The following is a 45693-nucleotide window of genomic DNA, read 5'->3' on the forward strand; positions in this document are numbered from 1 at the left end:
GATGAGCGCGAATATGAGAACCATCGATGAACAGCCATTCCATATCTGTATTCAGCGATAATAATTTAAATATAGTGAGTAACTTACCACTACTTGACCAGCGATTAAAACGTTTAAAAATAGAGTTGGGTTGTCCAAAGCAAGTGGGGATATCACGCCAAGGGCACCCAGTTCTAATCCTATAAAGAATCGCTTCAATAAAATTTCTTAAATTTGAGTTGAGATGAATGGATAAATTACGCAAAATAGCTTTCAACTTTTGCCAGTGTTGATCTGTTAACATGGTACGAGGCATAGCGAATAGTAGAATTGGGTTTGGCGATTTAATTTTACTACTTCGCTATTTTTTAATCTAAAAGTGTCAACACGCCCTAATAACAATCTTAAGCATTAACTAAATAATTATAAAAAATAGCTATAAAATTCAAAAAAATAATTAAAATATTCTTGTGCTATTTATGTGATATTTATCACATTTATAATCATTTAACTATTTTATTCAATTGATTAAATGAACAACAATTATTTCCTTTGCGCCAACCAAACTGTATGCCCCGTACAATTAGGGTCTTCTACGACCCTATTAATCACTTTAAAGCCGTAGCTATGGAATAATTGGCTATATTCTTCTGGCGATAAACTGGCATGATATAGAGGTTCTCCAAACAGATCTCCAATTTGCTCTCCAAATGTAGGTCCACTGGTAAACATTAAAACCGCCCCCTGTGTCGCAAAACGATCAAATCGTTGAAACATTGCCCTTTGCCACTCAGGTGATAAATGGAAAAAACTATCCCAAGCTAAAATCCCCTCAAACTTTTCAATCAGTTCAACTGTGCGCATATCTGCTTGAATCCAAGTACAGTTTGGAAACAAATCTTCAGGAAAATTCTCTCGCGCCATATCCAGCATTTCTTCTGAACTGTCTACACCCGTCACATTATGGCTTTGCTCAATCAAATAAGCCGCTATGGGTTGTCCTGAACCGCAACCTAAGTCCAGTATATTTGAGTGTTGTGGAAGTAATTTTAAAAACCGATCTAACCATACTTTCTCATATAAACAAGACCCTCTTAATGCAGTCCATGCATAGGCTTTATTGTTATAAATTTCAATAATATTATCTGCAAGATGAGTATGCTTTCCCATAACGCTTCTGTGCCCATTGCAAGCTTTTATTCTATCATCAGTATAAAGTTTTTATCCCAAATAAAATAATAAAACTTTAGCCTAAAAATCCATCAAAGCCACCACAAAACAAGCAATATCACGTATAATTCAGCCCGCTAGCTAACAGCCCGCTCAAGAGATTTTTGATATGACAACTATTATCAAACAAGATGACTTGATCACATCGGTCAAGGACGCGCTTCAGTTCATTTCGTACTATCATCCACAAGACTTTATCCAAGCGATGAGCCGTGCTTATGATCGTGAAGAGAACCAAGCTGCAAAGGATGCAATTGCACAAATCTTAATTAACTCACGTATGTGTGCAGAAGGTCATCGTCCAATCTGTCAAGATACTGGTATTGTTAACGTATTTGTTGACGTGGGCTTAGATGTTAAATTTGATTTAACCATGAGCTTAGATGATGCGATCAATGAAGGTGTACGCCAAGGTTATTTAGAAAACACCAACGTACTCCGTGCTTCAGTTTTAGCAGATCCAGCTTTTGGTCGTAAAAATACCAAAGACAATACACCTGCTGTAATTCACTACAAACTCGTTCCAGGCAATAAAGTCGATATTACTGTCGCAGCGAAAGGTGGTGGTTCAGAGAATAAATCTAAACTGGCAATGTTGAACCCTTCTGACTCGATCGTAGACTGGGTGCTTAAAACTGTACCAACGATGGGTGCAGGTTGGTGCCCTCCTGGTATGCTCGGTATCGGTATTGGTGGTACTGCTGAAAAAGCCATGATGCTTGCAAAAGAATCACTCATGGAAGAAATCAATATGGACGAATTACTTCGCCGCGGTCCACAGAACCAAATCGAAGAACTTCGTATTGAAATCTTTGAAAAAGTGAATGCTTTAGGTATTGGTGCTCAAGGTCTTGGTGGTTTGACGACTGTTCTTGATATTAAAATTAAAGACTATCCTTGTCATGCTGCTGGTAAACCAGTCGGTATGATTCCAAACTGCGCTGCAACTCGTCATGCTCATTTCCAATTAGACGGTTCAGGTATTGCACATATTCAAGCACCTTTACTTTCAGATTATCCTGAAGTGACTTGGGATACTTCAACATCTAAACGTGTTGATTTAGACAATATCACACAAGAAGAAATGAACTCGTGGCAACCGGGCGATACATTATTATTAAATGGTACCATCTATACAGGTCGTGATGCTGCGCATAAACGTATGGTGGATATGCTCAATAAAGGCGAACAGTTACCTGTAGATCTAAAAGGTAAATTCATTTACTACGTAGGACCTGTAGATCCTGTAGGTGATGAAGTTGTAGGTCCTGCTGGTCCAACAACAGCAACACGTATGGATAAGTTTACACGTCAAGTCCTTGAAGCAACTGGCTTGTTCGGTATGATCGGTAAAGCGGATCGTGGTCCTGCTGCTGTTGAAGCGATCAAAGACAATAAAGCAACTTATTTAATGGCTGTTGGTGGTGCTGCTTATTTAGTATCTAAAGCCATTCGTGAAGCTGAAGTTGTCGCATTTGCTGACCTAGGTATGGAAGCAATTTACAAATTCAAAGTACAAGATATGCCTGTATCCGTCGCTGTTGATGTAAATGGTACTTCTGTTCATGCAACTGCACCAAAAATTTGGCAAGCAAAAATTGGCAAAATTCCAGTTGTTGATGCTGCAAATTAATCTGCATAAAAGCTGAAATTAAGCTTGAGCATCACTTGAAAAGCACTCTATGATTAGGGTGCTTTTTATTTTTGAGTCAGGTCATGAACTTTATAAAATATATTATTTTTTCTGTATTATTGCTATTCTCGATCTCTATACAAAGCTTTGCCTTAAATACAGAAAGTGAATCCCTTGATCGACTCACACAGGGTATCATTGGCAATCAAATATGGCGTCTTCAAGCGAATGAAGACGCAAAGCGTATTTATCAAAATCAAGCAGAAAATTTAATTAAAAATGGGATAAGTACGATACAACTCACGGATAACGAAAAACAAATCATCCCAGAAATTGTCGCGGTTTATCAATCAATGACGAAAGATATTCTTCGAGATCCACAATTTATCAGTCAAACCAAGCAAATTATTTTAGAATCGTTAAGCCCTCAAGAAATTGAAGCACTTTATCAGCATGACACAACGCCAAGCCAAGCACTGTACACAAAACTTGCAAATGTTGACACGAAAATATTCATAGAAAGCAATGCTGCGATTCATAAAGCAATTAATGATCCTCAATTTATTCAGCAATATCGCAATAAAATTGGAGAAATTATTCAACAACTACATCGATTAGAGGATAATAAAGAAAGGAAAACTCATGAAAATTAAACAGTTCGCTTTAACTTTAAGTTTATGCTGTATGACAGTGTCAAGCTTTGCATCTCCAGCAACAGATAAAAGCGTAGACAAATTAATGCAACTTTCCAATATCACCGAGATATTCAAACAAAGTACTCGAGATATGCAGCCCTATTTTGATGAGCAAGCTGAAGATCTTGTTCGGCAAGTGACTGGCGCTCAGACACTCAACATTGATCAACAAAATGCGGCACTGCAAATTAGTGCTCTCTATAGCGATGTTCAACAAAAAATGATTACAGATCCTGAATATCTTGCTCTATTCAAATCACTTTTTAAAAAAACCTTTACTGAAGAAGAAATCCAAGCCAATATTGCGTTCCTCAGCACACCTTTAGGGCAATCGATCAATCAGAAAATGAATCTATTGATGACTGAAGTCATGCAAGAAACCACTAAATTCTCACAGAAGCAAATGCTTAAAGCAGAAAATCAAAAAGTGATTAAAGATAAAATGGAAGCCATTTTAAAACCTATACTGCAAACCCAATAAAGCTTTATATTGTTTTCGAATGTGGGTAACACCTTTGTCGTATAAATAACAACGTGATCCTATAGGTATATTATGAAATTATTACAACATTTAGTGCTGCTTGGCTCATGTCTAACTGCCAATTTTGCTTTTGCAGCACAAGCATCTGATCAACAAGTACAACAATTGTTAAAAGTGATGAACATTGATCAACTTTTACAAGAAACGATGCAACAGATCCGTCCTCAATTAGATCAGCAGGCTTATCAAATCATTAAAATGTCCGTAAACAAGGAACAATTAAGTCCACAAGAACAAATTGTTGCCAATGAATTGGCAGATAAAATGTATGCTCAAAGTCAGAAAACGGTGTCTTGGGAACAAATTAAACCACTTTATCTCAAAATTTATAAAGACGTTTTCAATGCGGAAGAAGTACAAGCACAAATCGACTTTTATTCGAGTGCTGTGGGGCAATCTATACTTAAAAAGTCTCCACAAATTGCTCAAGAAACGATGAAGATGATGAATACTCAACTTAGCAATATCCTTCAAAATACCGAACAAGATTTTAAAGAGATAAATAAGAAACTTGCTGAATTAAAAAAAGCGGCGAATACCCCTTAAACATTAAAAAAGAGAGCTTCGCTCTCTTTTTTAATCTGAATACTTAAAAGCTTACCAAGTCGTTGGATTCCAAAGCTTAAAGGGTTGCCCCAAGTGCACATCATCACTCACCTTATATGGGGCACCTTTAATTTTCTCTTGCGGTTTAATCACACGCCCATCCGCCGTCACCTCTGCCACAAAGTTCAACCCAGGTGTTTTAAGTTGCGTCATGGCAATTTCTTTTAAGCCCTGTCGGGTTGGCATTTGCATCAATGGTCCAACACGTAATAGCCCTGCCTCACCGTTTGGTCCACCACGGAATTTTTCTTCCTCATATTTGACAAAATATTGCCCACCCGCCTCTACTGAGAAATAGGCAACCTTAGGCTTTTGAAAATGAAAAACTGTTAAAGGGCGACTTAGACTTAATTTATAATCACCTTCAGCAAGTTCAATCCAATAGTAGTGATTGCTGATTAAACTCGGAATCCGCTTACCATTTAAAAAGAAATTGGTGGGAATGATTTCTTGTCTGTTCCAGCGACTATCTGGACGATAAAAATAAATCACAGCAGCTTGAGGATTCTGTGGCTTCACCAAATGAAAGTATTGACCGGGTTTTTGATTGACCCAAGAACCTACAGAAAAAGATTTCACTTTATATTGATCAAGCTTTTCATGAACCAATGATTGTTCTTTTTTAAAATCAATAGGATCTAAAGTCGAAACAACTTTGGTTGATTGCTGTTCTACAGATTGATGACTCTGACAAGCTGCTAATCCACAACTCATCAAAACAACGAGACCGATGTAACGCATGATTTTCCCTCACCGCGTATTTTTTATTTTCATTCTTAAGAAACAATATTCTGCACAGTGAGCTTAACATTACAATGACAATTTAAAAATAAAAAAACGTGTAAATAGTCAAGCTACTTACACGTTTCAGATAAGATGCAAAAGTAATATTGAGTAAAATCGAACATTTAAGCCGATTTACTGTCTAAAACTTTTAGATCTACTTTTTCAACTTCATTGCTTTCTTGCTTAGGTTGTCGTTCAGGTTTGAACTCAGGCACAGCTTTATCATTGATCACTGCTTCATTGATAATGACTGTACCAATATCAGAGCGACTTGGTAAATCATACATCGTCTCAAGTAGAACGTTTTCCAAAATAGAACGCAAACCACGCGCACCTGTATTACGCTCTAAAGCCTTTTTCGCAATTGCACGTAATGCCGAGTCTTCAAAGAGAAGATCAACATTTTCCATTTCAAATAAATATTGATATTGGCGTGTTAAAGCATTTTTAGGCTCAGTCAGAATCTGCATTAATGCTTCTTCATCAAGCTCTTCTAAAGTTGCGATCACAGGTAAACGACCAATAAACTCTGGAATTAAACCAAATTTCACTAAGTCAGCTGCTTCAACTTGACGGAATAATTCAGAAACTTTTTTAGTGTCATCCTTATTCTTCACATCCGCAGTAAAGCCAATTCCACCTTTCTCTTGACGTTGTTGTACCACTTTTTCAAGACCAGAGAATGCACCACCACAAATGAACAAGATATTTGCAGTATCAACCTGAATAAACTCTTGCTGTGGATGTTTACGTCCACCTTGAGGCGGAATGGACGCAACTGTACCCTCAATCATTTTTAACAATGCTTGTTGTACACCTTCACCAGAGACATCACGCGTAATTGATGGGTTTTCAGATTTACGGGTAATCTTGTCAATTTCGTCAATGTAGATAATGCCCTTTTGTGCCTTCTCTACATCGTAATCTGCTTTTTGCAACAGCTTTTGAATAATGTTTTCAACATCTTCACCAACATAACCAGCTTCAGTCAATGTTGTCGCGTCCGCCATTGCAAAAGGTACATCAAGTAAACGAGCTAAAGTTTGCGCAAGCAAGGTTTTACCTGAACCTGTTGGTCCGATCAGCAAAATATTACTTTTTGCAATTTCAACTGCATCTTTAGGTTTATGTCCAGTTTGAGAAACTTTCAAACGTTTGTAATGGTTATATACAGCCACTGAAAGCGTTTTCTTCGCAGTATCTTGACCAATCACATATTGATCCAATGCCGCACGAATTTCATGAGGCTTAGGCAATGGGCGTGATGCCCAATCGCCAGTTTCCACTTGCTGACTCGTTTGCACTAAGTCTAGACACACATCCACACATTCATTACAAATATATGCGTCCTCGCCTGCAATCAGCTTACCGACTTCAGACTGCGTTTTACCGCAAAATGAACAATGCTTTTGTCCTTGAGGAAGATCGGACATTTTCACTCCAAATTCTTAAATCATATCTATAAATGCTTAGTTTTGAGGTCGTTTACTTAATACCTGATCCACTAAACCATATTCTTTTGCTTGCTGCGCGGTCATGAAATTATCCCGATCTGTATCTTTGGCAACAGTTTCGTAATCCTGACCACTATGTTCAGCCATTAAACGGTTTAAACGTTCTTTGATAAATAGAATCTCACGTGCGTGGATTTCAATATCCGATGCCTGACCACGGAAACCACCTAGTGGTTGGTGAATCATTACACGAGCATTTTCCAAGCAATAACGTTTACCCTGCGCACCTGCATTCAATAAGAACGCACCCATTGATGCAGCCTGCCCCATACAATATGTCACCACATCAGGTTTAATAAATTGCATGGTATCGTAAATTGCCATACCTGCAGTAACAGAACCGCCTGGTGAATTGATATATAAATGGATATCTTTATCTGGGTTTTCAGCTTCTAAAAACAACATTTGTGCAACAATAAGATTTGCCATGTTGTCTTCAACTTCACCCGTTAAAAAAATCACACGTTCACGTAAAAGACGCGAAAAAATATCGAAAGAACGCTCACCACGTGAAGATTGTTCTACGACTACTGGCACTAAAGCGCTTTCAATTGATGGAACATACATACGTTATTTATTCCTGAATTTTTGTTACGTCACTCATGTTCACAATATGAGGGATAATTGCTGAAAATGCAAAATATTCCCAACTAAATATCCGATATTTTTTGCATAAGTATTGTGAACAGATTAACTAAGCCAATGTTTAAACTCATAAAAAAAGGCGCCAAAGCGCCTTTTTCAACATCAAACAACTTAGCCTTGTTGGCGTGCTTGTTGCTCTTTTAACAAATCTTGATAGCTTACAGCTTCGTCAGTCACTTTAGCGCTAGCCAAGATGTGGTCAACCACTTGATCTTCTAACACAACGCCTTCAATTTGAGCACGTTGTTGCTTGTCAGTTTTGAAATATTCAATCACTTCAGCTGGATCTTCATAAGAAGAAGCCATATCTTCAATATAAGCATCAACACGTGCTTGATCTACTTCAAGTTTAGCATCAGCCAATACTTTACTCACAAGTACGCCAAGCTTCACTGATTTCTCAGCTTGCTCTTTGAACAACTCATCTGGAAGCATGCTGCTGTCAAATGCTTTTGCACCTTGAGCACCAAACTGTTGAGTAAATTGTTGAATCATTTGTTGACGTTGACGGTCAATTTCTTGAGCCAACATAGATTCAGGAACTTCAACTTCGTTTGCAGCAACAAGTGCATCAAAAGTTGCACCTTTCACTTGGTTACGCAAACCATTTTTCACTTCACGTTCCATGTTTTTGCGAACGTCAGCTTTTAATTTTTCAACGCCTTCTTCTTCAGTTAAACCAAAGATTTTTAGGAATTCAGCATCAATTTCAGGTAGTTTTTGCTTTTCAACAAGTTTAACTGTGATTTTGAATTGCGCAGCTTTACCAGCCAAGTTTTCAGCTTGATAGTCTTCAGGGAAAGTAACATCAATTACTTTCTCTTCGCCTTTCTTCATACCAACGATACCGTCTTCGAAGCCAGGGATCATACGACCAGAACCTAAAACAAGTTTAAAGTCTTCAGCAGCACCGCCTTCAAACTTTTCACCGTCTACAGTACCTTCAAAGTCGAAAGTCACTTGCATGTCTTTCTTCGCCATGCCTTTAGTTTCAGTCCACTCAGCACGTTGCTTTTGAAGGTTTTCAAGCATTACGTCAACATCTTTGTCTGTAACTTCAGACGATTTACGAGATACTTCTAGACCATCAAATTTAACTTCAACTTCAGGATAAACTTCAACAGTTGCTTGATAAACTAAAGCATCATCTTTGTTTTCAACTTTGTCGATGTTTGGCATACCAACAGCATTGATTTTTTCTTGTTGAATTGCTTCAAATACGGTGTCACGAATAATATCGTTGACAACTTCTTGATAAATACCCGCGCCATATTCACGACGTACAACATTTACAGGCACTTTACCTTGACGGAAGCCGTTAATCTTCACAGTTTTAGCAGTGCGTTTCAAGCGAGCTTCAAACTGCTCGTTAATACGGCTCGTCGGTACAGATACATTTAAACGACGGGCAACGCCCGAAACCGCTTCAGAAGTTACTTGCATGGCTTCCTCGATAGAATTTAATAATTACAGTTTTTCAAAAAGTGCCACATTATATGACAACATTTGAATATATACAAAACACCTGTGTAAATCATTTTATTTCAATGATTGTTTTTATCTTTTATGCTGACTTTTTAAACAAAAAATTAAATCAATTCATTTCTCAGGATTAAATACATTTTGATGAATTTACCTAAATCTAAAATTTTATTTACACACGCTTCACTTTTTTTACATTTTGAAATATTTAACAAGTATAAAAAAAATTATTTCTTTCAATCCATAAAATCAAAAATAACAGCTAAATTTATTTATTTTTACTTCAAGTTTCTCTAATTCAATCGGCAAATACAATCACAAACTAATGCATAAAAAAATAAGAATTATTATTATTCGCATACAAATTTACACTACTCTTTGTGAGTTAAAGTATGTCATTTATCAAATCACGCAAAAAGATTGTTAGCACAGCAATCGCTTCATCACTTTCAGTTATTGCAACGTCAGCTATCGCTCAGGACGAAATCGCAAAACTACCAACAATTAAAGCACAAGCGACTGCAGAACAAAGTTTAAAAGTAGATCAGTCGGCTAATACAAAATTTGTTGCCCCACTTCTTGATACACCTAAGTCGGTATCAGTTATTTCAAAAAAACTTATTGAAGATACGCAAGTCACAACACTTGCCGATGCGCTTCGCACAGTTCCTGGGATTACTCTTGGTGCTGGTGAAGGCGGTAATCCAAATGGTGATCGTCCATTTATCCGTGGATATAACTCTGAAAGTTCAATGTATGTAGATGGGGTTCGTAATTCCACCTCACAAAACCGTGAAATGTTTGCTGTAGAGCAAGTTGAAGTAATCAAAGGTTCTGCATCATCATTGGGTGGTGCTGGCTCAGTCGGCGGTAGTGTCAATATGATTTCTAAAGTTGCTAAAAAAGGTGACTTTCTAGAAGGTTCTGTCGCTGGTGGTACAGACAATTACCAACGTATTACCCTAGATGGAAATAAAGATTTTGGTAATGGTATTGCTGCACGTGTTGCGGTAATGGGACATCACAACGAAAAAGCTGGGCAAGATAATGGCGCAGAATACAAACGTGCAGGGATCGCGCCTAGTATTACTTTCGGTTTAGATACTGCGACTCGTGCAACGTTAAGTTATTATTATTTAAAATCTGATGATACGCCTGATTCAGGTGTGCCGTATAATTATGATGCTTCTAAGAAAGCGACTGTTGGCAAGCCTGTCGATGTTAAGCAAGGCATTTATTATGGTTTGTTAGATCGCGATTTCCAAAAACAAGAAAACCAAATTGGTACCATTAAATTAGAACATGATTTAAACGATAACTTAACAATTACCAATACTGCCGTATATAACAAATCAACCAATGATTATCTTTGGACTCAACCCGATGATTCAAAAGGTAATGTATTAAATGACAAAGTCTGGCGTCGTATCAACTCACGTATTACTGATACGGATATTTTCACAGATCAACTTGCATTGACTGGTAAATTTAATACTGGTGCAATTAAACATAAGTTTAATGTTGGTGCAGAATATAGTGATCAAAAATCAGACAAAGGTAGCTATACAACCACTTATCCAGGTTATACAGGTACTACAACTGGTGGTTTCAACAGCGATTGTAAAATCAATGATGCATGGTGTACCTCTTTAACAAATCCTAATTCGAAAGAAGAATGGTTAGGTTCAGCAGTTGCTAATCGTAATACCACTACCACTACAACTAAAGTTACATCAGTTTATTTACTTGACAATATTGAATTTAATCCACAATGGCTACTTGACCTAGGTGTTCGTTGGGACAAATTTGACACTGAACAAGTGACGAATGCAACAGGCGCTAAACTAGAAAATAATAAAGACTTTTTTACTTACCAAGCTGGTTTGACATATAAACCTATGAAAAATGGTTCAATTTATGCAAGCTATGCAACATCAGCTAACCCAGTGGGGGTTGATGGTGGTGATGGTTCAGAAGCAATCGGTCAAGCTTACATGGATTTAAAACCAGAAGAAGCGCGTACATATGAGCTTGGTACAAAATGGGATTTCCTCGATGAACGCTTAAACTTGACTGCAGCAGTATTCCGTACTGAAAAACAAAATACCCGTATTCAATTAGATGCTGGCACCTATACCAATGGTGGTGAAAGTAAAGTTGATGGTATTGAGCTTACTGCAACAGGTAAAATCACGGACAAATGGGATATTACTGCGGGATATTCTTATCTAGACAGCGAAATGACAAACCCAGGACCATCGTGTACTCGTGCAGGTGTTTGTACCTTCCCTAACCCAGCCAAAGGCAAACAACTACCAAATGTACCTAAAAACAGCGCAACACTTTGGACAACATACCAAGTGCTTCCACAGTTAACTGTTGGTGCAGGTGCTTTAGCGATGGATAAAGTTTACGGCGATGCTGCCAATACTAAATTTGTTCCAGGCTATGTTCGCTACGATGCAATGGCACGTTATAACGTTAACAAAAATGTTGATCTACAATTAAATCTAAACAACCTTTCAGATAAACGTTATTTCACCAAAGCCTATGCATCACACTATGCAACAGAGGCTGAAGGTCGTAATGCAGTATTGTCGATCAACTTTAAATATTAATAGTTAATACTTTAAAAATTAAATTGAAATGGCTCCTTTTCATAGGGGGCCATTTTTTTCGTATAATTTAGCTTGTTATTCCTTCAATTAAAGATAAACCTCACTGTTATTAATTCTCACTAAAAAATTATCCTATAATTTCCAATAGTTATTTTTTACCAATCATTAAAAATACACTATATTTCAGCAATATGATCAAATTCAATCAATCATATCTTCTATAGCTTTCTTTAATTATATTGAATGAATTAAACAGTTTTTCCGTATGAATAATTATTTACACACATTGTTAATGAAAATAATTATCATTAGAATTCGCAATATTGATTACATACCTTAACAATTTCTCCATTATTGCGACATAAAAGTCTTTGCGCAGTAGTGGATAAGTTCAATATGATCTGCGATGGATGCAAAAATGGCTCGAAAGTATTCTGTAAAAAACAAAAAAGTGAAAACAGTTGCATTGGCAATTGCTTTACCCAATTTAGCGTTTGCTGCTGCTGAGGAAACTCCTACCCAACTTCCAACAATTCAGGCACGTGCAGAACAAAATGCATCCTATTTAGCACCTAAAACTTCCTCGACCAAACGGACAGAAACGGTTTTAGATACAGCTAAGACAATACAAGTGATCACTGAAAAAGCACTTAAAGATCAAGGTTTACTTTCATTGCAGCAGGCATTAGCAACGACCCCAGGTATAAGTTTCGGTGCGGGTGAAGGTGGTGGCGGTTATGGAGATAAAATCAATCTGCGCGGATACGACGCAACCTATAACACCACGGTTGATGGTTTACGAGATGCAGCGTTAACCAACCGTTCAGATTTATTCAACTATGAAGCTGTTGAAGTCATCAAAGGCGCAAACTCTGTTGAAAACGGCGTAGGTCAAATTAGTGGCGGTGTCAATTTAGTTTCAAAAACGCCTAAAAACCGTGATAGCAATGAAATCACATTGGGATTCGGTTCAGACAACTATAAACGCTTTACTGGTGATTTTAATAAAGTTGTAGATGAAGATTTAGCATTCCGCCTAAACGTTATGGGGCATCAAAACACTTATGCTGGTCGTGATGAAGAAATGAAGCGCTGGGGAATTGCCCCTTCGGTTACATTTGGCATAAGTGATACGACCAAAGCAACATTATCTTACCTTTATCAAAAAGATGAAAATGATCCACAATACGGTGTGCCTTACTATAATGGCAAACCGGTCAAAGGGATTTCAGATAAAAACAGCTATGGTTATCGCAATCTAGATCAACAAGATATTGAAAATCAAGTTGTCACATTCAAAGTAGAAAGCGAAATCAGCCCTAACGCAAAACTCAACTCAATCACCCGTTATAGTGATATTGAACAAAAAGCGACTGTATCTGCACCACAGGGTACCTTCTGCTTAGCAGATGGTACATCACCAACAGCGATTACAAATACAAATCAAACAGGTTATAAGAATTGTAGTGTGACTTCTGGTTCAACGACCATTACAGTACCAAATGGTTCTTATTATATTTCTGGTCCCCGTGGCTATTATCGAAATACCCACAATAAACAATTTGCCAATGACACCAATATCAATATGCAATTTAAAACAGGAATCATTGATCATGCTGTTGTCGCTGGTGTAGGTTTTAGTCGTGAAGACTATTCAATTACAACAGCTGGGTATTTATATAATTCAAATGGTTCATCTGCTGGTAGTTCCATTACAACGCCGCTTTACATGAATGTATATAATCCAGATAACTTTTGGCATGGTCCAACAAACTTCCGTAAAACAGGTGTAGCTGAAGGCTATTTAAATGTCTATTCCGCGTACTTGTTTGACACTTTAAAGTTCGGTGAACAATGGTTACTCAACCTTGGTGTACGTAATGACTATACTGACGGTCAATATCGTTCAGACACTGTTTCTACAACTACAGCAGCCGTAACTCGTGGTCAAAACTACAAACAGTCTGATAATTTAATTTCCTATAATGCTGGCTTAACGTTTAAGCCAACGCCTGCAACCAGTCTGTATTTGTCTTATGCCAATGCTCAAAAGCCTGTACAAAACACTGCAAGTGGTGGATGTTCTCAAACCATTACCAATAATGCAATCACAGCAAACTCTTGTAGTACTGATCCTGAAAATGCTGTTGCCTATGAAGTTGGTGCGAAGTGGCAAGCAAATCCTAACTTCTTAATTTCTGCCGCAGTATTCCGCAATGAACAGGATAAAGTCCGTGTAACCAATGATATACCGGGACAGCCTGATGCAAAATTAGATGGTAAAAACTATGTGCAGGGTGTTGAGTTTGGTTTAGCCGGTGAAATAACACCTAAATGGAACATCACAGCAAGTGCAGCCTATATGGAGGGTAAATATGATCAAACCAAAGTCAATGGTTCACCCAATATTGATTTTCAAAAAGGCGATAAGTTAGTCAATGTTCCGAAAGTTTCAGGTAGCTTATGGACCACTTATCAACTTAATGATCAATGGCAAGCTGGATACGGTTTAACCTATCAAGGTGAAATGTATTTAAGCACACGTTCAGCGACTAATAATCTAGTACAACAGGTCAAATCTGATGATTATTTGATTCATAATGCTTCTGTAACATACAACTATAACAAAGATTTAAGTTTCCAATTATTGGGGCAAAACTTAAGTGATGAAAAGTACTATACCCATATTCGTAACAATGGTTGGGCGATGCCAGGTGAAGGTCGTAAAGGTGTATTCAATATCAACTATAAATTCTAAGATGTAGACAAACTATGTTAAAATTCAGCGTCTGATTGATCAGGCGCTGTTTCTTTTTTGGGGAAGAAAATCATGATTTTACACATTCCAAATTTACTCAATATGGATGAATTAAATCATTGTCGTCAAACACTTTCTCAAGCGGAATGGATTGATGGAAAAGTCACTACAGGCTATCAATCCGCACATTTAAAAAATAATTTACAGCTTGCACAGGACTGCAACGAAGCTGTTGAGCTTGGTCAAATCATTCAACATGCAGCGAATTCAAATCCTCTTTTTTTTAGTGCTGCCCTTCCAAAAACTTTTTTGCCCCCCCTGTTCAATTGCTATCAACACGGTGGAAACTTTGGCATGCATGTCGATAATGCGATTCGTCACCATCCTCAGTTAAATCAGTATCTAAGAACCGATGTATCTTGTACTGTTTTTCTGACCAATCTTGATGAATATGAAGGTGGAGAACTGGTTATTGAAGATACGTTCGGAACACAAGAAGTAAAACTCCCCGCAGGCGATGCGATTGTTTACCCTGCCACCAGCTTGCATCGTGTTAATCCTGTCACTGAAGGCGCTCGCATTGCCTCTTTCTTCTGGGTACAAAGTTTTGTTTCTTCGGATGCTCAACGGCGAATGTTGTTTGATCTTGATCAAAATATTCAAAAATTGACAATAGAACTTTCTGCAACACATGAGCAAGTAATTAGTCTAACTGGGATTTATCACAATCTATTGCGCGAATGGAGTGATTTATAAATTTAATTCACAGGTTATTTATACAGTAATTGATCAACCCTTTTGTGTAAATTTGGATAAATGAGAAATCATCCATGAATAAAAAAATCCTAAAACCTCTCACACAAATTCCCCCCCATTTACAGACTATTGCTGATTATGAAAAGCAGGCTGAACAGCATTTAGCTGAAAATACTTGGCACTACCTTCAAGGTGGGGCGATGGATGAACAAAGTGTCAGTGACAACTTAGAACAATTTAAAAAAATTCAACTCATCCCCAGATTACTGAATGACCTCACCCAAGGTTCAACGCAATGTAAAATTTTAGGCGAAGTATTCCCTCATCCGATATTTCTTGCACCCATTGGACATCAGCAATTGTTTCATCCAGACGGTGAGGCAGCAACAGCCCTAGCTGCTGAGGTCCTCGGAAGTAATATGCTACTGAGCACATTCACCAACACCGATATGCGTTTGATCAAGAAGGAAAATCCATTGAAGTGGTTTCAACTGTATTGGCAAGGAGATCGTGAAAAATCGTTGGCTTTGGTGCGTTTAGCAGAACAACAAAACTTTAAAGCAATTGTGATCACTGTGGACTCACCACATACAGGTATTCGTGATCGTGAACGTCGTGTGAATTTTCAATTGCCCGAAGGAATGCAACATCCACACACACCTACACATATTCCTCTGCCCGAAATCTCAGCAGATCAACATCCAGTTTTTCAGGGCTTAATGCAAATTGCACCGACATGGGCGGATATTGAGTTTATGATTGCTCAAACTTCTTTACCTGTGATTTTAAAAGGGGTTTTACATCCGCTTGATGCCCAAAAAGCTGTCGAAACTGGTGTAAAAGGACTGATCGTCTCCAATCATGGTGGACGTGTGCTCGATAGTGCCATTTCACCACTCAAAGCACTGAAACGAATTCGTAAGGTCGTACCGAATGACTTTCCCCTACTTTTAGATGGGGGGATTCGTCGTGGTACCGATGTTTTTAAAGCGTTGGCTTTAGGTGCAAATGCGGTGCTGATCGGGCGACCAGCAATCTACGGATTATCTGTTGCAGGTGCTTTAGGGGTTGCACATGTGCTTAAAATTTTAAAGGAAGAATTTGAAATTACCATGGCATTAATGGGAACAGCTCGCATAAATGAAATCAATCAAGAATATATTTTTCAAGATTAAGCCATTCAAAGGAATTTTTTCTCTCAACTGATATTTTTTATGCAAATTAAGGAAATTATTTCCAAGACAACTGTTTTAGAATTAATCTCAAGTTAAACCATTTGCAAGTCTTCAGTGTTTAAATTTATATCGTGATATCCACGTATAATTTTTTGAAATTTACAAGTATTTTCACCATAAAAATACTTGTAAATTGAACAGATAGACACAATCTATATCGGTAGTAAGTTGCCTTTACCCAAGAAGCGAGCAACGACAACTACACAAGGAGTTCCCTCATGATGTTGGCTGATCCAAGTAAAAAATACCGTCGCATGTACCAGCGTGTAGACTTGCCTGACCGTCAGTGGCCAAACAACGAAATCAATAAAGCGCCTATTTGGATGAGTACCGACCTCCGTGATGGTAACCAAGCAATTTTTGAACCGATGAACATTGAACAGAAATTCAAAATGTTCCAAATGTTGGTCAAAATTGGCTTTAAACATATTGAAATTGGTTTTCCTTCAGCATCTCAGATTGATTTTGATTTCACACGCAAATTGATTGAGGAAGGTCATATTCCAGATGACGTCTATATCGAAGTTTTAGTACAAGCTCGTGATCACTTGATTGCACGTACCTTTGAATCATTGCAAGGCGCTAAACGTGCTATTGTTCATATCTATAACGCAAACTCGCCAACCTTCCGTAAGAAAGTGTTGAATGTCGATGTGAATGGTGCCAAACAATTGGCAATCAATGCTGCAACCAAAGTTAAAGAATATGCTGCAAAGCAGCCTGAAACCGAATTCATTTTTCAATACAGCCCAGAATGCTTTACTGCGACTGAATTAGAAGTCGCAAAAGATGTCTGTGATGCCGTAACCGAAATTTGGGAAGCAACTCCGGATAATAAAGTTATTTTAAACTTGCCTGCGACTGTGGAAGTATCTGGTCCTCATGTCTACGCAGATCAAATTGAATGGATGCATCGTAATTTAGCCCGTCGTGATGGAGTGATCATTTCTGTACACTGCCACAATGACCGTGGATGTGGTATTGCTGCATCTGAGTTGGCAATCATGGCAGGTGCTGATCGTGTTGAAGGTTGTGTATTTGGAAACGGCGAACGTACAGGTAATGTTGACGTGGCTGCAATTGCCTTGAATATGTATACCCAAGGCGTGGCTTGCGAATTAGATTTTTCTAATATTAATGAAATTATCGCCACTATTGAAGAATGTACAGGTTTACCAGTCCATCCACGACACCCATATGCAGGCGATTTAGTCTTTACTGCATTCTCTGGCTCACACCAAGATGCAATTAAAAAAGGCTTTGAGTTCCAAAAAGACGAAGAAATTTGGGATATGCCTTATTTACCAATCGACCCTAAAGACTTAGGTCGTGATTATGATGCGGTTATCCGAGTCAACTCACAGTCAGGTAAAGGTGGTATTGCATACTTATTAGAATCAAACTACAACGTTGTATTACCACGTCGCTTGCAAATTGAATTCTCGCAAATTGTTCAGCAAGTTGCCGATGAAGAAGGTGTCGAAGTTTCAGCGCAGCAAATCTGGACTTTGTTTAAAGACACTTATGTTTCTGCAAAAGATGCTCATTATTCAGCGAAAAACTACAGACTTTCAGACGAAAATGGCAATCAGGTCATTGAGCTTGAGGTAGTCGTGAATGGAGAAAGTCAGCGTTTACGTGGTGAAGGCAATGGTCCAATTTCAGCGATTTTAAATGCACTTCAATTACCAATTGATGTCTTGAACTATGAAGAACGTAGTATCAGCTCTGGTGCACATGCCAAAGCCTTGGCATTAATTGAACTTCAAGTTCAAGGCACAGGTAAGTCAGCATTTGGTGCTGGTGTACATGACAACATTGTGACCTCATCTATTGAGGCAATAATTGCAGCGACCAATCGTTTAATTGATCAAGGGGTACTCAGCACAGATCAAGTGATCGCAGCTGCTGTATAAGCTATATCAATTAAATGACTTTAGAAGGGATACCCCTGAGTGGTATCCTTTCTTTTATCTATTGATATTGATTGATATTACACATCATGACGCAGGGATAAGTTAAAAGTGCTTTGACCATTCATTTGATCTAAATGCGATTTGGATCAACTCAATATCGATCAGCAACTATTCACAATATATGTTTTTTGATATTGTCATTAATTGTGCAATAAAATTTGAGCAAAATTAAAGTATTGGCTGAATGATCATCATTTAAGGCATTAAAACCTAGTGGTTAAACCTAGACTAAAGTCATGTGCAGTTGAAAAATGACTTTCGTATCATTCGTTTATTCGCAATAATGATGATGTCGTTGTGAGTAACATCAATTTATTCTGCTACCTAAAATATTAAGGTGAATATTTCCAGTGTCTTTTCCAGCTGATTCAGTGGGGCTTGTGACTCCACAAAAGTTTGAATTCGAAGAACCTTTAGAACTTGAATGTGGTCGAGTGCTGCCACGCTATGAAATCATGGTGGAAACGTATGGTGAGTTGAATGCTGACAAATCAAATGCGATTCTCATTTGTCATGCACTTTCAGGACATCATCATGCTGCTGGTTACCATCATGATGACGATAAAAAAGCTGGCTGGTGGGATGCATGTATTGGACCTGGAAAAGCCATTGATACCTCAAAATTCTTTGTGGTCGCCTTAAATAATATTGGTGGTTGTAGTGGTTCAACAGGACCGACATCACCTAACCCTGAAAATGAAAATCGCCCATATGGTCCTGACTTTCCTTTAGTGACTGTGCGTGACTGGGTAAAAACTCAAGCACTTCTCTCTGATCGTTTAGGAATCCAAGTTTGGTATTCAATTATTGGTGGCTCATTGGGTGGCATGCAAGCTTTACAATGGTCTGTTGATTATCCTGACCGTTTACAGAAATGCGTCATTATTGCCAGTGCACCTAAACTTTCAGCACAAAACATTGCATTTAACGAAGTCGCTCGTCAGTCTATTTTGTCTGATCCTGATTTTCACAATGGTCGTTATCTGGAATTAGATAGTTACCCAAAGCGTGGCTTAATTTTGGCGCGTATGGTTGGACACATTACCTATCTTTCAGAAGAAGCCATGAAACAGAAATTTGGTCGTGATTTAAAATCTGGCAAATTTATGTATGGTTTTGATGTAGAGTTCCAAGTCGAAAGCTATTTACGTTATCAGGGTGAACAATTCAGTCGTAACTTTGATGCCAATACTTATTTGATCATGACCAAAGCCTTGGATTATTTTGATCCTTCACGTGAGTACCAACAATCTTTAACCAAAGCTTTGTCCAATACCAAATGTCGCTTTTTAGTGGTGTCATTTACCACGGATTGGCGTTTTAGCCCAGAACGCTCTCAAGAAATCGTCAATGCCTTGATTACCAATCAAAAACCAGTGAGCTACTTAGATATTGATGCTGAACAGGGGCATGATTCTTTTCTGTTCCCAATCCCATTGTACGTCAAATCCTTACGTGCATTTTTAGGTGGTACTGAACACCTCAATTCAACACCTAAGGAGGCTTTGTAATGCGTATTGACCAACAATTGGCTGAAAAATGGATCAATCCTGGTGCAAGTGTGCTCGATTTAGGTTGTGGCGATGGTGAATTATTGTCACAAATGAGCAAAAAACAGCAAATTCATGCTTATGGATTAGAAATTGATCAAGAAAAGATTGCAATTGCGGTCAGCAAAGGGTTAAATATTATACAACAAGACTTAAACCTCGGTTTGGGACGCTTTGCTGACCAGTCTTTTGACTACGTCGTAATGGCACAAGCTTTGCAAGCTGTAGATGCACCTGATGTGCTTCTGCGCGATATGGTGCGTGTGGGGAAACAAGCAATTATTACGTTTCCTAATTTTGCGTATTGGAAGACACGTTCATTCCTTGCGCTGAAAGGAAAGATGCCTGTTTCTGATGCCTTACCGTATATGTGGTACAATACACCTAATATCCACTTATGCACTTTTCGCGATTTTGAAGCCTTATGTGCTGAAAATCAGATTCAAATTATTGATCGACTCGCTGTAAATGGGAACCAACAAGGGAGCTTTTTAAGTAAAGCTGTCCCAAATTTGTTCGGCGAAGTCGCTATTTATCGAGTGAGCGCTCTATGAAGAAATTATTATTAGGCAGTACATTATTTTTTGGGCTGCTCAGTATTCAAGCCCATGCGGACTATGTACCGCAGCAACAACAATCTGTTTCAGCGATGGCAGCTCAGTATGCACATATGAATGTTTCAGATTTACAAAAAGCAGCGAAAGCTGGACAACCAGCAGCACAATTTTATTTAGCAACACATTTCCAAGCCGGTACTGGTGGTGTATCTAAAGATCTTAAACAAGCATTTACATGGTTTAAAGCGGCAGCTGACCAAGGTATTTCTGCGGCTCAGTTAAATGTAGGTCGTATGTATGCTGACGGTTTAGGTGTTGCTAAAAATGAAACATTTGCACGTCAATACTTTGAAAAGGCAGCAAGCCACGGCGACAACCGTGCGAGCTTTAACCTTGCAGTCATGGAAGAGCAAAAGAAAAACTATATGGGTGCGTACCAATGGTATGAACTTTCTACACGCGATGGCATGTTAGACAATAAAGTGATCAATATGTCTCAAAGTAAAAAAACGGCTTTGGCTGCGAACTTAACTCAAGATCAAATTCGTACAGCAACACAACGTGCAGATCAATGGATTCAAGCTCAATAAGCTTGAAAATATTTTAAAGCACCTTCGGGTGCTTTTTTTATGCAACAACGAGTAGTTACAAATGACACATATGGTTCAACTTTTTCATAACACACGAATTTTAATTATTCCTCAAAATGAGGCTACAACGTATTCATTGCACAATATCAATGACCTGTTGAGTTTGGCATTTGCTGAAAATATAGAGCTGATTGCATTGCCTGTAACATCTTTAGAAAAGTGCTTTTTTCAATTGGAAAATAGAATTGCAGGCGAATTCATCCAAAAATTTGTCTATTATAAAATCCGTTTAGCCTTTGTAGGAAATATTGAAAAATATACCCGTAACAGTAAGGCACTCACAGATTTTGTTTATGAATCAAATCATGGAAAGGCATGCTGGTTTATAGAAAACTATGCTGAATTGGAACATAAGCTCAAACAAGAATTAAAAAACTAGTTTAAGTGGATAACACTTCGTGCATAACAAGGCTCATTTCAATCAGCACTGATTGTCAGACTTTTAAATATTTCAATAGGAGTTCAACATAATGCAAGAAACGCTCGCTCAATTAATCCAATTTGAATGCCAATTACATCATTCTGAGCGACGGAACCATAAAATATTGGATCAGCGCTTGCACCCCGATTTCAAAGAAATCACTAAATCAGGTCGGATCATAAAAAAAAGCCAAATGCTTGAAGCACTTTTAAATGATCTGGACACAGATATGATTCATGCACAAGACTTCGAACTACAGCAAATCTCTGCTCATAGTGCTTTGTTGACTTACCTCAGCTATCAAGTCGATACCAATACTCAAGTAAAATACAATTCAGCTTTACGTGCTTCGATCTGGGTAATGAATGATCAGCAAGTATGGCAAATGATTTTTCATCAAGGTACGCTTTTGCATTTGTCCGCTGAGTCAGATTCTTCTATACATGGAAAAATATGAATAAGAAAAAATATTATGCTTCTCATCGTCAAATGCTTCCACTGGCAATTTTTACTGGTATTTTTGCCTGCCCATTTTGGTACGCTACCCTACTCCTCATTATTGAACTGTTTGAATTTAAGAATGGTGTTAAAAGTCTTTATTTAATTTTTGTCATTGCATTATTGGCAAGTTTTTCATATTTCTTGAGTCGAAAAGCAGTTTTACTATTTAAAAATCAATCCCCTATTCTGGTTTTGACTCAGGATAAAATCCGAACCATCGAATTCAAAGGCAGAGGTGTCATTAAGAAAGAAGTTTTGTTGCAGGATATTGCTCAAATAGAACTCAAAAAAACATTCTTGGATCGTCATTATTATTTACGCTTGATCATGAAAGACCAAAGTATCCAAAAACTCAATCTGAGCTCAGGGCTGATGCGTAATGATGACATCGTTGAGCTTAAGCAAGCGCTAGACCATTACATCCCTCCTCGCGCAAAACAGCGCTAATCATCAAATTTAGCCACATTTTAATTCACAGATTCAGTTAAAATAGCATCATTTTAACTTTCTGAGTTTGGATCATGTCATCTAAAGATTGGTTATCCCAAGGAACTCTGGTACTTGCCAGTAATAATAAAGGCAAAATTGCTGAGTTTGAAAAACTGTTTGCTGAATTGGCTTTACCTGTTGACGTGATTCCTCAAGGTCAGTTGAATATCGAAGATGCGATTGAAGATGGCTTAAGCTTTATTGAAAATGCAATTATCAAAGCGCGTCATGCAAGCCGTATTTCAGGTAAACCCGCAATTGCAGATGATTCTGGGATTTGTGTTCCTGTATTAGGTGGTGCGCCAGGAATTTACTCAGCACGTTATGCAGGTGAACACGGCGATGATGCAGCAAATAATGCAAAACTACTTGAAAACCTCAAGCCGTTGCGAAAAGAGAATCAGGTGATCGAAGCCATGTTTGTCTGCGTATTAGCATTAGTTGAGCATGCGGATGATCCTTTACCACAGATTTTCCAAGGTATCTGGCAAGGTGAGGTGCTAGAACAAGCCCGTGGTGAAAATGGTTTTGGTTATGATCCACTGTTCTGGTTACCAGAGTTGGGGATTTCTAGTGCAGAAATGAGCAAACAAGACAAAAATAAAATAAGTCATCGTGGTCAAGCGATGCAATTATTTAAAGCCAGTTTGAAATAAAAATTACCTTTGAAAATTCCTCCCCTACTTTAAAATGAGGGAGGAATAAAATTTATAGATGCACAAAGAAATCATGAGGCTTTTCAAAGCCTTCCAAATTAACAAAAATAAAGAATTAGAATGATAAAAAATGAATCAACACACCATATAAGACACATATCACACAACTGACTATTGTTCCTGAAGCAATATACTTTGCTGAAATACCCGTTCCTTGATAGTGCGTTTCTAAAGCCACAATATTGGCGGCTGGAGGTAAACAAAATAGTAAGAACATCACACCGATATAGTCATGAATCTGCGGAACTGGTAAAAAGAAATACGCCAAGCTACATAAGATCATCCCACAAAACAGTTTCAGTATTGCCAGTCGAGTACTGATCAATAAGTCGTCCACATGCACTTTGGTTTTTCTTAACCACATCCCCAATACACACATCCCCGTAAAGCTCATACTCCACTTAGAGGCGTTATATATCCAATCTACCCATTGCTGGGTTTGAAAGTGTTGCACCTCAAAACAACGTAAAAGTCCTGCAATGATTAAAGCAATCACGGGCGGTGATTGAAGCACTTTTTTAAACAGTAATACTTTAGATTGAGGCGCTGAGCTTACAGAGGTCACAGCCCATGAGTTGCCAAAAATCGAAACACCGATATAAAGCGGAATCATGGCCATACTATGCTCAGCACCAAAAATTGCTAAAGCGATTGGAAAGCCTAACCATGCCATATTGGTATAACTAAAACATAGGGATGCCAAACGATCTTTCGAGCGTTTTAAGTAAACAAAGAAAAGGATAAAGCATGAGAAAAAGGCAAATAGAATTAAAGCAATACTGCCCGATTTATAAAAAACCATATTGTAGATGATGACAATCGGGATAAAGACACGTGCCAGCAATAAAGACATCATCGTCTTTAAATTCATTGAAAATTTGCTATTCGCCAGTATTAACCCACAAATAAATGACAGAACTGGAAATAACAAAGCCACAATATACCCCTTATTCTCAAATCATGATCATACTAGCACTTTCCAAAATCGATAGTGTTTAACATCGCAAAATATTTCAAAAATATTTTCTGTCTTTAAATTGAAATATTAATGTCACTTTTCTGTCACGGATAACTGTTGTTATAGCTCTAAATAAAATAGGAGTTAAAGCTATGGCTGGATTATCGATTTGGCACGTACTTATTTTTGCAATCGTGGTGATTTTACTATTTGGTACATCGAAACTGAAGAATTTAGGTAAAGACGTTGGCGGTGCAGTAAAAGATTTTAAGAAATCAATCAAAGATGAAGAAGCGACCCAAGCTTCAATCACTGAAACTCGTACATTAGAGCATCAAACGACCAATACTGATGTGAACTCTACTGTAAAACACTAATCGGTGAGGCGTAGATCATGTTAGATGTTGGATTTTCAGAACTGTTAGTTTTCGGGATCATTGCGCTTTTGGTATTGGGACCCGATAAGCTTCCTGAAGCTGCTCGTTTTGCTGCCAAATGGTACAGTAAATTTAAACGGGCGATCACAAGTGTCCAAAATGATATCGATCGTGAGTTACGTCTTTCTGAGTTTAGAGAGCAGATGCAGCAAGAGATGCAGAAGATTCAAGAACTTGAACAAAAAATGCAAGCTCAGATGCAAGAGCTACAACAACAAAAAATCGCGATAGAACAAGAAACCCATGCTGAACAGCTAGGTCAAAAAAATCTTTTAGCAACATACCATTACCATAAACTAGATACTCAGGTTCCTTCTATTTATATGTTAAATCATGGGTTAAATCAGCAAAGTTGCATGATGCCAGCTCCACAAATTGTTCCCATCGAGATGGTCTCAGCACCACAACTTAAGGTAGCCGTATGACGGATTCACTCGCGCCTCAGGTACAAGACAGCGCATCGACAGAACGTCCCCCTTTAGATGCAATGCCGATTACACAACATCTCATGGTGTTGCGTAAGCATCTATTTAAAATTGTGGGTGCATTGATTCTGATCTTTTTTTGTTTATTGCCATTTGCCAATAAAACCTATATTGCTCTATCAGAACCATTAAGAAAGCAATTGCCTGCAACATCAACCATGATTGCAACGGATGTCACTGCAACATTTATGGCACCATTTAAGTTGAATTTTTTTATTGCACTGATGCTCGCTATGCCCTTTATTATTTATCAACTTTGGGCATTTATTAAACCAGCACTGTACGAAAAAGAAAAGAATCTAGCATTTCCACTCTTATTTGGCAGCATTATTCTGTTTTATTCGGGTATCGCATTTGCTTATTTCGTTGCTTTACCCTCAATTTTACACTTTTTCATCAGCGTCTCTCCTGAAACAGTTGCACCGATGACGGATATTAATAGCTATCTAAGTTTCTGCTTAAAGCTGTTCTTGGTCTTTGGTCTAACCTTTGAAATTCCAATTATTACTTTAGTTTTGATTCTTATTGGCTTCGTAACCACGAAGACATTGGCTGAAAAACGTCGTTTTATTGTGGTCGGCTGCTTCTTTGTCTCGATGTTTATTACTCCACCAGACGCAATATCAATGATTATGTTAGCCATTCCAATGTGGATGTTATTTGAGCTCGGCTTGTTACTCGGTAAAATGATCGAAAAGCGCAAAACTGCAGATGTCTAAATCATAAAAATAAGAAAATATTCAACACTCAAATGGCTTTTAAAAGCCATTTTTTTATTCTTAAAATTTCTCTGACCATCTCCCCCTCAACAATCAAAAGATATATCACCTAATTTTTATTCTTAATATTTAAAATAATTTGATTAAAACTCAGTGAATATTAATATTTTACACCGAATAAATTCTCACTATTAAATATAGATCATAAATTTAATGTATAAATTAACAACAAATTACTCAACATTTATCTTTTTGTGACAGTTCTATTACCTTCTTAAATTAATATTAAATTTAACCAATATTAAATATAAAAGTAAGAGAGTTTACATATTAGTTCGCTATGTTTTTAAGCTGAATCAAAATCACATTTCATCTAAAGTTAAAGCCATAGGGAATCTTATGACAGACCTCACGCCATATCATGAAGATCAAGAGTTAGATAACAATACTTCGAATAACATTCATTTCCGTGACATTTTAGAACAACGGATTTCTCGTCGTAGTTTAATTACCAAAACAGCCAGTGGTGCAGCTGCATTAGCTTTAGCATCTAGCTTGACAGGTTGTAATGATGACGATGACAACCATTCAAATACAGATAGTTCGGTAAAAAAACCAGAAAAACTCAGCTTTACACCTGTTGCAAAAAATCTGAATGATATCGTTACTGTTCCAGCAGGCTACGAAGCTACAGTGCTTTATGCACTCGGAGATCCACTGACACAAAACCTTGCTGAATGGGATGACAACAACGTTCCTTCAGGCGTGAGTTTCACTGCACGATCAGGGGATTGTCATGATGGGATGAGCTATTTTGGTTTAAATTCCAGTACAGCTAAATATGATGCAAAAGCATCAAATAGTGGTTTACTGGTAATGAACCATGAATATATTAACCAAACTTTTTTACATCCTAAAGGTGCAACAAGAGTCAATGGTCGTCGTCCAGAAGATGAAGTTATTCGTGAAATGAACGCACACGGCGTATCCATTATCGAATTAAAAAAAGATGCAACTTCTCAAAAAGTAGATATTGTTAAAAGTTCACCATTCAATCGCCGTATTACCGCATCTACAGTGATGGATTTTGCGGGCATTGTTGCAGGTTCAGATTTAATTAAAACCAAATATTCACCGTCGGCAAAGCAAACACGCGGTACGCATAACAACTGTGGTAATGGTTATACACCATGGGGAACCTACCTCACCACAGAAGAAAACTTCATTGGTTATTTTGTACGTAACAAAGGGGATGATACAAAGCGGACTGCTTCAGAAATCATTGCACTCAATCGCTATGGCTTAAAAGATGGTGCAAGTTCTCGTTATGGCTGGGAAACGGCAATTGGTGCAATCGAAAGTCAAGATTTATATGATCGTTGGAATTCGTCTATTACCGCAGAGACTGCTGACAAAGATTATCGTAATAGCGCCAATACTTTTGGTTGGATCGTAGAAATTGACCCATTTGATAGTCGTTCAAACCCAGTAAAACGGACATCATTAGGTCGTTTTGCGCATGAGGATTGTCGTGCCAGTCGTTTAATCGAAGGTGAAAATTTGACTTTCTATATGGGCGATGATTCACGTGGCGAATACATTTATAAATTCGTATCGGATGCCAAATGGGATGCCAAAGATGTCAATGGCGGTTATCGCGCTGGTGATAAATATATGAACAGTGGCAAACTTTATGTAGCTCAGTTCAACAATGATGGTACGGGTAAATGGATTGAGTTGGCATATGGAAAAAATGGTTTAAATGATACCAATACGGTGTATCCATTTAAATCTCAAGCGGATGTCACAACATTTGCACGACTTGCTGGTGATGCCGTCAAAGCGACTAAAATGGATCGTCCAGAATGGGTTGCAGTAAATCCTGAAAATGGTGAGGTCTATGTCACGCTTACGAACAACTCAAATCGTGGTACAACACATGCTTTAGATGCCGCCAACCCAAGAAACTATAGTGATCCTGAAGGCGGTAAAGGCAACGTCAATGGTCATATTATCCGCTTCCATGAGAAAGATAATAAAACCACAGCAGAAAGCTTCACTTGGGATATTTATCTATTTGGTGCTGAAGCAAAAATGGCGAGCAACATTAACCTTTCTGCGTTGAATGATAATAATGATTTGTCTTCACCAGATGGCATGTGGTTTGACCCTCGTGGTGTTCTTTGGATTCAAACCGATGATGGTGCTTATACAGATACAACCAACTGTATGATGCTTGCCGCATTGCCAGGTAAAGTCGGTGATGGTGCAAAAGCAATTACCTCAGCGGGACAAGAAACCATTGTTGGCAAGCAAGTGACCGATGAGAATCTGCGTCGTTTCCTTACAGGTCCGAAACAATGTGAAATTACGGGTGTGACCATGACACCGGACTACAAAGCGATTTTCATCAATGTTCAACATCCTGGTGAAGACTCACCAAGCTTTGATAAACCTTCAAGTCACTGGCCTGCATCACAAAAGGATGCGAATAATAAAGTTGCTCGTCCACGTTCAGCAACTGTCGTGATCACACGCAAAGATGGTGGTGTGATTGCAGGTTAAATAAGTATTATGCTTTTAAAGCCATGCAGATTTAGTTTTGCATGGCTTTTTATCTTTCAATATTACACTTGATTTCGACCAGTTCCCCCAAATGCTCACCTTGTTGCGTTTTTTCAATCCAGTCCAGCTCAGAGAGACCAATTCTTAAAAAATTTGAACAACGTGTGCCATAGACTGGACTTTGTATAAATGTTGAAGACAATAACGCTTCCATCTCTGCATTGATCCCTGTATTTGGAAGTAAATCTGGAATAACTTTGCGCTCATCCTGCAAAATATCCCAAACTGCATGCTGTAAATCTGATTCAAGAATAGAAGTGACTTGTAGCATAGGTAAAAATTCTTGGGTAAATCGTTTACGCAAATGCTTAGTTTTCTCCCAATCATCAGACATCAATCCATTGGAAACCACAAATACGCCTTGCGATAAAACTTGTGGGGCTTCACCACGATTACTCATATACACAGCTTGATCTTGATCACCTACAAATAGATTAAAACCCGCATAGTCTCGCTGCCGTTGTTCAAGTGCTTGGGCAAAACGGATAGGTGTTTGCTCAGATTTTAAAAAATTTTGAACCAAATCTCCGCGCGTGGTGGGATAAGTCTGTTTATCTGCTCCATCGCGATAATTGGTCACAATCGCCCATCGCCCCTGTGGAGTAACGCCCATCCATGTTCCACCCGACTGTAAATCTTGTCCTGCAATTATTCCGTGTTCTGACCACTGTTGTAATTGAGTACTCGGACGATGATAGAATTCATCGCGATTGGAGATCAAACATACAGGTAAGTCATCTAAAACCTGCCAAGCCAACGCCACAATACACATAAAGCACATTCCATAAAGTTTACACATTGAATGTACAACATTTTTAATATCTTTCAGCTAAAATCTGTGCAAAATAGAAAATCAAGGATTAGGAATGCTCACCTACCCGAATATTGACCCGGTTGCAATATCACTGGGTCCAGTCAAAGTTCATTGGTATGGACTCATGTACCTTTTGGCATTTTTATGTGCCTGGGGACTTGCCAACTACCGTGCCAAACAGCGCGATCACTGGAATGCCGAAATGGTTTCCGATCTAGTATTCTATGGTGCACTTGGTGTCGTCTTGGGTGGTCGTATTGGCTATGTCTTATTCTATGAGTTTGATAAATTCTTAGCAGACCCAATCTGGCTTTTTAAAGTTTGGACAGGCGGTATGAGTTTCCATGGTGGATTCCTTGGGGTAATGATTGCCATGCTGTTATGGTGTCATAAGTATAAAAAGACTTGGTTTGAAACACTTGATTTTATTGCACCTTGTGTACCAACAGGCTTAATGTTTGGTCGTATTGGTAATTTTATTGGTGGTGAATTGTATGGACGTCAAGTCTCTGATCCTAACTTTGCCTTAGGGATGATTTTTCCAACTGACCCATTGCATTTAGTTCGCCATCCTTCACAAATTTATCAAGCATTATGTGAAGGTTTATTGCTGTTCCTTATTCTTTGGTTCTACAGTGCCAAACCTCGTCCACGTTATGCAGTTTCTGCAATCTTCTTAATGGGTTATGGTTGTGCGCGTTTCTTTATGGAATTTTTCCGCGAACCAGATGCAGATCAGGGCTATATTTTGTTTGGTTGGATGACCAAAGGTCAAATCCTTTCATTCCCTATGATTCTTATAGGTCTATGGATGATTTGGTATGCATATCAAAAGAAAATCTTTGATTGGGGAACACAAAAAAACACTTAAGCATTTCTGTTTAAGTTTTAAAAGGTGAAGCGATGCTTCACCTTTTTTATGCTAAATTAGAAAGGTCCAATTTTAATGAAATTACTATGCTTGAATTTTGGTTTGATCCTAAAGTCTCAATCACCAAGAAATTAATTTTCTTCATCTTATCCGCAATAGTCAGTATTGGATTATATTGCTATCAACCTTTAACTATCGATAATATTTTGCTTTTTGCTGGCACAGGACTTATTTTTTTGATCTGTCGTTACTGTAAAATTCATTTTGCTGCGAAAAATCCAACTGGATTATTCTATCGTTTATTAACATGGATTCCCTTAGCTTTGCTCTTGGTCTTGATTTTCAAAAATATGAATCAGGGTGAAATTTTAATTCCAGGCGCACAAGGCATCGGCTTTATGGTTTTGGCAGTATGTATTTTTTCCCCGTTGTCGTTACTTAATAAAAATACACCACAGTAAGTATCTAAATAATGTTAGATTTTTGGTATTCCTCACGTTGTACACGTGAAATTAAATTAATCAGCTCAGTTTTGACCTGTGCAATCATTTATTATTGCGCTTCAATTGAAAAGTTAAGCCCTATTTTCACAGTCGTGTGCTTATTATTGGGCGTATTGATTCATATTTTGTTCCAATTGCGCTTAAAACTTTCCACAACACACCCATATGCTCAGGGATTTAAAATTCTTTTTTCTATTTTCCCAATTTTCGCTTTGTTGCTGATTTTGTTTTTATTGCCGCCATCACATAAATTATGGATATCAATTCAAGCGGTGGGTTTTACTGCATTGGGTCTATTTATTGTATCGATCTATCAAAATCGTGCTAAACGATTTGAATAAGCCTGATCAAATCAAAAATACCCAATAAAAAAGCAGAGGAATGATTTCAAACTTGCTTCTGTATTGGGTATTTTGAGAAAAGTGGGCGAATCAACTAAGCTTCAAGACGATAATATTCATATGTCACATTGGGATCTTTATAAACATCATAACTACGTTGTCTGAAATCAGAAACCCATTGTGTACCTGTAAAGCCGGCGATATGCCCATAGCGATGACGGCTTGTACTGTTGATGATATAAATATCACCTTCTTGCGGATTATCAAAATCTGGGCGGATTTGTTTATAACCAATTTCTGTCAGGGTTGAACCCCAATCTGATGCTGCTACAGGATGATCAGAAAAACGGGCACCTGCTGACTCTAATGCAATCCGCACATATCTTGCACAACGATGTGCTGTAGTGCTTCGTGACATGCTAACGAGTTTTTCGGTGAATTTACCAATATCGATTAAACTTTCTTTCTTGAACGCTTCAGTTTGATTTTTAAAATTTTCAAAGGCTTTGCTTTTTAGGTATTCTTCTGGTCGAAAATTATTATTTTGATTTTCCGATCGAATCTGAATATGAACCGTGGGATTCACGTATTCATTCATATTAACATTGTGGTCGTAAATCATGTACTGTCCTCAAACTGCCCTTTTGAATTGATTCAAACCACCTTGTTTAAACCAATAACAACTTTTCACAAGCCATGAATACTAATCAGCAAATCTTAAAATGTAGACTTAAAACATGTAAAAAAATATGTAAGTGTTAATAAATCTCATTTGTGTGCTTTCAACTTACTGAAACTTTTGAGATTAGCTTAAAAACAGGCAAGGATTGTTTGATCAAAAAATAAGCACAAATAATTTTATTAGCCGTATTGGTAAAACTTTTTCTTAATTTAATCAATATATTAAACTGTCAATTTGGTCACATTTTTTTGTTTTTTTATTGGTGCTAAAACTAAATCATTAACATCGCTATATATCTCAAAGCTGATGCAAAACATCAGCTTGTTCGCTCACCAAAAAATACTTAATAACAATCCCAATTGTAAACAACTTTAGAAAAATCTCTCTTGGCGAGATCGTCGGGGTGGATAAAGAAATTACCTACTCCCGAATCACCCCACATGATATCTACTTCACCTGCATCATCTGTATCAATTTGCAGTAATAGCACATAGTCTTGAATCGACTCATTGTATTCACGTGGATCAGTTTGAGTAAAAAATGGGTACCCACCTAAACGATGCCCACTCGCTGAAATGACTTCGGTATATTCATCACAGAACTCCTCCTCATCATCTCGGTCATAAGGGTCTGTCACTTTTTCAGCAAAATCAAAGTTATTCATATCGATATAACTTTCAGATTTCTCAAACTGAATCGCGGCTTGACCTGCAATCGGGCTATAAATATCATCTCCATCAAAACTTGGAAAATTTGTTTGCAAATTTGCAGAATCATGTTCAACGCTGTCATGAAAGATGACTTTAAAACCATCTTGCTTTTGCTGATCATCAAAATCCATTCCATATAAGTCATCATGTGGATTGATAAAAAATTGCAAAATCCCAGATTGGGGATAAATATTATTTTCTGGTAATTCAGCAAAATTGATTTGCGCCAATAATTGTAAATTTTCGCCTTCTGAGCTTTGCGGATATTGCTGCGCTAAAGGTAAATAAGGATGTCCGCCAACTTTACTCTGCCAAATTTCTAAATGCTCAGCAGGCAGTAATGATATTTCGATGCTGTCTTTTTTAGTTGCCGAAATTTGTTGTTTATACGCTTGTAAAGCTGCTGGAAGTTCATTCAAATTTATACTCATTTTCAAATTCTCTAAATATTCGATTAAAGTCACAAACAGAAAAATATTCTTTGTTAAAAACAAAGCCAGATTAGTATAAACTCTGAGACTATTCGAAAGTATTACGAATGGGTAATGGTGCGACATAATCTGTCATTTGCACCATCCCCCTTCCCAAATTGGAACTTCTATGAAAGCGTATTTAGACCTTCTACAACATATCCTAGACAATGGCGGTGACAAAGGTGATCGTACAGGTACAGGTACTCGTTCTGTATTCGGTCATCAAATGCGTTTTGACTTGTCTAAGGGCTTCCCTTTACTTACCACTAAAAAAGTTCATTTCCGCTCAATCGTGATTGAATTATTGTGGTTCTTAAAAGGTGACACCAATGTTCAATATCTAAAAGACAATAAAGTGTCGATTTGGGATGAATGGTCTACTGCGGAACAAACTGCCCGTTTTGGTCGTCCTGAAGGTGAACTTGGTCCTGTTTATGGTCATCAATGGCGTAATTTTGGGGCAACTCAAAAAGAAAATGGTTTATTTGAAAATGATGGTTTTGATCAGATCAGTTGGTTAATTAATGAAATTAAGACCAATCCAAACTCGCGTCGCTTAATTGTATCAGGTTGGAATCCAAAAGAAGCAGGCAAAGTTGCTTTACCGCCATGTCACACTTTATTTCAGTTCTTCGTTCAAGATGGAAAACTGTCTTGCCAACTGTATCAACGTAGTGCTGATGTCTTCTTGGGTGTTCCTTTCAATATTGCCAGTTATGCATTACTGACTCATATGATTGCACAAGTTTGTGGTCTAGGCGTAGGAGACTTTGTTTGGACTGGTGGTGATACACATTTATATGTGAACCATTTTGAACAGGCAAAATTACAATTGACCCGTGAACCTTTGCCATTATGTCAGCTTAAACTTAACCCTGCGATTCAAGATATTTTTGATTTCAAATTTGAAGATATTGAAATTGTGGGTTATGAATCCCATGCTGCAATTAAAGCTCCAGTTGCTGTGTAATTTTTAATAATCCAATTTGTGATTTTGCTCCCTCTTTCAAGGAGGAAAATCATGGAATGGATGACGAAGTGGATTGAGTATGACATTTAAAAATTTTGAAATTGTTCATGTGGTTGCCATGGATCAACAACACTGCATTGGTAAAGCAAATGATCTTCCTTGGCATATCTCGGCAGACCTAAAACATTTCAAAGAAATTACCCAAGGTGGCGTGGTTGTCATGGGTCGTAAAACACTTGAATCAATGGGACGCGCACTACCAAAGCGTGTAAATTGGGTCATTACACGTGATTCAGATTGGCAGTTTGAGGGTGTAAAAACGGCCAACAGTATTGAATCTGCTTTGGAACAAGCCATTCCTGATGTTTTGGCTTCAGAAAAACCAACCAGCATCTTTATTATTGGTGGTGGTGAAATTTTCAAGCAAACGATTCATATTACAGATCGACTTGAACTGACTCATATTGATCTTGATGTTCAAGGTGATGCACATTATCCAGAAATTCCTCAAGAATTTAAGAAAGTCGCCAGCGAGTCACATGTTGACGACAAAACAGCTATTGCTTTTGAATTTGCAACATATAGAAAATAGCACTGAACTTTATTAATAAAAATAGCTGCTTATGGATAGCTTAAAAACGAAACCAATGCTACACAGATTAGGAATGGGTTTAATCCATTCCTTATTTAGCTTATTTGTTCTCATGACGAGTATTTGGTTTTGTCTTGCCATTTGGATTCAACAACCTTTAGGTCAAATCTTTAGCTATTTTATTATTATCCTATGGGCGATTTTTGCGCTGAGCATTCTTGGAATTTATTTCACCAAGAATCTATTTACTCGAAAAATTGACAGTTTGATTTATTTGGTTGCATTTCTTCTGAGCTTGGTTTGGTATTTTAATATCCCCGCTAAACAAGACCGTGAATGGAGTCCTGAAGTTTCCAGAATTTTTAGCTATGAAAAGCAAGGTCAACTGGTCACAATTCATAATGTTCGAAATTTCGATTGGCGCACAGCCGATCAATATGATGAGCGATGGGAAACACGAACGTATAATTTAGATGATATTACAGGTGTAAATATCATCACCTCATATTGGATGGGACCACAAATTGCGCATACCTTAGTGAGTTTTAATTTTTCAAATCAACGACCTTTAGTCTTCTCAATCGAAATTCGTAAAGAAAAAAATGAAAGTTTTTCTGCGATAGGTGGTTTCTTTAGACAGTTTGAGCTAAGCCTCATTGCCGCAGATGAAAAAGATATTGTCTATACACGAAGCAATATCCGAGGTGAACAAGTTTATTTTTTCCCTGTTCGATTACCAAAGGCTGAAAGCCAAGCATTATTTGAAGAATACTTATCTAAATCTGCAGATTTAGCCAAGCATCCAAAATGGTATAACACCCTAACCAGCAACTGCACAACTTTGGTTTTTGATATGGTTCAAGCTATTTCAGCTCAAAAACTTCCAACAGACTATCGTTTAATTGCTTCTGGATATTTACCCAATTATTTGTACGATCTAGGTGCTCTAAATCATCAGTGGTCTATGCATGAATGGTACGAAAAAGCCCATGTGAATCCAAGAACTGATGAATATGCACATTTTAAATATCAAAATAGTGCTAATTTTTCTAAGGTTCTCCGTTTAGGCTTACCAGAAGAATATGCGAAATAATATGTAACGGTGTTTAAATTAATCCAGTGATATACTTCATTTCTATTGATATAAAATTATGACAAGATTAAGGAGAACACTCATGTTCAAAGCCATTATTGCAGCGACACTAATAACATCAACACTTTTTGCAACTGGATGTACCTCAACACCAAGTAGTACCCAGCAAGCACAAAACCTCAGTTTATTACAAAATAAAAATTGGACCCTCACACATATTGGTGCAACAGAATATAAGGCTGACCCAAGCTCACGTAATGCTCCCAGCATTCAATTCGGTTCAGATTTACGTATAAGTGGCAGTGATGGCTGTAATCGCATCATGGGACAATATGGGTTAAAAGGACAACATATTACGATCGGGCAATTGGCTTCGACCAAAATGCTTTGTCCAAGCAGCATGCAAATCGCCACACAATATACCGAAGCTTTAAGCAAAGTTCAGGGCTATCAAGTCTACGACAAGACCTTAAAGTTAGTCGATCAACATGGTAATCGTGTTTTGCAGTTTACTACACCTTAAACTTTAAAAAACTAATAACATAGATTGGCTAAAAGTTTAAGCATTTAGGCTTTTAGCTTTTTTAGCTTCATCCAGCTTTAAATCAGTAATCAGTAAAAAATAAAGACAATAATTTTACTACACACGCAAACGAATAATTCGACTTAGAATAGTACTGATTTAAAATTGAGAATATTTAAATGAAAGTTGTTGGTCTGATCTTAATCTCTTGCCTATTTTTATCTGCATGTAGTTCAATGAATGTAAGACCCACTGTGGGCGTGAGTATGGGTACATCCGTAAAATAAAAAAAACAGCGCCGAAGCGCTGTTTTTTTATAATTAACTCAGACTATTAACTACGTTTATAAATGGTTTTGTTACAGTACCATTCGGTGTAGTTACTGTTATACGAATCTCATCACCAGGAGCACATTTTAAGCTCCGGACACTATATGTAACTCCCTTATTATCCTTTTGAGGAAAAGTATCAGGTAATAATAAATCCATAACACCAGGAACTGTAACCGCTCCACTTATAACTTCAGCTTCGCAAGCTAAATTATTATCTGTATTATCTTTTGCTGTAGCTGAAATAGTGGTACCAGAAGGCATTGGTACTGTTTTTAAACCGTTACCATACATTTGGAAAGAGAATACTCCAGGCAAAGCTTGAGTCATTGAACTATTAACACCACTCAAAGCAACAAAGGTAGGGGTTTCACTTGAGAAAGCAAAACGTAACTGTCTACGTAGCACCGCATCTAATTGATTATTACATGTACCTTCAATATTCGGCTGAGCTATTGTAGATGGAATACATGTTGCACCTGATGCACCACGCACATATTTAAACTCGCCTTCATCTTTCTGATTATTTTCATTATCATCTAAGAAGAAATCACCAATGTTTTGGGTCAATTTATCAATTCCAGCGGTATACATATTGTCATTATTGACATCTACATATTCTTTATCACCTTCAACAAAAGCCAGAACACTGACTCGACTATCGAACGGGCGAGGATTTTGCGTAGTTAAAGCAACACTACAAACACCATTAGTTGTTGCGCAATTTGGTGTAACACTACCACCTTCAGAAATAAAACTAATTACCGTTCCATCTGGGACAGGGTTACCTACTCGATCAGCCATTCGTGCAGTAATTGTTGAAGTATCACCATCACCGTCACCAGCTAATGCTACTTTACTTACTGACAAGCTCAAACCACTCTGTGTAACACGACCCGAAGCAACTGCTACTTCTTTTGAAAGCACAAAAATATTTGCATTACTTACTAATGTCGCTTTAATTTCGACTGGGCCAGGTAAGTTTCCTGGGTAAAGATTTACAACAACTTTACCTGATGCATCACTTTTTACTGTTTTTGGAATTCTATTACCATCAGTAACAAAGCTTAAATCACCTGGACCTTTAGTAAGTTCAATGTTGACATCTTGATTTGCTGCAGGTGTGCCATTCGCATAAACAGTAAATTCAACTCTTCCAGAAGATGCAGAGCCACTATTTCTTGTCACTAAATTTACTTTGCCAACTGTTGTATAGACTAAAGAATTTGCTGCAATTGCTGCAATTTGAACATTAATAGACTTAGAAACGGAAACATTACTGCCAGTAGCTGTAATCGTTTGCCCATCTTCACATAGTTTACCATTTGCATCTATAGCTTTGTATGTAACAGCAACATCACCTTGATTTGAAGAAACAACAGAATTATTGTCAAAAGTACCACAGCTTGTACTAAAGTTTACAGTGACATTATTTTGATTGTTCTTAGTCACCGAATCTTGTGTCTTAAGTGTTATTATCGTTGAGCCACCCGAATCAAGTGAAGTATTCGCTGCTACCATGTTCTCAAATAAAATATTTGCAGCTTGAAGAGAATAGTTATATGGCGTTGTTGTTGCTGTCAGATCTTTATGACTAACAGTTGCGGTAAGCTGATAGCTGCCTGTATCTGTACTATTTTCAGGCTTGACTGAAATACTGGCTTCCCCATCAGCATTGGTTAAAACTGCACCATTAGAGGTTCCAAATACTACGCCTGTACCTTGGAAAGTCACTAATGCCCCACTAATTCCAACACCACTGCCATTTGTAACTTTTACTTTCGCAGTAGCACCTGAAACAGTTATAGTATTTGTCGAAACAGAATTTGCATCTAATAAAGTAATCGAACTAATATTTACTGCAGAAATCGTTGTCCCACCGCCATTATTACCATTATTTGAGCCGCTATTATTACCATCATAATAACCACCACCACCGCCACAACTCGCTAACAAAATTGAAATTGCTATAGCACTTAACTTGCCAGTAACCTTCTTAGTGTCCATAATTTTACTCAACGTAAGAATCCCCAAAAAATTGTTGTAGATTATTTTGAATGCTATGTAACCATAGATATTTATATGTGTAAATATGCTATTTCAAAATGTTTTTTAATGTAATTTTTATTATTTAAAATCAGGTTTATACAATGTACGACATCATTATCATTGGTGCAGGAACAGCAGGCATCAGCGCATATAAAGAAGCAGTTAAATATACCTCCAACCTATTGATAATTAATAAAGGACCTTGGGATACTACCTGTGTTCGAGTCGGATGCATGCCAAGTAAAGTTTTAATCTCAACAGCCAATCGAATGCATGATATTCAACACGCAGATGAAGTTGCCTTAAGTGTTCAATCAGAAATTAATACAGATCGAGTGATGCAACATGTCCAAAATTTACGTGATCGCTTTGCACGAGCAACACTGAAAGATGTAGAAAGCTGGGAAGAGAAACATAAAATTGATGGTGAAGCTAAGTTTATAAATGCCCATACAGTTGAGGTCAATGGTCAGCAATATCAAGCAAAGTCATTTATTTTGGCTGTCGGTTCAACACCAACCTACGACAAAGATTGGAAAAAGAATATTGGGAATAAACTCATCACATCCGATGAAGTTTTTGAACTCAAAACGCTACCTAAATCAATTGCAGTAATTGGGAGTGGCGTAATTGCCATTGAATTAGCCCAAGCCATGCATCGTTTAGGCGTGAATACGACTATTTTTGCTAGAAGTAAAAAAGTTGGTGTATTGACCAGCCCAAGTTTACAAGCAATTGCGCAAACAACACTTTCAAAAGAGCTGGATATTAAATTCGAGATTTTACCCAACTCAATTGAAGACACAGAGCTTGGGGTTGCAGTTTCATTTATAGAAAATGATGAAACCAATACAATACAGGTAGATTATGTTTTAACGGCAACAGGTCGTAGTTCAAATTTATCAACTCTTGCGTTAGAAAATATAGATGCTTCATTTTCAGATTTAAAAAATCTACCTATTCATAAAAACTCAAAACAACTCGCTAATTTTCCAATATTTATTGTTGGAGATGCATTTACACAAACGCCATTACAACATGAAGCAGCGCATGAAGGGAGAAATGTTGTTTCAAGCTGTTTAAATTTCCCAAAAATTCAAGATTTAAATACGCTGGTACCGCTGGGTATTGTCTTCTGTAGCCCTGAAATGGGAATGGTCGGTCAAAATTATGCTGCACTGTCTAAATCAAATATAGAATTTATTACAGGATTCGTTTCTTATGAAAAACAAGGGCGAGCATTAGTTTTAGGAAAAAATAAAGGTGCAATTGAAGTTTATGTGGATAAAAAAACCAGAAAATTGCTCGGGGCTGAGCTTTTTGTTGAATCTGCAGAACATATGGCACATTTACTGTCTTGGATGATCGCTGAAGATCTCACTATCGATGAAATATTAAGCAAGCCTTTCTATCACCCAACGCTAGAAGAAGGCATAAGAACAGCTTTAAAACATGCAAGACGACAATTAAATTTGAGATAAAAAATTACTTTCAGTTAAAAGCTCTACCACAACGCAGAGCTTTTATTTCTCTTCTTAATTTTTTCTCATTTCTATCTTTTTCTTTCCTCCACGCATAAAAAAACACCCTCAACATTTTAGTTGAGGGTGTTTTAAGAATTAAAAGCTGGCGATGACTTACTCTCACATGGGTAACCCCACACTACCATCAGCGCTAAGAGGTTTCACTTCTGAGTTCGGGAAGGGATCAGGTGGTTCACTCTTGCTATTGTCGCCAGCAAACTGTTATGGACTTTTTCGGGTCTTATGGGTATGCCTTACTTTGTTCCAAATGAGTTTAACAGAAGAACATTTGAGTTGATTTTAACATAAAGCATAGCTTTATGTCTTGCGCTCGGACAAACATAATTAATGTTTGTTTATTCCTCGCTCATGTAACTAGCTTTACAACTAAATCAAGTTTCTTTGATCTTTTATGAATCAAATGATGCTTCATATACAACTGCTTGGGTGTTGTATAGTCAAGCCTCACGAGCAATTAGTATTGGTCAGCTTCATGCGTCACCGCACTTCCACATCCAACCTATCAACGTCGTAGTCTTCAACGGCTCTTTAGAGGACATAAAGTCCTAGGGAAATCTTATCTTGAGGTAGGCTTCCCGCTTAGATGCTTTCAGCGGTTATCCCTTCCGAACATAGCTACCCGGCGATGCGACTGGCGTCACAACCGGTACACCAGAGGTTCGTCCACTCTGGTCCTCTCGTACTAGGAGCAGATCCTCTCAAATTTCCAACGCCCACGGTAGATAGGGACCGAACTGTCTCACGACGTTCTAAACCCAGCTCGCGTACCTCTTTAAATGGCGAACAGCCATACCCTTGGGACCTGCTTCAGCCCCAGGATGAGATGAGCCGACATCGAGGTGCCAAACACCGCCGTCGATATGAACTCTTGGGCGGTATCAGCCTGTTATCCCCAGAGTACCTTTTATCCGTTGAGCGATGGCCCTTCCATACAGAACCACCGGATCACTAAGACCTACTTTCGTACCTGCTCGACTTGTGGGTCTCGCAGTTAAGCGCGCTTTTGCCTTTATACTCTACGCGTGATTTCCGACCACGCTGAGCGCACCTTCGTACTCCTCCGTTACTCTTTAGGAGGAGACCGCCCCAGTCAAACTACCCACCAGACATGGTCCTCGTCCCGGATAACGGGACAGAGTTAGAACCTCAATATTACCAGGGTGGTATTTCAAGGATGGCTCCATAGCAACTGGCGTCGCTACTTCTAAGCCTCCCACCTATCCTACACAAGTAAGATCAAAGTTCAATGTCAAGCTGCAGTAAAGGTTCACGGGGTCTTTCCGTCTAGCCGCGGGTACACCGCATCTTCACGGCGATTTCGATTTCACTGAGCCTCTGCTGGAGACAGCGCCCCCATCATTATGCCATTCGTGCAGGTCGGAACTTACCCGACAAGGAATTTCGCTACCTTAGGACCGTTATAGTTACGGCCGCCGTTTACTGGGGCTTCGATCAAGAGCTTCGCTTACGCTAACCCCATCAATTAACCTTCCAGCACCGGGCAGGCATCACACCCTATACGTCCACTTTCGTGTTTGCAGAGTGCTATGTTTTTAATAAACAGTTGCAGGGGCCTGGTTTCTGTGGCTGCCAATAGCTCAAGGAGCAAGTCCTATCACCGTCAGCAGCGTACCTTCTCCCGAAGTTACGGTACCATTTTGCCTAGTTCCTTCAGCAGAGTTCTCTCAAGCGCTTTGGTCTACTCGACCTGACCACCTGTGTCGGTTTCGGGTACGATTCCTGTGTAACTGAAGCTTAGAGACTTTTCCTGGAAGCATAGTATCAGCCACTTCACGAGTAAACTCGCTTGCTATCAGTTCTCAGCATAGAGCACCCCGGATTTGCCTAAGATGCATGCCTACAACCTTTCACCTGGACAACCAACGCCAGGCTGACTTAACTTTCTCCGTCCTCTCATCGCATTACACAGAAGTATTGGAATATTAACCAATTTCCCATCGACTACGCCTCTCGGCCTCGCCTTAGGGGTCGACTCACCCAGCCCCGATTAACGTTGGACTGGAACCCTTGGTCTTTCAGCGAACGGGTTTTTCACCCGTTTTGTCGTTACTCACGTCAGCATTCGCACTTCTGATACCTCCAGCATGCTTCTCAACACACCTTCATCGGCTTACAGAACGCTCCCCTACCACGTATACAATGTATACATCCGCAGCTTCGGCATATAGTTTTAGCCCCGTTACATCTTCCGCGCAGGCCGACTCGACTAGTGAGCTATTACGCTTTCTTTAAAGGGTGGCTGCTTCTAAGCCAACCTCCTAGCTGTCTATGCCTTCCCACATCGTTTCCCACTTAACTATAATTTTGGGGCCTTAGCTGGCGGTCTGGATTGTTTTCCTCTTGACTACGGACGTTAGCACCCGCAGTCTGTCTCCCGGATAGTACTCATAGGTATTCGGAGTTTGCATCGGTTTGGTAAGTCGGGATGACCCCCTAGCCGAAACAGTGCTCTACCCCCTATGGTATTCGTCCGAGGCGCTACCTAAATAGCTTTCGGGGAGAACCAGCTATCACCGAGTTTGATTAGCCTTTCACCCCTATCCACAAGTCATCCCCTGGCTTTTCAACGACAGTGGGTTCGGTCCTCCAGTTAGTGTTACCCAACCTTCAACCTGCTCATGGATAGATCACCCGGTTTCGGGTCTATACCCAGCAACTAAACGCCCTATTAAGACTCGATTTCTCTACGGCTCCCCTATACGGTTAACCTTGCTACTGAATATAAGTCGCTGACCCATTATACAAAAGGTACGCAGTCACCGAACAAGTCGGCTCCCACTGCTTGTATGCATGCGGTTTCAGGATCTATTTCACTCCCCTCACAGGGGTTCTTTTCGCCTTTCCCTCACGGTACTGGTTCACTATCGGTCAGTCAGGAGTATTTAGCCTTGGAGGATGGTCCCCCCATATTCAGACAAGGTTTCACGTGCCTCGCCCTACTCGTCATCATTATATGTGCACTTTCGTGTACGGGACTATCACCCTCTACGGTAGCACTTCCCAGAGCTTTCCGCTAATACACATATAACTTAATGGGCTGATCCCCGTTCGCTCGCCGCTACTGAGGGAATCTCAATTGATTTCTTTTCCTAAGGGTACTGAGATGTTTCACTTCCCCTCGTTCGCCTCGCATGACTATGTATTCATCATGCGATACCTACCTTATGGTAAGTGGGTTTCCCCATTCAGAAATCTCCGGATCACAGGATATTTGCCGCCTCCCCGAAGCTTATCGCAGGCTATTACGTCTTTCATCGCCTCTGACTGCCAAGGCATCCACCACATGCACTTAATTACTTGACTATACAACCCCAAACAGTCGTTAATCCCTACAAGGAGGATCAACAATGTGGATTTAACCACTTCTATTTGTTGCCTGTGAACTTAATCACTGTACAGCTTCAATTTAATTCATATACCAAAACGCTTGATTCAGTTTTATCGCTAGTTCTCATTTCATTCCGCTTTAACAATTGCTTGTTAAGCTTCATAAAACGAGTTAAACAATTATTTCAACTCAAATATATTCTGTTAATGATTCTCTACCGCCTCGTCAGCGAGTAGTTCACTGTGATAAATCACAGAAGTTAATAAACTCTATAAACTTCAGTTCATTAATTTCTATAATCAATCTTTTTTTAATCAGGTAACTGCGTAGTAGTGGTGGAGACTAGGAGAGTCGAACTCCTGACCTCCTGCGTGCAAAGCAGGCGCTCTACCAACTAAGCTAAGTCCCCAGCTTAAGATCTTAATATATCTGCTCTTCTGTGTTCAGTAGACTTGGTGGGTCTGACAAGACTTGAACTTGTGACCCCACGCTTATCAAGCGTGTGCTCTAACCAACTGAGCTACAGACCCTCAGATACATCAATGAAGAACAACTTGTTGTGGATTCTTACCAATCGTCAATCTTTCGTTAAGGAGGTGATCCAGCCGCAGGTTCCCCTACGGCTACCTTGTTACGACTTCACCCCAGTCATCGGCCACACCGTGGTAAGCGTCCTCCTTACGGTTAGACTACCTACTTCTGGTGCAACAAACTCCCATGGTGTGACGGGCGGTGTGTACAAGGCCCGGGAACGTATTCACCGCGGCATTCTGATCCGCGATTACTAGCGATTCCGACTTCATGGAGTCGAGTTGCAGACTCCAATCCGGACTACGATCGGCTTTTTGAGATTAGCATCCTATCGCTAGGTAGCAACCCTTTGTACCGACCATTGTAGCACGTGTGTAGCCCTGGTCGTAAGGGCCATGATGACTTGACGTCGTCCCCGCCTTCCTCCAGTTTGTCACTGGCAGTATCCTTAAAGTTCCCATCCGAAATGCTGGCAAGTAAGGAAAAGGGTTGCGCTCGTTGCGGGACTTAACCCAACATCTCACGACACGAGCTGACGACAGCCATGCAGCACCTGTATGTAAGTTCCCGAAGGCACCAATCCATCTCTGGAAAGTTCTTACTATGTCAAGACCAGGTAAGGTTCTTCGCGTTGCATCGAATTAAACCACATGCTCCACCGCTTGTGCGGGCCCCCGTCAATTCATTTGAGTTTTAGTCTTGCGACCGTACTCCCCAGGCGGTCTACTTATCGCGTTAGCTGCGCCACTAAAGTCTCAAAGACCCCAACGGCTAGTAGACATCGTTTACGGCATGGACTACCAGGGTATCTAATCCTGTTTGCTCCCCATGCTTTCGTACCTCAGCGTCAGTATTAGGCCAGATGGCTGCCTTCGCCATCGGTATTCCTCCAGATCTCTACGCATTTCACCGCTACACCTGGAATTCTACCATCCTCTCCCATACTCTAGCTCCCAGTATCGAATGCAATTCCCAAGTTAAGCTCGGGGATTTCACATCCGACTTAAAAAGCCGCCTACGCACGCTTTACGCCCAGTAAATCCGATTAACGCTCGCACCCTCTGTATTACCGCGGCTGCTGGCACAGAGTTAGCCGGTGCTTATTCTGCGAGTAACGTCCACTCATCTTGGGTATTAACCAAAAGAGCCTCCTCCTCGCTTAAAGTGCTTTACAACCATAAGGCCTTCTTCACACACGCGGCATGGCTGGATCAGGGTTCCCCCCATTGTCCAATATTCCCCACTGCTGCCTCCCGTAGGAGTCTGGGCCGTGTCTCAGTCCCAGTGTGGCGGATCATCCTCTCAGACCCGCTACAGATCGTCGCCTTGGTAGGCCTTTACCCCACCAACTAGCTAATCCGACTTAGGCTCATCTATTAACGCAAGGTCACAAGTGATCCCCTGCTTTCCCCCGTAGGGCGTATGCGGTATTAGCATCCCTTTCGAGATGTTGTCCCCCATTAATAGGCAGATTCCTAAGTATTACTCACCCGTCCGCCGCTAGGTCAATTACCGAAGCAATCTCCCCCGCTCGACTTGCATGTGTTAAGCCTGCCGCCAGCGTTCAATCTGAGCCATGATCAAACTCTTCAGTTAAAATCATTAGTGACTTAAGGTCACAATTCTGGCTCATCAATTACTGACAAATTCTCTCAAATAAACTTCGAGTAATTTAAACCAACAATCAATGATAATATTTCGATCAATCAATCAGTAAAAATCCACACAAGTTGTTCTTCATATTCTCTTAATGATCA

At 38.9% G+C, this 45693-nt stretch carries 39 protein-coding genes, 2 tRNA genes and 3 rRNA genes; 28 read left to right on the forward strand and 16 right to left on the reverse strand.

From position 1 onward, the window contains the following. A partial coding sequence (locus ACINWC743_RS17465) for an IS5/IS1182 family transposase (protein ID WP_009584487.1) occupies positions 1–295 on the reverse strand: 295 nt, incomplete at its 3' end. A 227-nt stretch (positions 296–522) separates the two neighbouring features. Then, positions 523–1149 (reverse strand): class I SAM-dependent methyltransferase, encoded by a 627-nt coding sequence (locus tag ACINWC743_RS17470; protein WP_009586377.1) that lies wholly within the window; start codon positions 1147–1149, stop codon positions 523–525. Between the two features lie 169 nt (positions 1150–1318). Between ACINWC743_RS17470 and ACINWC743_RS17475 the strand changes: the two genes are divergently transcribed. The 4 genes from ACINWC743_RS17475 (at position 1319) to ACINWC743_RS17490 (ending at position 4624) form a co-directional block, all read left to right on the forward strand. Then, a complete protein-coding gene (locus ACINWC743_RS17475; protein ID WP_005033728.1) occupies positions 1319–2842 on the forward strand; it encodes a fumarate hydratase in 1524 nt (507 codons plus the stop codon). Between the two features lie 83 nt (positions 2843–2925). Beyond that, the gene (locus ACINWC743_RS17480; protein WP_009586387.1) at positions 2926–3495 is read left to right on the forward strand and encodes a hypothetical protein; all 570 of its coding nucleotides are present in this window, start codon (positions 2926–2928) and stop codon (positions 3493–3495) included. Further along, on the forward strand, positions 3485–4018 hold the full coding sequence (locus ACINWC743_RS17485) for a DUF2059 domain-containing protein (protein WP_005033732.1): 534 nt from the start codon (positions 3485–3487) through the stop codon (positions 4016–4018). Before ACINWC743_RS17480 ends, ACINWC743_RS17485 begins: the two co-directional genes overlap by 11 nt. A gap of 72 nt (positions 4019–4090) precedes the next feature. Then, a complete protein-coding gene (locus ACINWC743_RS17490) occupies positions 4091–4624 on the forward strand; it encodes a DUF2059 domain-containing protein (protein ID WP_009586393.1) in 534 nt (177 codons plus the stop codon). Positions 4625–4675: 51 nt separating this feature from the next. On the opposite strand, the gene ACINWC743_RS17495 is transcribed toward ACINWC743_RS17490, so the two are convergent. The 4 genes from ACINWC743_RS17495 to tig form a co-directional block, all read right to left on the reverse strand. Beyond that, a complete protein-coding gene (locus tag ACINWC743_RS17495) occupies positions 4676–5425 on the reverse strand; it encodes a DUF2846 domain-containing protein (RefSeq protein ID WP_009586384.1) in 750 nt (249 codons plus the stop codon). Positions 5426–5592: 167 nt separating this feature from the next. Beyond that, complete coding sequence (gene clpX, locus ACINWC743_RS17500; protein ID WP_009586396.1) at positions 5593–6903, reverse strand: ATP-dependent Clp protease ATP-binding subunit ClpX; 1311 nt, start codon at positions 6901–6903, stop codon at positions 5593–5595. 36 nt (positions 6904–6939) lie between these two features. Beyond that, entirely contained in the window at positions 6940–7551 is a 612-nt protein-coding gene (clpP, locus tag ACINWC743_RS17505) for an ATP-dependent Clp endopeptidase proteolytic subunit ClpP (protein ID WP_005033741.1), read from the reverse strand. A gap of 189 nt (positions 7552–7740) precedes the next feature. Next, positions 7741–9072, reverse strand: a complete 1332-nt coding sequence (gene tig, locus ACINWC743_RS17510) for a trigger factor (protein ID WP_004830173.1) — start codon at positions 9070–9072, stop codon at positions 7741–7743. 431 nt (positions 9073–9503) lie between these two features. Between tig and ACINWC743_RS17515 the strand changes: the two genes are divergently transcribed. From ACINWC743_RS17515 to rdgB, 12 genes are all read left to right on the forward strand, one after another. After that, positions 9504–11729 (forward strand): TonB-dependent receptor, encoded by a 2226-nt coding sequence (locus ACINWC743_RS17515; RefSeq protein WP_009586379.1) that lies wholly within the window; start codon positions 9504–9506, stop codon positions 11727–11729. A gap of 418 nt (positions 11730–12147) precedes the next feature. Next, a complete protein-coding gene (locus ACINWC743_RS17520; protein WP_171064913.1) occupies positions 12148–14487 on the forward strand; it encodes a TonB-dependent receptor in 2340 nt (779 codons plus the stop codon). Between the two features lie 72 nt (positions 14488–14559). Beyond that, positions 14560–15243: a Fe2+-dependent dioxygenase gene (locus ACINWC743_RS17525; protein WP_009586385.1), complete on the forward strand. Its 684-nt coding sequence runs from the start codon at positions 14560–14562 to the stop codon at positions 15241–15243. A gap of 74 nt (positions 15244–15317) precedes the next feature. Continuing rightward, the gene (locus ACINWC743_RS17530) at positions 15318–16418 is read left to right on the forward strand and encodes an alpha-hydroxy acid oxidase (protein WP_009586395.1); all 1101 of its coding nucleotides are present in this window, start codon (positions 15318–15320) and stop codon (positions 16416–16418) included. Positions 16419–16696: 278 nt separating this feature from the next. After that, complete coding sequence (gene leuA, locus ACINWC743_RS17535) at positions 16697–18394, forward strand: 2-isopropylmalate synthase (RefSeq protein ID WP_009586386.1); 1698 nt, start codon at positions 16697–16699, stop codon at positions 18392–18394. Between the two features lie 410 nt (positions 18395–18804). Next, positions 18805–19965 (forward strand): homoserine O-succinyltransferase MetX, encoded by a 1161-nt coding sequence (metX, locus tag ACINWC743_RS17540; protein ID WP_009586392.1) that lies wholly within the window; start codon positions 18805–18807, stop codon positions 19963–19965. Then, on the forward strand, positions 19965–20558 hold the full coding sequence (gene metW, locus ACINWC743_RS17545) for a methionine biosynthesis protein MetW (RefSeq protein WP_004830182.1): 594 nt from the start codon (positions 19965–19967) through the stop codon (positions 20556–20558). Before metX ends, metW begins: the two co-directional genes overlap by 1 nt. Then, complete coding sequence (locus ACINWC743_RS17550; protein ID WP_009586388.1) at positions 20555–21151, forward strand: tetratricopeptide repeat protein; 597 nt, start codon at positions 20555–20557, stop codon at positions 21149–21151. Before metW ends, ACINWC743_RS17550 begins: the two co-directional genes overlap by 4 nt. Before the next feature lie 61 nt (positions 21152–21212). Beyond that, positions 21213–21590, forward strand: a complete 378-nt coding sequence (locus ACINWC743_RS17555) for a DUF4180 domain-containing protein (protein ID WP_035301370.1) — start codon at positions 21213–21215, stop codon at positions 21588–21590. Between the two features lie 91 nt (positions 21591–21681). After that, positions 21682–22089: a DUF4440 domain-containing protein gene (locus ACINWC743_RS17560; RefSeq protein WP_009586399.1), complete on the forward strand. Its 408-nt coding sequence runs from the start codon at positions 21682–21684 to the stop codon at positions 22087–22089. Next, positions 22086–22580, forward strand: coding sequence for a hypothetical protein (locus tag ACINWC743_RS17565; protein WP_009586397.1), 495 nt, complete (start codon positions 22086–22088; stop codon positions 22578–22580). The genes ACINWC743_RS17560 and ACINWC743_RS17565 overlap by 4 nt, the downstream gene beginning before the upstream one ends. 74 nt (positions 22581–22654) lie before the next feature. Further along, positions 22655–23278: an RdgB/HAM1 family non-canonical purine NTP pyrophosphatase gene (rdgB, locus tag ACINWC743_RS17570; RefSeq protein WP_009586398.1), complete on the forward strand. Its 624-nt coding sequence runs from the start codon at positions 22655–22657 to the stop codon at positions 23276–23278. A gap of 115 nt (positions 23279–23393) precedes the next feature. On the opposite strand, the gene ACINWC743_RS17575 is transcribed toward rdgB, so the two are convergent. Next, on the reverse strand, positions 23394–24275 hold the full coding sequence (locus ACINWC743_RS17575; protein ID WP_035301371.1) for a permease: 882 nt from the start codon (positions 24273–24275) through the stop codon (positions 23394–23396). Positions 24276–24448: 173 nt separating this feature from the next. Between ACINWC743_RS17575 and tatA the strand changes: the two genes are divergently transcribed. The 4 genes from tatA to ACINWC743_RS17595 all read left to right on the forward strand — a co-directional run bounded on the left by tatA (position 24449) and on the right by ACINWC743_RS17595 (position 28502). Then, positions 24449–24673 carry a Sec-independent protein translocase subunit TatA gene (gene tatA / locus ACINWC743_RS17580; protein ID WP_004830191.1) on the forward strand — a complete coding sequence of 75 codons (225 nt, stop codon included), beginning with the start codon at positions 24449–24451 and terminating at the stop codon, positions 24671–24673. A 17-nt stretch (positions 24674–24690) separates the two neighbouring features. Then, positions 24691–25158: a Sec-independent protein translocase protein TatB gene (gene tatB / locus ACINWC743_RS17585; protein ID WP_009586383.1), complete on the forward strand. Its 468-nt coding sequence runs from the start codon at positions 24691–24693 to the stop codon at positions 25156–25158. Continuing rightward, on the forward strand, positions 25155–25937 hold the full coding sequence (gene tatC, locus ACINWC743_RS17590) for a twin-arginine translocase subunit TatC (protein ID WP_004830193.1): 783 nt from the start codon (positions 25155–25157) through the stop codon (positions 25935–25937). Before tatB ends, tatC begins: the two co-directional genes overlap by 4 nt. 399 nt (positions 25938–26336) lie before the next feature. Further along, positions 26337–28502 (forward strand): PhoX family protein, encoded by a 2166-nt coding sequence (locus ACINWC743_RS17595; protein ID WP_009586374.1) that lies wholly within the window; start codon positions 26337–26339, stop codon positions 28500–28502. Between the two features lie 49 nt (positions 28503–28551). On the opposite strand, the gene ACINWC743_RS17600 is transcribed toward ACINWC743_RS17595, so the two are convergent. Continuing rightward, positions 28552–29334, reverse strand: coding sequence for an NRDE family protein (locus ACINWC743_RS17600; protein ID WP_009586376.1), 783 nt, complete (start codon positions 29332–29334; stop codon positions 28552–28554). Positions 29335–29428: 94 nt separating this feature from the next. Between ACINWC743_RS17600 and lgt the strand changes: the two genes are divergently transcribed. From lgt to ACINWC743_RS17615, 3 genes are all read left to right on the forward strand, one after another. After that, positions 29429–30247 (forward strand): prolipoprotein diacylglyceryl transferase, encoded by an 819-nt coding sequence (lgt, locus tag ACINWC743_RS17605; RefSeq protein WP_009586400.1) that lies wholly within the window; start codon positions 29429–29431, stop codon positions 30245–30247. Positions 30248–30333: 86 nt separating this feature from the next. Beyond that, a complete protein-coding gene (locus ACINWC743_RS17610) occupies positions 30334–30708 on the forward strand; it encodes a hypothetical protein (RefSeq protein WP_009586373.1) in 375 nt (124 codons plus the stop codon). Between the two features lie 11 nt (positions 30709–30719). Further along, the gene (locus tag ACINWC743_RS17615; protein WP_009586378.1) at positions 30720–31091 is read left to right on the forward strand and encodes a hypothetical protein; all 372 of its coding nucleotides are present in this window, start codon (positions 30720–30722) and stop codon (positions 31089–31091) included. 94 nt (positions 31092–31185) lie between these two features. Here the strand turns inward: ACINWC743_RS17615 and ACINWC743_RS17620 are convergent, their stop codons facing one another. Beyond that, positions 31186–31713 (reverse strand): hypothetical protein, encoded by a 528-nt coding sequence (locus tag ACINWC743_RS17620; protein WP_004830202.1) that lies wholly within the window; start codon positions 31711–31713, stop codon positions 31186–31188. A gap of 403 nt (positions 31714–32116) precedes the next feature. Further along, positions 32117–32914, reverse strand: a complete 798-nt coding sequence (locus tag ACINWC743_RS17625; RefSeq protein WP_035301372.1) for a YwqG family protein — start codon at positions 32912–32914, stop codon at positions 32117–32119. Positions 32915–33083: 169 nt separating this feature from the next. On the opposite strand from ACINWC743_RS17625, the gene thyA reads away from it, so the two are divergent. From thyA to ACINWC743_RS17645, 4 genes are all read left to right on the forward strand, one after another. After that, on the forward strand, positions 33084–33926 hold the full coding sequence (gene thyA, locus ACINWC743_RS17630) for a thymidylate synthase (RefSeq protein ID WP_005033776.1): 843 nt from the start codon (positions 33084–33086) through the stop codon (positions 33924–33926). A 79-nt stretch (positions 33927–34005) separates the two neighbouring features. Continuing rightward, the gene (locus ACINWC743_RS17635) at positions 34006–34518 is read left to right on the forward strand and encodes a dihydrofolate reductase (protein WP_009586372.1); all 513 of its coding nucleotides are present in this window, start codon (positions 34006–34008) and stop codon (positions 34516–34518) included. A 31-nt stretch (positions 34519–34549) separates the two neighbouring features. Next, positions 34550–35611, forward strand: a complete 1062-nt coding sequence (locus ACINWC743_RS17640) for a DUF4105 domain-containing protein (protein WP_035301374.1) — start codon at positions 34550–34552, stop codon at positions 35609–35611. Positions 35612–35693: 82 nt separating this feature from the next. After that, positions 35694–36134, forward strand: coding sequence for an META domain-containing protein (locus ACINWC743_RS17645; protein ID WP_009586381.1), 441 nt, complete (start codon positions 35694–35696; stop codon positions 36132–36134). A 320-nt stretch (positions 36135–36454) separates the two neighbouring features. Here the strand turns inward: ACINWC743_RS17645 and ACINWC743_RS17650 are convergent, their stop codons facing one another. Further along, on the reverse strand, positions 36455–38470 hold the full coding sequence (locus ACINWC743_RS17650) for a hypothetical protein (protein WP_035301376.1): 2016 nt from the start codon (positions 38468–38470) through the stop codon (positions 36455–36457). A gap of 143 nt (positions 38471–38613) precedes the next feature. Here ACINWC743_RS17650 and ACINWC743_RS17655 point away from each other — a divergent pair, with 143 nt between their 5' ends. Beyond that, positions 38614–39993, forward strand: a complete 1380-nt coding sequence (locus ACINWC743_RS17655) for a dihydrolipoyl dehydrogenase (RefSeq protein WP_009586382.1) — start codon at positions 38614–38616, stop codon at positions 39991–39993. A gap of 143 nt (positions 39994–40136) precedes the next feature. Here ACINWC743_RS17655 and rrf read toward each other — a convergent pair. The 5 genes from rrf to ACINWC743_RS17680 form a co-directional block, all read right to left on the reverse strand. Further along, positions 40137–40251 (reverse strand): 5S ribosomal RNA (rrf, locus tag ACINWC743_RS17660). 238 nt (positions 40252–40489) lie between these two features. Then, a 23S ribosomal RNA gene (locus ACINWC743_RS17665) occupies positions 40490–43380 on the reverse strand. Positions 43381–43738: 358 nt separating this feature from the next. Beyond that, a tRNA-Ala gene (locus ACINWC743_RS17670) sits at positions 43739–43814 on the reverse strand. 44 nt (positions 43815–43858) lie between these two features. Then, positions 43859–43935, reverse strand: a tRNA-Ile gene (locus tag ACINWC743_RS17675). Between the two features lie 59 nt (positions 43936–43994). After that, a 16S ribosomal RNA gene (locus ACINWC743_RS17680) occupies positions 43995–45532 on the reverse strand. Together the 16S, 23S and 5S rRNA genes with 2 tRNA genes alongside form the textbook arrangement of a ribosomal RNA operon. Between the last annotated feature and the right edge of the window lie 161 nt (positions 45533–45693).

The sequence above is a fragment of the Acinetobacter sp. WC-743 genome (assembly GCF_000335555.1).
GTDB classification, from domain to species: Bacteria; Pseudomonadota; Gammaproteobacteria; order Pseudomonadales; family Moraxellaceae; genus Acinetobacter; species Acinetobacter bereziniae.

Bases quoted from the DNA above. Each gene is read 5' to 3' on its own strand.
- ACINWC743_RS17475 (WP_005033728.1), top strand. From the start codon at position 1,319: ATGACAACTATTATCAAACAAGATGACTTGATCACATCGGTCAAGGAC.
- ACINWC743_RS17495 (WP_009586384.1), bottom strand. From the start codon at position 5,425: ATGCGTTACATCGGTCTCGTTGTTTTGATGAGTTGTGGATTAGCAGCT.
- ACINWC743_RS17610 (WP_009586373.1), top strand. From the start codon at position 30,334: ATGCTTGAATTTTGGTTTGATCCTAAAGTCTCAATCACCAAGAAATTA.
- ACINWC743_RS17485 (WP_005033732.1), top strand. From the start codon at position 3,485: ATGAAAATTAAACAGTTCGCTTTAACTTTAAGTTTATGCTGTATGACA.
- ACINWC743_RS17560 (WP_009586399.1), top strand. From the start codon at position 21,682: ATGCAAGAAACGCTCGCTCAATTAATCCAATTTGAATGCCAATTACAT.
- ACINWC743_RS17620 (WP_004830202.1), bottom strand. From the start codon at position 31,713: ATGATTTACGACCACAATGTTAATATGAATGAATACGTGAATCCCACG.
- ACINWC743_RS17650 (WP_035301376.1), bottom strand. From the start codon at position 38,470: ATGGACACTAAGAAGGTTACTGGCAAGTTAAGTGCTATAGCAATTTCA.
- ACINWC743_RS17595 (WP_009586374.1), top strand. From the start codon at position 26,337: ATGACAGACCTCACGCCATATCATGAAGATCAAGAGTTAGATAACAAT.
- ACINWC743_RS17550 (WP_009586388.1), top strand. From the start codon at position 20,555: ATGAAGAAATTATTATTAGGCAGTACATTATTTTTTGGGCTGCTCAGT.
- ACINWC743_RS17600 (WP_009586376.1), bottom strand. From the start codon at position 29,334: ATGTGTATTGTGGCGTTGGCTTGGCAGGTTTTAGATGACTTACCTGTA.
- lgt (WP_009586400.1), top strand. From the start codon at position 29,429: ATGCTCACCTACCCGAATATTGACCCGGTTGCAATATCACTGGGTCCA.
- ACINWC743_RS17480 (WP_009586387.1), top strand. From the start codon at position 2,926: ATGAACTTTATAAAATATATTATTTTTTCTGTATTATTGCTATTCTCG.
- ACINWC743_RS17565 (WP_009586397.1), top strand. From the start codon at position 22,086: ATGAATAAGAAAAAATATTATGCTTCTCATCGTCAAATGCTTCCACTG.
- tig (WP_004830173.1), bottom strand. From the start codon at position 9,072: ATGCAAGTAACTTCTGAAGCGGTTTCGGGCGTTGCCCGTCGTTTAAAT.
- clpP (WP_005033741.1), bottom strand. From the start codon at position 7,551: ATGTATGTTCCATCAATTGAAAGCGCTTTAGTGCCAGTAGTCGTAGAA.
- ACINWC743_RS17640 (WP_035301374.1), top strand. From the start codon at position 34,550: ATGGATAGCTTAAAAACGAAACCAATGCTACACAGATTAGGAATGGGT.
- ACINWC743_RS17530 (WP_009586395.1), top strand. From the start codon at position 15,318: ATGAATAAAAAAATCCTAAAACCTCTCACACAAATTCCCCCCCATTTA.
- tatA (WP_004830191.1), top strand. From the start codon at position 24,449: ATGGCTGGATTATCGATTTGGCACGTACTTATTTTTGCAATCGTGGTG.
- clpX (WP_009586396.1), bottom strand. From the start codon at position 6,903: ATGTCCGATCTTCCTCAAGGACAAAAGCATTGTTCATTTTGCGGTAAA.
- ACINWC743_RS17520 (WP_171064913.1), top strand. From the start codon at position 12,148: ATGGCTCGAAAGTATTCTGTAAAAAACAAAAAAGTGAAAACAGTTGCA.
- ACINWC743_RS17555 (WP_035301370.1), top strand. From the start codon at position 21,213: ATGACACATATGGTTCAACTTTTTCATAACACACGAATTTTAATTATT.
- ACINWC743_RS17625 (WP_035301372.1), bottom strand. From the start codon at position 32,914: ATGAGTATAAATTTGAATGAACTTCCAGCAGCTTTACAAGCGTATAAA.
- ACINWC743_RS17615 (WP_009586378.1), top strand. From the start codon at position 30,720: ATGTTAGATTTTTGGTATTCCTCACGTTGTACACGTGAAATTAAATTA.
- ACINWC743_RS17635 (WP_009586372.1), top strand. From the start codon at position 34,006: ATGACATTTAAAAATTTTGAAATTGTTCATGTGGTTGCCATGGATCAA.
- ACINWC743_RS17655 (WP_009586382.1), top strand. From the start codon at position 38,614: ATGTACGACATCATTATCATTGGTGCAGGAACAGCAGGCATCAGCGCA.
- tatB (WP_009586383.1), top strand. From the start codon at position 24,691: ATGTTAGATGTTGGATTTTCAGAACTGTTAGTTTTCGGGATCATTGCG.
- thyA (WP_005033776.1), top strand. From the start codon at position 33,084: ATGAAAGCGTATTTAGACCTTCTACAACATATCCTAGACAATGGCGGT.
- ACINWC743_RS17645 (WP_009586381.1), top strand. From the start codon at position 35,694: ATGTTCAAAGCCATTATTGCAGCGACACTAATAACATCAACACTTTTT.
- ACINWC743_RS17515 (WP_009586379.1), top strand. From the start codon at position 9,504: ATGTCATTTATCAAATCACGCAAAAAGATTGTTAGCACAGCAATCGCT.
- ACINWC743_RS17525 (WP_009586385.1), top strand. From the start codon at position 14,560: ATGATTTTACACATTCCAAATTTACTCAATATGGATGAATTAAATCAT.
- ACINWC743_RS17470 (WP_009586377.1), bottom strand. From the start codon at position 1,149: ATGGGAAAGCATACTCATCTTGCAGATAATATTATTGAAATTTATAAC.
- leuA (WP_009586386.1), top strand. From the start codon at position 16,697: ATGATGTTGGCTGATCCAAGTAAAAAATACCGTCGCATGTACCAGCGT.
- tatC (WP_004830193.1), top strand. From the start codon at position 25,155: ATGACGGATTCACTCGCGCCTCAGGTACAAGACAGCGCATCGACAGAA.
- ACINWC743_RS17490 (WP_009586393.1), top strand. From the start codon at position 4,091: ATGAAATTATTACAACATTTAGTGCTGCTTGGCTCATGTCTAACTGCC.
- metW (WP_004830182.1), top strand. From the start codon at position 19,965: ATGCGTATTGACCAACAATTGGCTGAAAAATGGATCAATCCTGGTGCA.
- rdgB (WP_009586398.1), top strand. From the start codon at position 22,655: ATGTCATCTAAAGATTGGTTATCCCAAGGAACTCTGGTACTTGCCAGT.